Below are 57671 nucleotides of genomic sequence, written 5' to 3' on the forward strand. Positions count from 1 at the left end.
ATCGCGCATCAGCCATGGCGCGGTGAATACGTTCCCGGGCCTTGTACACACCGCCCGTCAAGCCATGGGAGTCTGGAGTACCTAAAGTCCGTAACCGCGAGGGTCGGCCTAGGGTAATACAGGTGACTGGGGCTAAGTCGTAACAAGGTAGCCGTACCGGAAGGTGCGGCTGGAACACCTCCTTTCTGGAGTTCTGAAAATGGGCTTTAGTATAGTTAGTGTAGTATGTACGTAAGAGATGAGTTAGGTGATTTTTCTGAATGTGCGTACTCGCTTCTGCTGTCATATCGATCTTCTCACCCATCGCGAGGCGGTGACTGGCTACCCAGCTGGTCACCGCCTCGCTTCGTTTTAGGGTAGCTCGTCAAGGCTTTCATTGGGAGCTATAAAGGGGGCTGCTTAGTGGCTGGGGGAGTCTCTACAGTGATATATAGCTTTCACAGTGCGGGAGGTTTGGCGCGTAGTTAATTTTTATTACCTTTGGTCCAAAGAAACTCAAGAAGAGAAGTATTAGATGAAGCGTACAGCGTACATGATGTCCATGATGATGATGATGCAGATGATGTCTGCGTCGGGCTCGTCACATCTGTACTTCGCATAGTCGAATCTCCAAGATATTACGTAAGCCCGTTGCAGTCCATGATTGCAGCGGGCTGTGCTTTTATAGCACCTCCCTATTTACTCCCCATTACTATTCACCCCACAAACAACGACGAAGACAATGAGCAAGAACGTATCTACCCTGGCCCTCCACCACGCTTTCGATCCCACTGCAAACTGTGGCTCCACTGCAGTGCCCCTTTATCAGGCGAATGCCTTCGCTTTTGATAGTACTGACCACGCTGCTGGGGTCTTTGACCTGCAGATCCCTGCCTACCTCTATACCCGCCTCAATAACCCCACGACCGACGTCCTCGAGCAGCGCCTGGCAGCCCTCGAAGGTGGTGTCGGTGCCATCGCTACGGCAAGCGGTATGAGTGCTATCGCTACGACGATCTTCACCCTGCTGCGTGCTGGTGACCATATCGTAGCCTCCTCCAGCGTCTACGGCGGTACGTACAATCTCTTGAGCGTCACGCTGCCCCGCCTCGGTATCACGACGACCTTCGTCGATGCCCAAGATCCTAAGAACTTTGAGGCAGCTATCCAGCCCAATACCAAGCTCGTCTATACTGAGACGCTGGGCAACCCCAAGCTCGACTTTGTCGATATCGCCGCTGTAGCTGATATTTCCCATGCTCACGGACTCCCCCTCGTCGTGGACAATACGCTGACGCCCGTACTCTGCCGACCCATAGATCATGGTGCTGACATCGTGATCTACTCGCTGACGAAGTACTTCTGCGGTAATGGTACGGCGATGGGTGGTGCAGTGATCGACTCGGGTAAGTTCGACTGGACGAACGGTAACTTCCCTGACTTCACCGAGCCCAGCCCAGGCTATCACGGTCTGCGCTACAGCGAGACGTTTGGCCCTGCTGCCTTCATCGTCCGTGCTCGTGTCGAAGGGCTGCGCGACCTCGGTAGCTGCCTGAGTCCCACGAATAGCTTCATCTTCATTCAGGGTCTTGAGACGCTCTCGCTCCGCATCCAGCACGCTTCGCAGTCGGCACTTGAGATCGCTCGTTGGCTCCAGAGCCAGCCCGAGGTCGCTTGGGTGAACTACCCTGGTCTGGAGTCAGATCAGCATCATGAGATCTGCGACCGCTACCTCAAGGGAGGCTTCGGCTGTATCATCACCTTCGGTCTGAAGGACGGCTACGAGGCTGCTAAGAACTTCGTCGATAATACGGAGATCTTCCGTATCGTGGCCAACCTCGGCGACACGAAGTCCCTCATCATCCATCCCAGCAGCACGACGCACCGTCAGCTCTCCGAGGAGCAGCAGCGCTCGGCAGGTGTTACCCCCGATCTGGTGCGCCTCTCCATCGGCCTCGAAGGTATCGAAGACCTCAAGGCAGACCTGGCTCAAGCTCTGAAGAAGGCGACGAAGTAAGATGCTGCACGAAGTCTCTATCCCCGACTTTCGCTCCGAGCGAGGTGAGTCTTATCCCGAGGTCGTACTGAGCTATGAGGTGGCTGGTCCACCTCTTGGCTCGGCGCCTCTGGTCCTCGTATGCCACGCCTTGACGGGCAACTCTACCGTCACAGGCGACGAGGGCTGGTGGAATAAGCTCATCAGCGAGGAGGGGGCTATCTCACCGACGCACTACACGATCCTCTCCTTCAATATCCCGGGCAACGCCTATGATGGGCGCGAAGCGGACGACCCCGAGGCCTTCGAGCTACGTGATGTCGCTCGTCTCTTCCTCCTCGCTCTGGAGGCACTGGGTGTGAAGGAGCTCTATGCCGTCATCGGGGCTTCGATGGGTGGAGCGCTGACGTGGCAGATAGCTTATCTCGCCCCAACGCTGGCGAAGCATATCTTCCCCATCGCTTGTGACTATCGTGCTTCGGACTGGCTACTTACGCAGACGCTTATCCAGAAGCAGATCCTCGCGCACTCTTCGCACCCGCTGGAGGATGCACGCATCCATGCGATGTCGTGCTACCGCACGCCCCAGTCGCTCAATGTGCGCTTCGCTGGTCAGCGTGATAGTCGGGGTACAGGCTCAGGACAGTACGACGTCGAGAGCTGGCTTCTCTACCATGGCGATGCCTTGGCACGCCGCTTCAAGCTCTCGGCCTACCATGTGATGACGCACCTGACCTCGACCATCGGGGTCTGCGAGGAGGTAGAGGCTCTTGCACGTATCCGCTCGGCCATCCATCTGGTCTCCATCGATAGCGACCTCCTCTTCACCCATGACCGTGCCGAAGCGACCTATGAGGCGCTGCGTGCGCTGGGTGCGGACGTGAGTCTCGCTGTCATCCACTCTATCCATGGGCATGATGCCTTCCTCATGGAGTACGAGCAGCTCAATCATATCATCCGACCTTACTTTCCTACTCACGTATGAAGATCTTGAAGTTCGGGGGGAAGTCCCTGGATAATGGTAGCGGCATCTTGACGGTGCTGGATATCATCATCGATAACTATCGCGCTGGCGAAGCTCCCGTCGTCGTGGTCTCGGCACGCGGTAAGAGCACTGATGCACTGCTCGCTCTTGCAGAGCAGGCTTGCGCTGGTGAGCCCTACGAAGCAGCCCTCCAAGCCTTCTGGGAACATCAGTGTCAGGATACTACGCTTCGCTTCGAGGCGGAGCGTGTGCAGCTGGAGCGCCTCCTCTCGGGGATCTCGCTCTTGGGTGAATGCTCTCCTCGTACTGTAGATGAACTCGTGAGCTATGGCGAAGTCCTCTCGTCGCAGTATGTCGCACAGGCGCTCAAGGATCGTGGCTACGAAGCCGTGGCGATTGACTCGGGTGACTTCCTCGTGACGGATGCCCACTACGGTTTGGCTTTGGTCTTTACCGAGGCTTCACGGGAGCGCTGTCGTGCGCTCTTTGCTGGGCTTCCTGCAGGAGTGATACCTATCGTCACGGGCTTCATCGCTCGTGATGAGGCTGGGCGTCGCACGACGCTTGGGCGCAATGGGAGCAACTACAGCGCAGCGCTCTTGGCAAATTTCCTTGAGGCTTCGCTGATGGAGAACTACACGCATGTCGATGGCATCTATACGGCCAATCCCAGTGTCGTAGCCGAAGCACGCAAGATCGACGAACTCTCTTATGCCGACGCGGCGGAGTTATCGCAGTTCGGCGCAGAGATCCTCCATATCAAGACGATTGAGCCGCTGCAGGAGCGGGGTATCCCACTGCGCGTGCTCAATACCTTCAGCTATGGCGAGGAGTCAAATGGGACGCTCGTCACGGCCCATCCACGTGATAAGGTCGTGCGTGCGCTGGCTTCGCTCTCGGGTAAGGCGCTCATCCACTTCGAGGGACGCAACATGCTTGGGCGCTCGGGGATCGATGCGCGTATCTTCCGCTCGTTCGAGGCGGCAGAGGTGAGTGTCAGCCTCATCGCTCAGGGCTCTACGGAGCGTGGTACGGCGATTGTCGTCGATGAGGAGGAGGCAGACCGCGCAGTGGAAGCCCTCGTGCAGGAGTTCCACCACGACCTCGAGACAGGTCATGTGACTAAGATCTATGCGGAGAAGGGGCTGGCAGTGGTCGCTATCATCGGGCTGAACTTATTGGAGTTCGACCGCCCCTATCGTGCTCTTGTCCGCAACCGCATCCTGCCTATCCTCCTCAGCAACTCGGTGCCGGAGAATACCCTCTGCCTCCTGGTGCGTGATGATGAAGAGCGTGAGAAGGCGCTGAAGGTCATCCACGGCGAGCTCTTTGAGCGTCCCAAGCGCATCCATCTGGCGGTCATCGGTCACGGTACGGTCGGCGGTGCTTTCATCGGGCAGATCATCCAGCAGCGTGAGCTCCTTATCGCGCAGAAGAACATTGACCTACGCATCTTCGCTATCGCAGACTCACGCCATCTTCTGCTTAGTCCTTCGGGTGCGGAGGCAGATTGGGCGACCGAGCTGGAGCGTGCTCCCTTCTCGGGTGACCTTGCCGAAGCAATCATCAGCTACGGACAGCGTCAGGCACTGGAGAATGTGATCCTCGTGGACAATACCTCGTCCCCTGTCATCGCCTCGCACTACGCATGCTATGCGGCTGAGGGCTTCGATATCGTCTCCTCGAATAAGAAGGCGAACATCGCACCCTATGCCGACTACAGCTACCTGCGGGATACACTCCAGCGTCATCGCCGAAGCTACCGCTATGAGACGAATGTCGGTGCGGGCCTCCCGCTGATCGACAACCTCAAGCTCCTGCACCTCTCGGGCGAACGGATTACACGCATTCACGGGCTCTTCTCGGGAAGCCTCAGCTATATCTTCAACCGCCTCACCGAGGAACCCGAGCGTTCGCTCCGCTCCATCGTCGAGGAGTCGGCACGCCTTGGTCTCACTGAGCCTGACCCACGTGAGGACCTCAGCGGAGAGGACGTAGCGCGCAAGGTGCTCATCCTCGTGCGTGAGCTGGATGTACCCGCCGAACTCTCGGATGTCCGCTGGGAGAATCCCGTGCCCGAGGCCTTGCGCTCGCTGAGTCTGGAGGACTTCTGGGCGCGCTTTGGTGAGCTGGAGGCTTCCATCGAAGCGCTACGTGCTACGGCTAAGCCCGATGAAGTGCTCCGCTATGTCGGGGATATTGTCTGGGATGATGTGCGTCAGGAGGCGACGCTCTCGGCGGGGCTCCGTCTCGTCTCCCGCACATCGCCACTGGGGCGCGTGAGTGGTGCGGATAGCTGCTTCGAGATCTACACGGAGAGCTATGGTAGCCAGCCCATCGTCATCCAAGGGGCGGGTGCCGGTGCTGCCGTCACGGCACGTGGTGTCTTCGGCGATGTCTTGCGCTTGGCAGAGGGCTACGAGAGCTAAGAGCTCCACATTCGCCCGCTCTTGATAGAGGGCGGTGCAGTACCTTACTATTTCTTGAGGGTGCGAACCTATATTGGTTCGCACCCTCTTCCTATATGAGTACGTGGGTAGAGCTATAGAGGATGGCGAAGAAAGCTATATAGCTTTGTGAAGTGGCCTCTATTAGGTTGTTGCTCTGCGTAGGGATAAAAGTTGTGGACGAGTGGCAGATAAGTTTGGGCTACGTACGTGGTCCTAATATCTACGTACGTGGATATTTGGATTTGCGTGCCTGGTCTTTAAGACTACGTACATAGATATGAGAAAACCACTACGGGAAGGCGCTTTTCCCTTCAAGAGAATGGCACTTTTTCTCTGCTGGAGCGAATGCCGTATCTTTGTGAACCCTAATTCATTATTTAGCAGAAGACGATGAGCGAACAGGAAGCTTACCTCGAGCGATATACAAGTGAACTTCAGCCCCTCTTACTTCAGCTTGCACAGCAGGAGGGGTTTCTTCGTGGTCCCCTCTTAGAGACGGTAGACCTCGACGAGCTGTGGCCCGCGCTGGCACAGCCCTATATGGCCAGTGCCGTGCCCGACTTCGAGCAGTACCCGCTGGTGTCGCTTGGCTGGATGACCTTCGTCGGTATGGCGATGGCTGTGCTGTGGGATGAAGACTGGCAGCGCTATCAGCCACTGGGTAGTGCGCTCTATATGCAGCTTCGTGATGCACGCGGCTGGGATGAGCTGGACGAATATGTGCTCGAAGATGTCCTCGGGATGCTCCGTGGCTCAGAGGAAGCTAAGCGCTATACCGACTTGGTGCGTCGCCTCGCAGAGCTGGCGCTTACGCAGCTCCGTCATGAGAATGCCGAGCCATCGAGCCCCATGGCATTCCAGCTCTATGCACGTACGCTCTTCGGTCTCTATCGCATCGGAGTAGCGCTGGGCTTGGCACGCTTGGGCTACAAGCTGACTCAGGCTAACTAAACTGGATGGGGGAGTGTGCTCCCCGAAAGTCAAAGTCACGATATAAATACAGAGCATATGAATACATTCGATCGAATAAGAGTTTATTTCAATCTACGCCCTGACCTCGAAGAGGAGCAGGCGATCATCGAGGAGGTAACCCGTGGGGTGTCCTTCCGTGGAGCTAATCTCTGGATTCTTATCGCAGCGATCTTCATCGCTTCGCTCGGGCTCAATGTCAATTCGACTGCCGTCATCATCGGTGCGATGCTCATCTCCCCGCTCATGGGACCTATCATCGGGATGGGGCTCGCTGTGGGGACGAATGACCTTGACCTGCTGAAGCGCGCGCTGAAGAACTTCAGTATCGCTACGCTTATCAGCGTACTCACCGCTATGGTTTACTTCTTCATCAGTCCGCTGGAGGAGGCGCAGTCGGAGCTGCTGGCACGTACTACGCCGACGATCTATGACATACTCATCGCCTTCTTCGGTGGTGCCGCTGGTATCATTGCCCTCTCGACTCGTGGTCGCGGAGGGAATGTGATCCCTGGGGTCGCCATCGCTACGGCACTCATGCCTCCGCTCTGTACGGCGGGCTATGGACTGGCGACGGGGCAGCTGAACTTCTTCTTCGGGGCCTTCTACCTCTTCTTCATCAATACGGTCTTCATCAGCTTGGCGACAGCTCTCGGGGTGCGTATGATGCGCTTCCACTATCATGAGTTCCTCTCGCCTGAGCGAGCTAAGCACGCCCGAAATATCCTGATGCTTATCGTCATCGCGACGACGATCCCTGCGGTCATGATGACGATCAATATCATCCGTACGAGCATCTTCGAGAATGGACTTCGTCGCTTCATCTCCTCTGAGCTGGAACAGCCCGGGACACAGATCCTCTCCTCGGGGACAGATGAAGCGACGAAGGAGCTACGTGTCATAGCCGTAGGACGAACGATCACGGAGGAGAAGCAGAAATCAGCATCGGAGAATATGGAGCACTATGGTCTCGGTGGCTATCAGCTCGCAGTGATTCAGAGGGGAGCTTCGGATAGCTTGCTGGCGCTCAGTAGTCAGCTGGCGCAGCGCGTCTACAGTCAGGAGAGCGAGTATCAGAAGCACCTCGAGCTCTCGGCTGATAATGCAGCACTTACCCAGCAGCTCAACGCCTATACCCGATGCGAGGAGGTGGCCGAAGCCATCCGCCCCGAGCTGGCGGTACTCTTCCCTGCCGTACGTTCGCTGAGCTTGGCACGTACTGTCGAGGTGCAGCGTGACACGACGGCTACCCGTCGCTTCGTCGCGGCGGTCTTTGCTGTAGACGACTCGAAGAGCTGGACTTCGGCCGATGCCACTCGCTTCCAGGAGTGGCTCAAGACGCGCCTCTCGGGAGATAGCATTGTCCTGCTTCCTCGCACACAGGCTGCTACTACGGCAGCTCGCCGATAAGGCTATCCCTTACCCGCCTCTTTGCGTAGAAGAGGAAGACAGTCCTCCCAAGCGGTATGCGCCGCTTGGGAGGACTGCTGTATATGGGTGAGCTATCCGCTCGTTGGGCGGTCTTTTGTACCTTTGCCCTACCATCTAACATTATTCATCTAAACTACTACAGTAGCTATGAAATTAGAATCTCTACGTGCTTGGGGCCGTCGGGCGCTGGTCGCTCTTCTCTTAGGCTCCGCTACTCCTCTTGTCGCACAGCAGTATTTCCCCAACGGAGATCCCTCTACGCCCGACGAACACGGTGCGCGCTGGGTCTTCGGTGGGCTCGTCTCCTTCTGGCAAGACAATAAGGCCAAGACTACGACATTTGACTTCTCCCCTGAGGTTGGCTACCTCTTCAATGAGAATTGGGGACTTGGAGTCGTCGGGACCTACCAGTATCAGAAGGGGAATGGTGAAAGCGAGAGCCTCTGGGCACTACGCCCCTTTGCTCGCTACTACTATATGCACCGCGAGCCTTTCAACCTCTATCTTGATGGTGGCTTCGGCTTCTCTACCTCTGGCGGTGTGAAGGGCTGGGAAGTGGGTCTGCGCCCTGGTGCGTGTGTCGACCTGACCAAGGGCCTGTGCCTGTGCCTGCGTCTTGGCTTCATCGGCTATCGTGATAAGTTCGGTGCTGGCGAAGAAGCTGGCCTCTCTTCCTCGGGCTTCGGCTTGCGCTTCGCTCCCGAAGAGCTGCAGATCGGTCTCGAGCTGGAGCTGTAATTATACTCCTCCCTCATAGCGTGCAGCGCGCCCCAGTGCTGATAGGTAAGTCCTGTCACACTGGGGCGTGCTGTATCTATACACGGGGGTAGAAGGGGGCGATGAAGAGAGTATGCCAGCCTCTCAGTGGTATAAATGACACGATGTGGTTGGGTGGGTGTGACAATTTGGCGCACTCTCGTGGCGTATGCTTTTTGGCACAGCCTTTGACTTAAGTAGGGCGTGAGTGTGAGTTGTTAGACTCCTCATAGGTGTCGCCCCTTGACCAAGTGCCTCCCTCGGTGAGGCAGTCGGCAGGCGGGCACCCTACGACGGAGGACGCAGCTGAAGCTCGGAAAGTAGAACAATAACAGAAACAAGATAAAAGACAAAAGAATATTATGGGAAAGATTATTGGAATTGACCTCGGGACTACAAACTCTTGTGTCTCCGTACTCGAAGGGAACGAACCTATCGTCATCGCTAACAGCGAAGGTAAGCGCACGACTCCCTCTGTCGTCGCCTTCATCGATGGTGGCGAACGTAAGGTAGGTGACCCCGCAAAGCGTCAGGCTATCACGAACCCCACGAAGACGATCTACTCGATCAAGCGCTTCATGGGTGAGACCTTCGAACAAGTGAAGGACGAAATCGCCCGCGTACCTTATAAGGTCGTGCGTGGTGATAACGACACGCCTCGTGTCGACATCGACGGCCGTCTCTACACGCCTCAGGAAATCTCTGCTATCATCCTGCAGAAGATGAAGAAGACGGCTGAGGACTACCTCGGTGCAGAGGTCACGGATGCAGTCATCACCGTACCTGCTTACTTCAACGACGCTCAGCGTCAGGCTACGAAGGAAGCTGGTGAGATCGCTGGTCTGAACGTCCGTCGTATCGTCAACGAGCCTACGGCAGCTTCGCTCGCCTATGGTCTTGACAAGAGTGACCGCGATATGAAGATCGCTGTCTTCGACCTCGGTGGTGGTACGTTCGATATCTCGATCCTCGAGCTTGGTGATGGTGTCTTCGAAGTACGCTCGACCAATGGTGATACGCACCTCGGTGGTGATGACTTCGACCACGTGATCATCGACTGGCTCGCCGACGAGTTCAAGGCTGATGAAGGTGTAGACCTCCGTCAGGATCCTATGGCTATGCAGCGTCTGAAGGAAGCTGCTGAGAAGGCTAAGATCGAGCTCTCCAGCACGACCTCTACGGAGATCAACCTCCCCTACATCATGCCCGTGGGTGGTGTGCCCAAGCACCTGGTACGTACGCTGACTCGTGCAAAATTCGAGCAGCTGGCTGACCGCCTCATCCAGGCTTGTGTCGCTCCCTGCGAAACGGCTCTGCGTGACGCTGGCCTCTCTAAGAGCGATATCGACGAAGTTATCCTCGTAGGTGGCTCTACGCGTATCCCTGCTATCCAGGAGATCGTAGAGAAGATCTTCGGTAAGGCTCCTTCTAAGGGCGTTAACCCTGACGAAGTCGTCGCTGTCGGTGCTGCTATCCAGGGTGGTGTCCTGACGGGTGAGATCAAGGATGTCCTTCTTCTCGACGTCACGCCTCTCTCTCTCGGTATCGAGACGATGGGTGGTGTCATGACGCGCCTCATCGATGCCAATACGACGATCCCCACGAAGAAGAGCGAGATCTTCACGACGGCTGTCGACAACCAGCCCGAGGTAGAGATCCACGTCCTGCAGGGTGAGCGTTCACTGGCTAAGGACAACAAGAGCATCGGTAAGTTCAAGCTCGAGGTAGCTCCCGCTCCTCGTCAGACGCCTCAGATCGAAGTGACCTTCGATATCGACGCTAACGGTATCCTCAACGTCACGGCTCTCGATAAGGCTACGGGCAAGCAGCAGAAGATCCGTATCGAAGCTTCCAGCGGTCTCTCTGACGCTGAGATCCAGCGCATGAAGGACGAAGCTGCTGCTAACGCTGAAGCTGATAAGAAGGAAACCGAGCGTATCACGAAGCTGAACCAGGCTGATAGTCTCATCTTCCAGACGGAAAAGCAGCTGAAGGAATTCGGTGATAAGCTCTCCGCAGACAAGAAGGCTGCTGTCGAAGCTGCCCTTGCTAAGCTCAAGGAAGCTCACTCAGCTCAGAATATCGAAGGTATCGACGCTGCTTCTGCTGAGGTACAGGCTGCCTTCCAGGCTGCAAGCGAAGAGATGTACAGCCACGCTAACGCTGCTGGTGCTGCTGATCCTGCCGCTGGTGCCTCCTCTCAGCCTGCTGGTGACAACATCACCGATGCTGACTTCGAAGAAGTGAAGTAAGACTCTCTTACTCCCGTCGCTGACGGATGAAACGGATAAAGGCGAAGACGCCACTGTCCTCCCCCTTGTGGGATGGGCAGTGGCGTCTTCTGTTTTACTGCCCTCGTGGCGGTGAAAAACGAACCAGTACTGGTCGACTCAGCGACCAGTACTGGTCACATATAGTTACCAGTACTGATCCGAAGCGTGACCAGTACTACTTCCCTCGGTGACCAATACTGGTCACTTTTTCTCCCTCAGAAGCCCGTTTTATATGCGCGCTCTCTTATGATTCAAATGCGTTGGCTATTTGCTTCGGAAAAAGCTGTATCTTCGGTTTTGGTTAGTGCTTGTGCTGCGTGGAAGACGCTGGGAAATACTTAGCGTCTAGCTAATAGATTTTTTCTTAGAGGCATTACGCTATCGCCACCTCTTGAAAAGGAGGCTTCCCCCTTTTGCGATAATATGTTTGCATTTACTTATCCTGGGGCTGGAGAATCCACCGAAAGACAGAAGCCTATATATGTTTAAGATACATTCAACGTATGATTAAAATTTTAAGCGACTTAGACTTAAAAGCAGATGGTGTATCCATCTACAATCGTAAATGGCAGCATGTTCACCTGAGACAAGGGGATATGGATGGGGCCTGTACGGTATATTCTGTGATGATGAACCTCCTGATATTGAAAGTTCTTACCCGTAATCAGGTCACGGACTTGAGTACTACATTTAAGGGGACTACATCTAAGGGTCGATTATACAAAGAGTTCTTTAAGGTTGAGGGGCTATGTAGAGATGGGTTCGTCTTTGCAGATATCAACGAGAAGCTTTCTCGCTCTTTTAGGAAAGAAGTGTCATCAGTCCCCAGGAATATGCCGCTACTCAGTCTGAGCAGGCTTTGTACTTGGAGGAGCTAAGAAGTGCTATTGACAGTGAGTTGTCTTTGATGACAGCGATATCTTTCAAAGGTGGAGCACATGCAGTTCTTGCTATAGGATATGAGGAAAAGGAAGGGGGCATTACGAAGGTGTTTTGTTTAGATCCAGGCTACCCTATAAGCAAGACTGCCTTATGGAATGCTGTGATAATGATAGATGAGGGTAAGGGGAAGTATTGTCATCTATATTACACAGAATCGGATGAGTACGGTGTGTATGTTGATGAGTCATTGAAAATCACAAGGAGATAGCTCCAGGGAAAAGTACGCTCATATTGGGCGTACTTTTCTTCTTTATAGTGGTATGACTCGGTTACTATATGGTCTCACAGTTCTTCGATGATTGATGGGGCTTCCCCCGCCGACTGATATTATAGGTGCATGGGTCCTGTATCCCTTGTGGCGATGCGGGTTATTTGCTCAAAAAGTAGTATCTTAGAGCCTTGGTAGTAGGTGCCTTTTGGCCCGTTGCTATCAAGGCTAAACTTACTTTTCAAAATAAGAATGCTGGATCGAGAAGACAGAATTATAGACATCAACATCGAGGATGAGATGAAGACTGCCTACATAGACTACTCTATGTCGGTCATCGTCTCACGTGCTCTACCCGATGTGCGTGATGGCTTCAAGCCCGTCCACCGCCGCGTACTCTATGCGATGAACGAGGATGGGAATACCTATGATAAGCCCACCCGTAAGTGCGCCAGCGCTGTCGGGCAGGTCATGAAGTACTACCACCCACACGGGGACTCCTCTATCTATGGGACGCTTGTACGTCTTGCCCAGCCTTGGAACCTCCGCTATCCTCTCGTCCAGGGGCAGGGGAACTTCGGGTCGATCGACGGGGACTCTCCCGCTGCGATGCGTTACACCGAGTCGCGCCTGAACCGCCTGGCCAGCGAGATGATCCGAGATATCGACAAGGATACGGTAGACTTCCAGAATAACTTCGACGACTCTACTGTCGAGCCCACCGTCCTCCCCGCTCGCTTCCCCAACCTTCTGGTCAATGGGTCAGCTGGTATCGCTGTCGGGATGGCTACGAACATGGCACCGCACAACCTCTCCGAGTCCATCGATGCCTGCGTGGCATACATTGACCACAAGGGGGATATTGATGCCGCTGGGCTGATCAACTATATCAAGGCTCCTGACTTCCCCACGGGCGGGATCATCTACGGCTATGCCGGGGTGCGTGAAGCCTTCGAGACCGGTCGTGGCCGTGTCGTCATCCGCAGCCGCTGCGAGATCGAGGAGCACAACAACCACGAGCGTATCATCGTCACCGAGATCCCTTATCAAGTCAATAAGAGCGAGCTGGTCAAGGCGATCGCTGACCTGATCAATGACAAGAAGATCGACGGGATCTCTGGTATCGCTGACGAATCGAACCGTAAGGGTATCCGTATCGTCATCGACATCAAGCGTGATGCAAACTCAGGCGTAGTGCTGAACAAGCTCTACAAGATGAGTGCGCTGCAGAGCTCCTTCAGCATCAATAATATTGCGCTCGTGAAGGGGCGCCCTCAGCTGCTGAACCTTCGTGACCTCATCGAGCTCTTCATCGAGCACCGTCACGATGTCGTCTACCGCCGTACGCAGTTTGAGCTGCGCAAGGCCGAGGAGCGTGTCCACATCCTCGAGGGCTTGATCATCGCTGTCGACAATATCGACGAGGTCATCCGCATCATCCGTGCGGCCAGTGAGCCTCAGGAAGCTATCGAGAAGCTTATGGAGCGCTTCTCCCTCTCGCTCATCCAGGCGCGTGCCATCGTGGATATGCGTCTGCGTGCCCTCACCGGTCTGGAGCGTGAGAAGCTGAAGGAAGAGTACGCTGCCCTGATGCAGGAGATCGAGCGCTTGAAGGCCCTCCTCGCTGACAAGGAGCTGCGTGCACAGCTCATCCGTGAAGAGCTCCTTGAGATCAAGGAGAAGTATGGTGACGAGCGTCGCAGCGAGATCATCTACACGGCTGAGGAATTCAACCCCGAAGACTTCTACGCTGATGACGATATGGTCATCACGATCTCCCACCACGGGTATATCAAGCGTACTCCGCTCTCCGAATTCCGCTCACAGGCTCGTGGCGGTGTCGGTGCTAAGGGTAGTGATACGCGCGACGAAGACTTCATCGAGTACATCTACTCGGCCTCGATGCACGAGACGATGCTGCTCTTCACCCAGATGGGGCGTTGCTATTGGCTCAAGGTATATGAGATCCCCGAAGGGGCTAAGAATGCCAAGGGTCGTGCACTGCAGAACCTCCTAAATATCGAGGCAGGCGACCGCGTCAATGCCTTCATCCGCGTGAAAAACCTGACGCGTGATACTGGGTTCGTGAACTCGCATTACCTCATCTTCTGCACCAAGCGCGGTACGATCAAGAAGACCCTGCTGGAGGCTTACTCTCGCCCCCGTGCTAATGGGGTCATCGCTATCAACCTCGTCGAGGGCGACCAGCTCGTAGGTGTCGGTCTGACGGACGGTGAGAGCGAGATCCTCATCGCTAATCGCAACGGTCGTGCAGTACGCTTCCATGAGTCCGCTGTCCGTGCTATGGGCCGCAATGCTACTGGGGTGCGTGGTATGACCCTCGACGATGACGGCCGAGACGAAGTCATCGGTATGCTCACCGTAGCGCAGGACACCGAAGAGACCATCCTCGTCATCAGTGAACAGGGCTATGGTAAGCGCTCCGTGGTAGAAGACTACCGCAAGACGAACCGTGGCACGAAGGGTGTGAAAACCCTCAACATCACGGACAAGACGGGCGAACTCGTAGCTATCCGTCCCGTGACCGATGAGCACGATCTGATGATCATCAACAAGAGCGGGATCACCATCCGTGTCCATGCTCGTGATATCTCCGTCCAGGGTCGTGCTACGCAGGGCGTGCGCATCATTGATCTGAAGAAGCGTGGCGATGAGATCGCCTCCGTATGCCAGGTCCTCTCCGAGGAAGACTCCGACGAGGAGGCTTTTGATGCAGAGTCTCTCCCCAAAAACGAATCCGCAACTCCAATCAGAGAAGAAGAGGGCACCAAGAGCGAGCTCCCACAAGAGCTCATTGACAGAGCCCTCGCCGAAGACAATCAATAACAAGACACACTAACACCTAAATGAAGATGAAGAAATTAGTTTGTGCCATCGCCGTAGGTCTCCTGACCTCCGCTGGAGCTTTCGCTCAGGTTGCTAATGTCAAGTCTGCTGAGAAGATCGCTTCTTCAGACAAGCCAGACCTCGCCGAAGCTCGCCGCCTCATCACCGAAGCACTCGCTAACGATGAGACGAAGAATGACCCCTATACGTGGTATGTAGCTGGTCTGATCGAAAACAAGGCTTACACCGAAGGTTTCAAGCAGGCTGCTATCGACCAGAACGCTGACCGTACGGCTATGTACACGGCGCTCACCGCCTCTGTGCCCTCTTGGCTCAAGGTCTATGAGCTCGAAAGCCAGCCCAACGATAAGGGTAAGGTCAACCTCAAGTACACGAAGAAGCTCCAGGAAGTCCTGCACAACGACTACCTCCAGCTCTTCAACGGGGGCGCTTGGTTCCTCCAGAGCAACAAGTACGCTGAGGGCGTCGACGCGCTTGAGAAGTTCCTCGATGTGAAGAAGGCTCCTCTCTTCGCTGAAGACAAGGATGTCGCTGCTATCGACTCCAACGCGATGAACGCAGCCTACTATGCTATCGGTGCTGCCAGCTCGCTCAAGGACTATGACCGCGTCATCTCCCTCTACAACCGCTTCGGCTCCTTCGCTCTCAACCCCAAGGATATCCATCAGTGGGTCATCTCTGCTTACTTCGCTAAGCAGGACACAGCAGGTGCTATCCCTGTCCTCATCGAAGCTGTCAAGGCTTCTCCTGAAGAGCCTTACTTCCTCGTGAACCTCGTCACCGCCTACCAGAAGGCAGGTAAGGACGCTGAGGCTAACAAGGTCCTCGACGATCGTATCGCTGCTAATCCTAATGATGCTACGGCTCTCCTCGTCAAGGGTTCGCTCGCAGAAGAAAAGGATCTCAAGGAAGCTCTCCAGTGGTACTACAAGGCTGCTAAGGCTGATGCCAACAACGCTAACGCTGTCGTCTACCTCGGTGCTGGCCTCTACACGGCTGCTGCTAAGATCTACGAGAACACGAATGTCACGGCTGCTATGGCCAAGACGGCTGATGACCTCCTCCGTGCTGCAGTACCTGCACTCGAGATCGCTTACAAGACGCGCCCTGACAACATCAAGGCTATGCTCAGCAGCATCTACTACCAGCTCAAGATGACCGACAAGCACAATGCTATCGAAGCTGGCACGCTCAACGTAGATGGTGCTACGCTGCCCGATATCACGGATCTCCTTCAGGGTCTTGACCTCACCGTCAACAAGGCCACTCCCGTAGTCGAAGAGCCCGCTGCACAGCCTGCTCAGAAGACCACGACGAAGAAGGCTCCTGCTAAGCGTCGCAAGTAATCCTCCGCGGATTCCTTAGAATATAAAAGTTAGCCCCCACATCCTCCGGTAGGATGTGGGGGCTAACTTTTTGTGCTTACGGGCTCTGTGTCGTAGAGCCTCTCTCGGAGATGGCAGGATGACCCTTAGCCTTTCTGCCTTGATCGCGAGATGGCGACCAGCCACACCCCGCTGAAGATGAGTGCTACGGCAAGGGCATGCGTGAGCGTGAAGACTGCCAGACCCAGCGTGACGCTTACTACGACAGCTACCAGCGGCTGCATATAGTTGTACATGCTCACGACGGTCGGGCGGAGTGTGCGCTGCCCATTGATCATCAGTAGGTAGCTGACGAAGGTACCGAAGAAGACTACGTAGCCGACCTCCAGGAGGGTGCGCATTGAGAGGGATGCAACATCTGTCTGTAGGGCTTCGCTCGCCGTGAAGGGGAGTAGAAGGAGGGTAGCCCAGAGGAACATCCACTTATTCACCGTGAAGACGGAGTACTTCTTCGCAAGCTTCCCGAAGATCGTGAGGTAGAGCGCGTAGGACACCTGCCCAGCGACGCAGAGTAGATCACCGCGTATATCACCCAGCTGGAGCGAGGAGCCTGAGGCTTGTATGCTGGTCCAGATGAGTAGGAGCGCGCCGCAGCAGCCGAGAGCTACACCCAGTGCCTTCTTGCGGGTAATGGGCTCTTTGAGGATCAGTGCCGAGAGGATGAGGGCAAAGATCGGCATCGTCGTAGTCACGATACCAGCATTCACTGGGCTGGTGAGGCTGAGCCCGATGGTGAAGCAGCACTGATTGCACACAAGTCCGAAGACAGCTGCGCCGACGAAGAGGAGCTTATCTCGCTTCGCTACGCGCTCCCGTGGGGCAAAGAGTGAGGCGATCCAGAAGAGGATAGCTCCGCCTAATACACGGCAGGAGACGAGGGTGATGCCGCTTATACCATGTAGGAGAGCATCCTTCCCGAGTGGAGCCATGAGCCCCCAGCACACGGCAGCTCCCAGGAGGCTGAGGTGGGCTGCGAGAGTATGCTGTTTCGTCGTATTCATTAATAGATGATCGCGAGGTACTAAAGGTACCAGATGATGAGCATGATGAGGAGGAGGCGCAAGAGAAGTGATAGACCGAGGGCCAGCCACTCCGTACGCTGGGTGATCTGTACAGCACGCTGCAGATCTTCGTCGCTTAGTTCGCGCCCGACCTCACCGATATAGGGCTTGTCGACGACTTCGCCGAAGTAGTCGTGAGGCCCGCCGAAGCGACAGCCGAGGACGAGTGCCAGTGCTGCCTCGGGATAACCTGAGTTGGGGCTGAGATGGCGCTTGCCGTGCTGGAAGGTCTTGCGAAGGAGATCCAGCCGCCCTGCTGCGATGAGCATCAGTATAGCCGTTGTACGCGAGGGGATGAGGTTCACCAGATCATCGAGCTTGGCGGAGAAGAAGCCATAGGCACGATAGCGCTCATTGAGGTAGCCAACCATCGAGTCCTGCGTATTGATCATCTTATAGGTGAGTATGCCAGGTGTGCCGAAGAAGCTCCAGGATAGCATAGGGCCTACGACGCCGTCGCTGAGGTTCTCGGCGAGTGTCTCCAGAGCTGCTGTGCGGATCTCCTGGGCAGATAGCGCGCCTGTGTCTCTCCCGACGATGCGTCCGACCTGCTTACGCCCAGCCTCCAGCGAGACGGAGAGTGCGGAGAAGACTCCCTTCACCTCCGTAACCAGTGTCTTACCCGAGAGCATGTAGAAGATGCAGATCGTAGAGGGTAGTGCAATGGTTAGGAGGAGGAAGTGCCCGAAGTAGAGGTCTCCCAGATAGTAGTTGATCGCAGCACCTATCAGGAGGAAGGCAAAGGTGAGGAGCGGGAGGAAGAAGGTAAAGCAGACTAAGCTCCCGTTGTAGAGGAAGCCCTTGAGTCGGCGTGACGTCCCATGATTCAGATGCTTTTCTCCGAGGCCAATGAGGCGGCCAAAGAATACGATGGGGTGGCCAAGGTGCATCGGATCTCCCAGTGCCCGATCCATCAGGAAGCCGAGGAGAAGGGGAAGCGTGAAGATGAGGATGGGGTAGACCATAGAGATGGATTACAGATGTGATAGGAGATCCTCGAGGTAGGCACGCAAGACGAGTGGGTGGCAGTGAGCTTCGTCGTGCGCTGCATAGACGAGGGTGATGCGCTCCTCATCCTTGTGATGAGCGAGGAATTCTGCGGGCGCAGTCGAGCCCTCCAGCTCGGTACGATAGTCACGGGCGAACTCCTCCCAGCGGGCTGGATCGTGACCAAACCACTGGCGAAGCTCCGTCGAGGGAGCTAAGTCCTTAGCCCATTCGTCCAGATGCGCTCGCTCTTTACTGAGGCCACGAGGCCAGAGACGATCGACGAGTACGCGGTAGCCGTCGGTTGCTTCGGCAGGTTCATAGGCTCGTTTGAGTAGTAGTTCCATAGGATAGTCTCTCTATCTCTTATCTAAGAAGTCGTGAGGATAGGTGTAGCGGATATTGCCGTCGTCATCGATGAGAAGCAGAGAGAGCTCGCTCTTGGGGACGAGCTTCGCAGCTGCTTCGTAGCAGGCGTCGAGGACTCGGAGCATGAAGCGCTCAAGGTCGTCCGGGGTGAGTCCCGTCCACAGCTCGCGGGCCAGCGTCAGGATGTCGATGAGGGTATGAGCGGCTTCGCTACAGCCAGCATCATTAGCCATCTGGTGCATGAAGTCCTTGTTCATGACTACCTTGCGGCTATGCGTGTCGAGGTTGCCTTCGGCGAGCTTGACCGCCTTGCCGAGCATGATCCCCATGTAGATCTTGGGGATGGAGAGTAGGGCGAGCTTCTCGAGGGTCTCTCCGATGAAGTTGCCGTACTGCACGAAGGACTGGAAGGGTAGCTCGGGGAAGGCACTCTTGAGGTACTTCTCACTCTTGGCTCCCGAGTTGATGACGATGGTATCTGCTCCGAGAGCTACGGCGACATCGGCTTGGCGAACGATGGAGGCCACGAAGGCTTCTGACGAGAAGGGCTTGACGACACCCGAGGTGCCGACGACGGAGATCCCGTCCCTGATACCGAGACGGGGGTTGAAGGTCTTCGGGGCCAGCTCTCTTCCTGCGGGGATGCTGACGGTGATATCGACGCCTCCAGTAGGGTAGTGACGACGGACGATCGTCTCCATCATCGCGCGTGGTGTCTTATTGATCGCAGGGCCTCCGATCTCCAGTCCCAGCCCAGGGAGTGTGACGACACCGACACCCTCGCCCTGGAGGAAGCGGATGCCCTCATGCTCCGTGGTGAGGACGACCTCAGAGCAGATCTCGGTGAGGTGTGTGACATCGGGGTCATCGCCCGAGTACTTGCGTGCCATGGCCTTGTAGCCCAGCTCGGTCTTCTCTACACGCTCTACGGGGAGCTTCACCTCTTCACCCGAGGGAAGGAGGATAGCAGCCTCTGTCAGTACCTCCCCCTCGTGGAGGAGGGCATGCAGGGCGGCTGCTGTCGCTGCCGTCGCGGTGCTTCCTGTGGTGAAGCCCGTCTTCAGCGGGAAGAAGTCGGGGCAGAGGCGCTCGACAGCCTTACGCAGGCCTACAGGGCCGTAGACATATTCGTAGTGCTCGGGGAGTGCAGGGCGGGTGATCATGTAGACGGGCACACCAGCGGCGAGGGCTGGAGCGATCTTCTCCTCGAAGAAGCCACTCTCGCCACTCTCCTTCGTGATCACAGCGTCGGGCTGTATCTCGTCGAAGAGCGCCTGATCTTCGCCCTCATGGAAGTAACGTATATGGCTGAAGGGGAACCCCGCAGCCTTGGCCTTCTCCTTCGAGTCATCTCGATCGAGGATACGGAAGAAGCTCTCATGCTTCTCCCAGAAGGGCTTAAGTGGGGCGATGGTATTCACGCCCGTCAGAGCAAGAAGCCTGTGGCAGGGCTGTGCCTCCAGCTTCTTGATCATCTCCTCATAGCTCTCGCATTCGATGACCTTCCCCGTGCGCTCGCTGTACTTGCGTTCGTAGCGGAGGACGGGGATGCTGAGCTCAGCTGTCACCTCTCCGATGGTCTTGTGGAGGACGGCGGCGAAGGGATGGGCGGCGTCGACGACGAGGTGGATATCCTTCTCGCGGATGAAGTCACGCATGACCTCATGTGTCATGGCGCCCGAGACACGCTCGCCGTGGACGAGGTCTACCTCTTGGAAGGCACCCTTGGTGGAGTAATAGTATTCTTTGCCGGACTCGTCGAGGACGGAGCTGACGATGCGGCCCTCGGTCGTACCTCCGAAGATTAGGATCATAAGTTAGGCTTGGGGTAGTGGTTAGCTTAGGCGACTGCGAAGCTCGGTATAGAGCTCTTCGATGGAGCGGCCTAAGAGGGGATGAATAAACTCTGGAGCGATCTCACAAAGGGGCTCCAGCACGAATAGTCGCTCTGTGAGGAGCGGATGGGGGAGGGTCAAGCGCTCACTCTCAAGGATGAGATCGTCATAGAAGAGTAGATCGATATCTATGGGGCGATCGTGGTAGTGCCCTGCCACGCTCTTGCGCTGACGACCGAGCTGCCGCTCGATCTCTTGGGTGCGGTCGAGTACCTCCAGTGGGGAGAGTGATGTGGTGAGTACGAGCGCGGTATTGAGGAAGGGGTGGGGGCTCTCGAAGCCCCATGGCTCCGTCTCGATGAATGTAGCGATGCCACCGACCGGCCCGATGAGGTGGTCGATGGCATCTATGGCTTGATGTAGGAGTGCTTCACGATCACCCTCGTTGCTACCGAGAGAGAGGTACAGCTGAGGCATGAGGCGCTTCCGTCTGATTAGTCGATGATGAGCATAGCGTCACCGTAAGCACCGAAGCGGTACTTCTCCTTAATAGCGATGGAGTAGGCGCGCATGGTCTCTTCGTAGCCCCCGAAGGCTGCCGTCATCATCAGCAGGATGGACTTCGACATATGGAAGTTCGTCACCAGAGCATTGGGGACGTTGAAGTCGTAGGGGGGGAAGATGAACTTGCTCGTCCAGCCGTCGAAGGCCTTGAGGTGACGCTGTGTACCTGATGCCGTCTCCATAGCGCGGAGTACGGAGGTGCCGACGGCACAGATGTTCTGCCCTGCGGCGCTGGCAGCGTTGACGATGGTGCAGGCTTCCTCTGGGATGATCATCTGCTCGCTCTCCATCTTGTACTTGGTGAGGTCCTCGACGTCGATCTCGCGGTAGTTGCCCTGCCCGTTGTGGACGGTGATGAAGGCCTTGCGGATATCTTTGATCTCCATACGCAGGAGGAGCTCACGGCTGAAGTGGAAGCTGGCAGCAGGCCCTACGACAGCGCCTTCGTTCTTCGCGAAGAGTGACTGATAGCGCTGGGCATCTTCACTGTTGGGGCTGCGGTTCATGTACTTGGGCAGAGGCGTCTCACCCATGGCGTGCAGGAGCTCACGGAACTCCTCTTGTGAGCCGTCAAAGAGGAAGCGCAGCGTACGACCACGTGAGGTGGTGTTGTCGATGACTTCGGCTACCAGCTCGTCGTTCTTCCCGAAGTAGAGCTTATTGCCGATACGGATCTTACGAGCGGGGTCGACGACGACGTCCCAGAGCTTGAAGGCGGGGTTGAGTTCGCGCAGGAGGAAGACCTCAATCTGAGCGCCAGTCTTCTCCTTGTTGCCATACATGCGGGCGGGGAAGACCTTCGTATCGTTGAAGACGAAGACGTCATCCTTGCTGAAGTAGTCCAGGATGTCCTTGAAGTGGCGATGCTCGATCTCACCCGTGGAGCGGTGCAGTACCATCAGGCGCGACTCGTCGCGGAAGGTGGCGGGCTTCTTGGCGATGAGCGTTTCGGGGATCTCGATCTCGAAGTGACTTAGCTTAGTATCCTTCATTGTCTATCTCGTAGGGGCTATGGGTTGGAGGGTTCTGTTTCTTCTGTGGGGAGGGCGACGTACTCGCGGAGGAAGGCTTGGATATCCTCGACGCGGTAGCAGTCCTCGATGCGGTAATCTCCGACACGGGTGCGGCGGAGGTCGGTGAGGTGGCCACCCGAGCCGAGGGCCGTACCGATGTCGCGAGCCAGTGCGCGGATGTAGGTTCCCTTGCTGCAGACCACACGGATCTGGATCTGGGGGAGGGCGTAGTCGAGCAGCTCGATCTCATCGATGACGAGGGTCTTAGCCTTGAGCTCGAAGTCCCGTCCCTTGCGGGCTAAGTCGTAGGCACGGCGGCCGTCGACCTTGACAGCTGAGAAGGCGGGAGGCACCTGCTCGATGGTGCCGATGAAGCCCTTGAGAGCCTCTTCGACGGCCTCGCGGGTGATATGCTCTGTGGGGAAGAAGGCATCAGGCTCCGTCTCCATGTCGAAGGTCGGGGTCGTCTGCCCGAGGCGGATGTCTGCGATATACTCCTTGCGCCCAGCCTGTAGCTCGTCGATACGCTTGGTATGCTTGCCGGTGCAGAGGATCATCACGCCGGTGGCGAGTGGGTCGAGTGTACCTGCGTGTCCTACCTTGAGCTTCTTGATGCCGAGGTAGCGGCAGGCTTCGCAGCGGAACTTATTGACCAGGCTGAAGGAGCTCCATGTCAGAGGCTTGTCTAGGGCAATTGTTGCCCCCGCGATGAGGTCCAGCTTCTCCATCTACTATCCGAGGGAGATGTTGGCCCCGAGGAGCAGTGCGATAGCTATACCGACCGAGAGGATGATGCGGTAGTAACCGAAGGCGCGGAAGCCGTACTTCGTGACGAAGCTGATGAAGAACTTGATCGCCAGCAGTGCCACAAGGAAGGCTACGACATTCCCGATGAGGAGCGTCTGCCAGTTCTCTTCGAAGACACCCATGCCCAGCTCCTTGTACAGCTTGTAGCCCTTGAGTAGGGTGGCGCCGAACATCGTGGGGACTGCGAGGAAGAATGAGAACTCAGCTGCCTGACGGCGTGTCAAGCCCTGCTGCATGCCCCCGAAGATCGTAGCCATCGAGCGTGAGACGCCAGGTACCATCGCCAGGCACTGGAAGAGCCCGATGATGAAGGCATTCTGTGTCGTGACCTTGCGCTCGGTTTTGTTCGTGAAGATGCGATCGAAGTAGATCATCAAGATCCCCCCGAGGAAGAGCATCGTGAGCACGACCCAGGTATTGCCGAGGAGGTCATCGATGGTATCGTTGAAGAGGGCACCGAGGATAGCCGCTGGGATACAGCCGATGATCATCAGACCATAGAGACGCCAGCCACCGAGGCTCGTCGTGGGGTCGGGCTTCAGCCCAAAGATGGGGAAGGGAAGGAAGCGGCGGAAGTAGTAGACGACGACCGAGAGGATCGCGCCAAACTGGATCATCACCGTGAAGGCCTTGAGATAAGCCGTGCTCTCCATACCGAGGATGCCCTCGGTGAGGATCATGTGCCCTGTGGAGGAGACGGGGAGGAACTCCGTGAGTCCCTCGACGAGGGCCAGGATGATGCTTTGTAAGATGGTCATTAGGCTTTCTCCTCCTCTTTCTTCTCTATGGGGCGAGCGGCGGGCTTCACCAGGATGGCATAGACCATGAGGCAGAAGCCGATGAGGCAGACGATGGGCGCCACGACGATGCGGCGGCTACTGAAGATCTCGGGGCTGAAGGCCGTAGGGTCTTCGCTCTGCCCACCAGACATCAGGATGAAGCCTACGAGGATGAAGAGCGCCGAGAGCGCCATCAGGAGGTAATTCTTCTTGCTGTACAGCATGCTTTATACTAATCGTATCGGGATGACAGGGATCGGGGAGGCTTAGATCAAGTGGATCTTACCCTCTTCCATATGGATGTAGCGGCGGGTAGCACGCCACGAGGAGACGAAGCTGACGCATACCCCGACTAAGGGGATAGCGATGATGACCCCGAGGAGGGGTACGCTGGGGCAGAGGCTGAGGATGCGGTAGCCGAAGGCCTGCTCAGCACCATAGAGGAGTCCGCCAAGCAGGGCGAGTGCAAGCAGCGCACCGACGAAGCCCTCGAGGATAGCACGACGGATGAAGGGACGGCCGATGAAGCCCGCCGTAGCACCGATGAGCGAGAGCGTGCGGATACGCATGCGCTGCGAGTAGATGACCAGCCCCGTAGCGGTCGTGATCTGCAGGAAGCTCACCAGCAGGTTGATGCCGAGGAAGATCCAGAGGACGAAGCGGATGGTCTGGAGGTTGCTTGACGCAGAGGCCCACTGGCTCTGCTGCTCCTCAAGACCCTCAGCGTTCTGCAGCAAGGGATTAGTGGCGATGATTTTCTTGAGGCTATCGGGCTCGGTGTACTCGCTCTTGAGGTAGACCTTAGCCATGGGCTGTAGGGGGTTGTAGCCCAGGATCTTCGTGGGGTCTTCGCCGAGGACCTCCGTTAGGCTCTTGGCTGCGCTGTCGGCAGTGATGAGCTCGACGGAGCGGACGTAGGGGAGGGCACGAAGCTCACTGAGCGTCGCCTCGGTGTTAGCGCCAGGCTCACCGGATAGCTCTACGGAGAAGGATATACGTTCGCGTACCTCCTTGCTTAGGCCCTGCTCCAGGACATAGACGAGGCCGAGAGCCCCGAGCATAAAGAGGGTGAAGGTGATGCTTAGGAAGCTGAGGAGCCGTGCATAGCGCAGGGTCGAGGACTGTTTAGCTTTGGGCGCGCCCATATATATTATTAGGTATGTATTCTCTATTGATGAGCTGTCGGGCGCACCCTTTACGTATGGACACACCACGGACAATTTGCATGCAAAGATAGATATTCTCAGCATAAGGCTTTGCCTTGCGGAGGAAAAGCTGTGTCCGAGGCGAGATAAACTTGCCTTCTCCCAGAGTAAAAGCCACGGAGTCGTAGTGGAAATCCTTGATCTACGTGTATAGTCCATAGATCTACGTACGTAGTCTGTAGGATTTGCGTGCAGAGATTTAAAATCCACGTGCGTAGATGAAGGTATCACCATAGTGTTTCGCACAGAATTACTCGCACGGATGGAGGAAGTGCTGTGCGGGTTTGCTGGGTATTTCTCTACTCCTCTCAGTGCGTAGGCATTATAAGCTGTGAGCTGTGTCGCGGCGGGCGTAAACGGCGATATTCACTATCTTTGCACCTTACAGATATTATATACATAGCATAAGTATTGACAACGATGAATAAGACCTCCCTCCCTTCCCCCTGCTACATCCTCGAGGAAGACCTGCTTCGGCGGAACCTTACCCTCATTCGTGACGTAGCTCGCCGAGCCGGTGTAGAGATCATCTTGGCCTTCAAGGCGTATGCCCTCTGGCGTACCTTCCCCATCATCCGCGAGTATGTCCCCTACAGCACGGCGAGTTCCGTCTGGGAGGCTCGACTCGCCTTCGAAGAAATGGGTGCTAAGGCACACACGTTTAGTCCTGCCTATACCCGAGAGGAGTTCCCCACGATCCTGAGCTATAGCTCGCATGTGACCTTCAACTCACTGAGTCAGGTCGAGCACCTGCGTCCGCTGATGCCTCGGGATGGGAGCGTGTCCTTCGGGCTACGTATCAATCCCGAGTATTCGGCTGTAGAGACCGACCTCTATAATCCCTGCGCTCCAGGCTCTCGCTTCGGTGTGCCCGCAAGCGAACTCAAGGCGCTCCCCGAGGGGATCGAGGGCTTCCACTTCCATTCGCTCTGCGAAGGTTCGGCGGAAGACCTAGAGAAGACCCTTGAGATCATCGAGCAAAGCTTCGGCCACTTCCTCCCTCAGCTCCGCTGGCTCAACATGGGGGGCGGTCATCTGATGACCCGTCAGGGCTATGATGTCGAGCGCCTCATCCGTGTGCTCCGATCCTTCAAGGAGCGCTACCCGAACCTTGACCTCATCCTTGAGCCGGGCAGTGCCTTCGGCTGGCAGACAGGCTTCCTGACCTCTTCGGTCGTGGATATCGTCGAGCACCACGGGATACGTACGGCGATCGTCGATGTCTCCTTCACCTGCCACATGCCTGACTGCCTCGAGATGCCCTACAAGCCCGCTATCCGTGGCGCTCGTACGATGGATGAGTATCGCCCCGACCAGCACAGCTATCGTATCGGGGGAAACAGCTGCCTGAGTGGTGACTTCATCGGCTACTGGGAGTTCGATCACCCCCTAGAGCTGGGCGAGCAGATCATCTTCGAGGACATGCTCCACTATACTACGGTCAAGACCACGATGTTCAACGGGGTAGCGCACCCCAGCATCGCCCTCCTACGCTCCGATGGCTCCGTAGAGCTACTCCGTGAGTACACCTATCAGGACTATAAGGATCGTATGGACTAGCGCAAAACTATTAACCAAAAACAAGTAACGAGACAACATGATCTTCGACAAGCGTACGGAGTACAAGCCCTTTGAGTACCCCGAGGTGCAGCGGTTCATCGATAATATGAACCGCACCTTCTGGGTGCACTCCGAGGTAGACTTCAGTGACGACATCCAAGACTACAAGACGCTCCTCAGCGATAGCGAGCGGGAGGTCATCAAACGTAGCCTACTGGCTATCGCACAGGTAGAGGTGACGGTGAAGACCTTCTGGGGTAAGCTCTACGAGTTCTTGCCTAAGCCCGAGTTTAATGACCTCGGGGCGACCTTCAGCGAGTCAGAGTGTCGTCACTCCTCGGCCTACGCCCGCCTGCTGGAGGTGGTGGGGCTCGAGAGTGAGTTCAAGAACCTCTTAGAGATACCCGTCTTTCGCCGTAAGCTCGAGCTCACGGACGAACATCTAGGAGGGGCACAGGACTTCATCCACAAGCTCTTCTTCTTCACTATCGTCATAGAGAACTCCTCGCTCTTCTCTCAGTTTGCCAACATGGTGGCATTCTCCCACTTCCGTGGGATCCTCAAGAACACCGCCAACATGGTCTCCTGGAGTAGTGTGGACGAGCAGTGCCACGCTGATGCCGGGGTGTACATCATCAACCAGATCTTCCAGGAGTACCCCGAGCAGCGACTCTCTAGCCAGGAGGTAGAGCGGATGGTGCGCCACTACCTCGCCTATGAGGAGGAACTCCTGAGATGGATCTACGAGCCCGGCGAACTGGAGTTCTACACACAGGCGGATATGCTCGCCTTCATGAAGCACCGTGTGGACAATGCCCTCAGCCAGATGGGCTATCCTAAGGTATACAACATCTCGACGGAGGAGTATCTGCCCATGCAGTGGTTCGACGAATATGTCTATGCCAACGACCTAGACGACTTCTTCGCCAAGCGTCCGACCGCCTACACCAAGCACGACAAACCCATCACAGCCAATGACCTATTCTAGACAAGAGCCCTGGTGGTACAACGAGGAGTCTAAGGCCGTCCTCGACCGTGGCTATCTACTCAATGGAGAGACCATCCATGACGCTATCGAGCGGATCACGGCCTCCGTATGCCACTACCTAGGAGAGACGGTAGGGACGGCAGAGCTGAAGGAAGCCTTCAAGGACGCTATCTACAAGGGGTGGCTCTCCCTCTCCTCCCCCATCTGGACCAATGCAGGTACCTCACGTGGTCTACCCATCTCTTGCCAAGGCTGCTATATCGGTGATAGTATCTCTGACATCACGACCAAGCTCGGGGAGGTGATGATGCACACCAAGCTCGGGGCAGGTACCTCTGCCTACTTCGGCAACCTCCGAGGACGAGGAGCCTCCATTACCAATAATGGGAAGTCCTCGGGCGCAGTGTCCTTCATGAAGCTCTTCGACACGGTGATGACCGTGGTGACCCAAGGGGCACGCCGAGGTTCCTTCGCCGCCTATCTGGACATCGACCACCCGGACATCGAGGAGTTCCTTCGCATCAAGGATATAGGTAGTGACCTACAGAACATCTTCTACGCCGTCTGTGTCCCCGACTACTGGATGGTAGAGATGATCGAGGGGGACGCAGAGAAGAGACGTATCTGGGCTCGTGTGCTGGAGTCTCGTGTGCAGAAGGGGCTACCCTATATCTGGTTCAGTGACACGAACAATATCCACAAGCCCGAGATCTACCAGTATCTAGGCTGTAATATTACCCACAGCAACCTCTGTAGCGAGATCGCACTCCCCGACGCAGACAAGGAGACCTTTATCTGCTGTCTCTGCTCGCTGAACCTCGCCCTATATGACGAATGGAAGGATAGCAACCTGCCCGAGCTAGCAGTGATGTTCCTCGACGGGATCCTCTCGGAGTATATCGCCAAGACTGATGGCAAGAAGTTCCTGAAGTACGCAGCAAACTTTGCCAAGCGCCACCGTGCCATCGGGATCGGTGTCCTCGGGTGGCACTCCTACCTACAGAGCAAGATGATCCCCTTCGGCTCCCTCAGAGCCAACGCACTGACCACCGAGATCTTCCGCTCGATACAGGAGAAAACCACGGAGGAGAGTCGCCGTCTAGCCGAGCTCCTTGGCCCAGCCCCCATCTTCGAGGAAGGGGGCTATCCCGGGGTGAAGTATCGCAATACGACTCGTATAGCGATCGCTCCTACCACCTCCTCGTCCTCCATCCTTGGTCAGGTCAGCCCAGGCATAGAGCCCTACTCAAGCAACTACTATAAGGTTGGTCTGGCTAAGGGCAACTTCATCCGCAAGAATATCTACCTTCGTCAGCTCCTAGAGTCGAAGGGCAAGGATACGTACGAGGTGTGGCGCGAGATCATGATGAACGCAGGCTCGGTACAGCATCTGGACTTCCTCACCCCCGAGGAGAAGGAGGTCTTCAAGACCTTCCGAGAGATCTCCCAGAAGGACATCATCGTACAGGCCTCTATCCGACAGAAGTTCATCGACCAGTCGCAGAGCCTCAATCTCAACATCCCCCCCGAGATGCCTATCAAGGAGGTGAACCGCCTCATCATCGAGGCCTGGAAGCTCGGCATCAAGGGTCTGTATTACCAGCGGAGCAATAGTGTCTCTAAGGACATGATCACCAACCTCGTCACCTGCACCAGCTGCGAGGCCTAGGAGCTCCCCCCTCACGTCTATCAAGCAAGAACAATGGGACTATTCGGACTCTTCTCTAAGAAGAAAAAAGAGACGCTTGACGAAGGGCTCTCTAAGACCAAGGAGAATGTCTTCTCCAAGCTCGCACGTGCCGTCGCTGGGCGTAGCACCGTCGATGACTCCGTGCTCGATGAGCTGGAGGACGTCCTCGTGACCAGCGACGTCGGCGTAGAGACGACCCTGAAGATCATCCGCCGTATCGAGGAGCGTGTAGCACGTGACAAGTATGTCTCCACCTCGGAACTTACGGGTATCCTGCGCAGTGAGATCGCTTCGCTCCTCACGGAGAACGGCTCTACCGACGGCGAGAGCTTCGCCCTGCCTGCAGGTAAGAAGCCCTATGTCATCATGGTCGTCGGGGTCAATGGCGTGGGGAAGACCACGACCATCGGTAAGCTCGCCTATCAGTTCAAGCAGCAGGGCTACTCGGTGATGCTCGGCGCAGGAGATACCTTCCGTGCCGCCGCTATCGAGCAGCTCGATATCTGGGCTAAGCGCGTCGATGTACCCATCATCCGTCAGCACATGTCGGCTGATCCTGCTTCGGTCGCCTTCGATACGCTGAGCGCCGCAGTGAAGGCCGGTACGGATGTCGTGATCATCGACACAGCAGGCCGTCTGCACAACAAGGTCGGGCTGATGAACGAGCTGACGAAGATCCGTCGCGTGATGCAGAAGGTCGTACCTGATGCTCCCGATGAAGTACTCCTCGTACTCGACGGCTCGACGGGGCAGAACGCCTTCGAGCAGGCCAAGCAGTTCACTGCTGCTACCGAGGTCAATGCGCTGGCGATCACCAAGCTCGATGGCACGGCCAAGGGTGGTGTGGTCATCGGTATCTCTGACCAGTTTAAGATCCCCGTGAAGTATATCGGGCTGGGGGAAGGTATAGAAGATCTCCAGCTCTTCAGAAAGAAAGAATTTGTTGACTCCCTATTCGGAGAATGAGAAAGAACCAAGTAGATGTAATTACCCTGGGGTGCTCCAAGAATCTTGTCGACTCTGAGCAGCTCATCCGCCAGTTCCTAGCAAACGGCTATGTCGTGCACCACAACTCCGGTGCCGTCAATGGCGAGATCGTCGTACTCAATACCTGTGGCTTCATCGGTGATGCGCAGGAGGAGTCTATCAATATGATCTTGAAGATGGTCGAGGCCAAGAAGACGGGCCGTATCGGTCAGGTCTATGTCATGGGCTGTCTGACGGAGCGCTTCATGGATGAGCTCAAGGCCGAGATCCCCGAGGTGGACGGCTACTATGGGAAGTTCAACTGGAAGAACCTTCTGACGGACTTAGGTAAGGCTTACCACAATGATCCGCTCGGGGGTAACTGTAGTATCACGACGCCCGCGCACTACGCTTATATGAAGATCTCCGAGGGCTGCAATCGCAGCTGCTCGTACTGCGCCATCCCTATCATCACGGGGAAGCACAAGTCCCGTCCGATGGAGGACCTCGTCACAGAGGCCCAGTCACTCGTGGCTTCGGGTGTCAAGGAGATCCAGCTCATCGCCCAGGATCTGACCTTCTACGGGCTCGATATCTATAAGAAGAATAGCCTTGCCGAGCTCCTACAGCGTCTCTCCGATGTGCAGGGGCTGGAGTGGCTTCGTCTGCACTACGCTTATCCCGCGGACTTCCCCCGTGAGATCCTCTCTGTGATGCGTGAGCGCGAGAATATCTGCAACTACCTCGATATCGCCCTCCAGCATATCAGCGACCCGATGCTCCGTGCTATGCGTCGCCGTGTGACGAAGGCCGAGACCTATGACCTCCTGCGCTATATGCGTGAGGAAGTGCCAGGGATCCACCTGCGTACGACCCTTATGACGGGTCACCCTGGGGAGACAGAGCAGGACTTCGAGGAGCTCCTGCAGTTCGTCCGTGATATCCGCTTCGATCGTATGGGTGCATTCGTCTACTCGCATGAGATGGGGACCTATGCCCACGAGACCTACGCTGATGATATCCCCCTTGAGGTGAAGCAGGAGCGTATGGATCGCCTGATGTCGACTCAGGAAGAGATTGCAGCAGAGCTGAATGTGGCGAAGATCGGCCGCACCTTCAAGACGCTTATCGACCGCAATGAAGAGGAGTACTTCGTCGGTCGTACCGAATATGATTCACCCGAGGTAGACCAAGAGGTCTTGATCTCGAAGCAGGATGCTCCCAACCTTCAGGTGGGGAACTTCTACCCTGTGGAGATCACCTCGGCAGATACCTTTGACCTATACGGCCAGCTGGCCCAGTAAGAGATGCTACAGGAGGAACTTTGGTACGTACGCCTCGCTGAGCTCGCCGCTGTGCAGCTGGAGACTTCGCAGCAGCTCTGGCGCGCCCTCTGCCAGCAGGTAGAGCAGCGCCTCTTGTCGGGGCTGTCGCTGACCTTCCCCGAGATCGGGGAGTGGAAGCTCGAGGAGCATAGAGAGTATGTCGCTCGTACAGCTGACGGTAAGCAGTGGCTCATCCCGCCTCGCTTGACGCTTGGGCTACGTCCCTTAGAAGATCGTGGCGTGACCAGCCTCTCCATCGACCTCCTACGTGATGCACTCTCAGAGGCTACCCACGTCTCGGCTGAGCAGGTCGCTACATGGCTCCGTGCTATCCCCACGCTCTGGCGAGCGCTCTATGATGAGGGCATTCAGATTGTCTGGGCGGGCCTCGGGAGCTTTACGCCGATCACGGCGGAATCGGGCGAGCGGAGTGGCTATCGCTTCCTCCCATCCGAGGCGCTCTGTGCGGCGCTGAATAAGCCCTTCAGTATGTTTGCGCCCGTAGAGGTCGCCCCGTCTTCTTCGAGCCCAGATCTGGAGCTTCGTGAGATCGACCAGCTGGATCAGCTGACGAAGGTCGAGCCTATTGAGGTGCTCTTTGCCCCTCGTGAGTCCATTCAGGAGGAGGCAGTTACACCTCCCGTAGTCGAGGAGGTGGTAGAGCCTGTGGTGACAGAAGAGCCGCAGCAGCCCGAGTCACCAGCAGTTGTCGTCGAGGAAGAAATCCTCCCAGCTCCCGTAGACGAAGCTCCTATCGAAGCTCCTCAGCCCGCCCCCTCTGTCGCAGTGACGGCGCCCGTAGAGGAAGATCCCTTCATAGACCAAGAGACTCATCCCCGCATGCTGGTATGGGTATTCGTAGCGCTGGGTATAGCGATGGCTTTCTGTCTCTTCATCTATCTCCTCTCTATACAGCCCGAGCTGGAGATGAAGGACAAGGCTTCAGCTGCGGTGGAGGCTGTCCAGCCCAGTCCAGCTCCAGCCGTGCCAGCTGTACCCGCACAGACCATAGACGAGACTGACACCCTACAGACGACTTCTATCGCGACTCAAGAGGAGGCTACCTCATCTGTAGCACCTTCTGAAGCTGTTGTTTCTACTGCCTCTTCGGCAGCTGAGACCATCGAGCGTGTGCGCCTCCGTCCAGGGGATCGCCTCTCGCGCTTGGCACTGAAAAAGTATGGGAATAAGGCCTTCTGGGTCTACATCTATGAGGAGAATAGAGCCCAGCTCAAGGACCCCGATAATATCCCTGTAGGGGCGGTCATAACGCTACCCGCAGCCTCTAAGTATCAGATAAATGCAGGAGATACGAATTCAATCAACCGGGCGTTGGTACTACAGCGTTCTTTACATCGGTAGATGAGGCGTATCGCATAGCATATTTTAGATAGACAGATAAACGTAATAGAACCATATGGAATCCGTAGACATCCGCGCACTCACCGCCGAGATTGAGCGCCGTAGCCACCTTATTGAATCCCTGCGTACAGGTATGCATCAGGCGATTGTGGGGCAGAGCCACCTGATCGACTCGCTACTCATCGGCCTCCTCTCTGGAGGGCATATCCTCCTCGAAGGGCTCCCTGGGCTGGCCAAGACCTTGGCGATCAAGACGCTCTCACAGCTCATCAGCGCTGACTACAAGCGTATCCAGTTCACTCCAGACCTCCTGCCTGCTGACGTCGTGGGTACCCTGATGTACAGCCAGAAGCAAGAGGACTTCTCCGTGAAGAAGGGACCTATCTTCTCTAACTTCATCCTCGCGGACGAAATCAACCGTGCCCCAGCTAAGGTGCAGAGCGCCCTGCTTGAGGCCATGCAGGAGCATCAGGTGACCATCGGTGATGAGACCTTCAAGCTCCCCAACCCCTTCCTCGTCATGGCGACGCAGAACCCCATCGAGCAGGAAGGTACGTACCCCCTCCCTGAAGCTCAGGTAGACCGCTTCATGCTCAAGGTCCTGATCTCTTACCCCAAGAAGGAGGAAGAGGCTCAGATCATTCGCCAGCAGATTCGCCCCGAGAGCCAGCAGATCCGCCCCGTCGTCAGCATCGCCGACATCCTGGAGCTGCGTCGTCTGGCTGCTGAGGTCTATATCGACGAGAAGATCGAGCGCTACATCGTGGATATCGTCTTCGCTACCCGTCAGCCCGCTGACTATGGGCTGGAGAACTTCAAGTCATTCATCTCCTTCGGTGCTTCACCCCGTGCTTCGATCAATCTAGCACTGGCTGCCCGCTCCTATGCCCTCATGAAGGGCCGTGGCTATGTCATCCCCGAGGATGTACGTGCGGTATGCTATGATGTGCTGCGTCACCGTATCGGCCTCTCCTATGAGGCCGAAGCTCAGGATCTCACCTCTGATGAGCTCATCAAGGAGATCCTGAATCGTGTCGAGGTACCTTAGTCGGCAGTGAGCGGGGCTTCCCCTCTTTGATGAAGCTCCGTAGCCGATGTGCCCCTATACCTATATATAGGTGGTATAGGGGAGTGACGAACTTAGCACGATAAGTAGCATGATGAAATCCAAACTTCAGCCCTCCGACCTCCTACGCAAGGTGCGCCGCATCGAGATCAAGGCCCGTGGCCTCTCGGAGCAGGTCTTTGCGGGGCAGTACCAGTCCGCCTTCCGTGGACGAGGTATGGCCTTTAGCGAGGTACGTGGTTATCAGATAGGCGATGACGTGCGTGACCTGGACTGGAATGTCACGGCACGCTATGCCCACCCCTTCGTCAAGGTCTTTGAGGAGGAGCGTGAGCTGACCGTGATGCTCCTGGTCGATATGACGGGGAGTACGGACTTTGGTACCCGCGTCGAGACCAAGCGCGAGCTCAATGCCGAGATCGCAGCGACCCTGGCCTTCTCCGCGATACAGAATAATGACAAGGTCGGTGCGATCTTCTTCACCGACCAAGTCGAACTCTTCATCCCTGCGAGAAGTGGGCGCAAGCACATCCTCTATCTGATACGTGAGCTCTTGAGCTTCGAGCCGCAGCGCCGTGCTACGGACCTCAATGTGCCTCTGAAGTATCTCAATCAGCTCATCAAGCGCCGCTGTACGGCCTTCCTCATCTCCGACTTCTACCACTGGGGCGAGGATTACCGTCAGACGCTCTCTCTCACGGCTCGCCGTCACGACCTCGTGGCTATCCGTACCTACGACGAAGGGGCTCTGGAGCTCCCACGTATGGGGCTCCTTCGCCTCTACGATGCGGAGACGGGGCAGGAGCGCTGGGTCGATACCTCTTCGCGTCGAGTGGCTCGTATCTATGCCGAGCGTGTGCGAGAGCAGGAAGAGACTTTCCGCAGCCATTGCCTTCGATCGGGAGTCGACCACATCGAGGTCGCTACTGACGGGGACTATGTGCCTGAGCTGATCAAACTATTTGGACGTAGATCCTAATCCAACCATGCAGAGACTACGGTATCTATATATCCTTGTACTGGCTCTCCTCGGGCTCGGTGGTCAGGCAGCGGCACAGCGTGTGTCGATCCAGACCCACCTCGACCGCTCCGAGATCCGTATCGGGGAGCGTGCGGCCATCGAGATGACCATCCGCACGGATAACCTCGCTGCCACACGCTTCCACCTCGTCGAGGACTCGACGGGGACGGAGCGCTTCCGCATCCTGGAGTTCGGCGCACTCGATACGATCAATGTCGGTGGGACGATCCAGGAGATCAAGGCGCGAATGATCATCACTTCTTTTGATTCGACGCTCATCACGATCCCTCCGATCGTAGTTGAGACGCCTTCGGGGAGTGCCGTCTCCAAGCCCCTTGCCCTCAACGTCATCTCACCCGAGGTTGACCTCGAGCATCCCGATCGCTTCAAGCCTATCCAAGATCCGTGGGACGAGCCCTACACGCTGTGGGATATCCTCGTGATCATCTGGACGAGCTGGATCACCTACGTGGCGATCTTCATTGCCCTCGTACTCCTCTTCATCTATGAGTACAAGCGTAGAGCGGAGTATATGAAGGAGCCCGAGCCTGTCTACCAGCCTCCGACGACTGCCTTCGAGATCTTCCTGCGCCGAGTGGGTGCCCTCAAGGGTCTGCGTCTCGAGGATCAGCAAGACTTCAAGATTTACTACTCCGAGCTTACGGGGGCACTGCGCTCTTACCTCGGAGACATCCTGCACTTTGATGCGCTGGAGAAGACCTCCAGCGAGTTGCTTGACGAGCTACAGGCCTATCCCTTGAGTAGCGACTACCGTCGCACGATCGAGAGCCTCTTCAGAGAGGCAGACTTTGTGAAGTTCGCTAAGAGCCTCCCACAGCGTAGTGAGGCTGAGCAGGTGACTCGCTCCATTCAGGAGCAGACAAAGGCCTTCCACTTAGCATGGCTCGAAGAGCAAGCTAAGCAGGAAGCCGAGAGAAAGGAGGTGGCCGAATGACCTTCCTTCATCCTCAGCTGCTGTGGCTCTTGCTTCTGCTCCCAGCGCTCCTCATCATCTATATCGTATGGCGTCGGCGTCAGCAGGCCTCGCTCCGTGTACCTTCGCTTCTCTTCATCAGTGGCGTACGTGGCGGCCTTCGTGTCTACCTGCGTCACGTGCTCTTCGCCCTGCGTCTCCTCGCCTTGGGCTTGATCATCGTGGCCTTGGCTCGCCCTCAGAGCTCCTCATCATGGAGCGAGGATCGTGTCGAGGGGATCGACATCATGCTCACCATGGATATCTCGACGAGTATGCTCGCGATGGACTTCCAGCCCAACCGTGTCGAGGCTGCTAAGGAGGTCGCTATGCGCTTCATCGCCAATCGCCCGAATGACAATATCGGCCTCGTCGTCTTCGCTGGTGAGAGCTTCACGGCTTGTCCGCTGACACAAGACCATGCGACCCTCATCAACCGCCTTCGGGAGATGACGACGGGTATCATTGCTGACCAGACGGCCATTGGCTCGGGGCTTGCCACGGCTATCAGCCGCCTCAAGGACAGCAAGACCAAGAGTAAGGTCATCATCCTGCTGACGGATGGTGCTAACAATACGGGGAATATCTCCCCGAAGATGGCTGCTGATCTGGCGAAGACCTTCGGCATATCGATCTACACGATCGGTGTAGGCTCGGGGGCTGGTGAGGCACCCTATCCCATACAGACCCCGCTCGGTACGGTCGTGCGCAATATGCCTGTCGACCTCGATGAGCCCACGATGCAGCAGATAGCTGACGTCTCTGGCGGGGCTTACTTCCGTGCTACAGACAATGAGTCGCTCGCTGCGATCTACAAGAAGATCGACCAGCTGGAGAAGACCAAGCTCTCGACGCGGAACTATCATACGACCTACGAGGAGTTCTTCATCTTCGTCCTCGCTGCAGCCTTCCTCCTTCTCCTGGAGTACCTCCTGCGCTCGACGATCCTACGCACCAATCCGTAAGACGATGAATATCCATTTCCATTCACCCGAATACCTCTACCTGCTCTTTGCGCTCCTGCCGCTCTTGGCTCTCTCGCTCTTCGCCTACTGGCGACGTCGTCAGATGCTCAAGCGCTTTGCCGACAAGGAGCTGGGGCAGGCTCTTGCACCTCTGGCTTCGGGGAAGAAGTACGTATTACGTGACCTCTTGCTCCTCATCGCAGGTGCACTCATGATCGTCGTCTTGGCTCGCCCACAGCTGGCGGGTAGTAGCGACCAGGGGACAGATGACAAGGGTATCGAAGCGATGATCTGCCTCGATATCTCAAACTCTATGCTTTGTCAGGACGTCGCTCCCAGCCGACTGGACTTTGCTAAGCGCTCGATCTCCCGCCTCTTGGAGAATATGCGCTCGGACCGTGTGGGACTGATCGTCTTTGCTGGGAGTGCCTTTGTTCAGCTCCCGATCACTACGGACATCGCTACAGCTCAGGATTTCCTCTCCGATATTTCGCCCGATATGCTCTCGGACCAAGGGACGGCTATTGGTCAAGCTATCATGCTTGCTCGTCAGTCCTTCTCCGACCGCAAGGATCTGGGGAAAGCGATCATCGTCCTGACGGATGGTGAGGACTTCGAGGACAATGCCACCGAGGCTGCGAAGGATGCTGCGAAGGCTGGTATCCATATCAATGTCGTAGGTATTGGTACCGACAAGGGTGGCCCTATCCCTACATCGGAGGGTAACCTCACCGATGACTCGGGGAATATGGTCGTCACCCGCTTCAATCCCGAGATGTGTCAGCAGATCGCTGATGCTGGTGCGGGTATCTTCGTCTCCTCGACCTCACAGTCTACCGTCGTCAAGGAGGTAGAGAAGCAGCTGGAGGAGCTCCCTCGCGCTTCGATCTCCTCACGGTCGGGCAATGGTGCCGCAGAGGCCTTCGAGCCTTGGCTCTGGGCAGCGCTGGTGCTGCTCGTCATCGAGTTCTTCATTATGGGACGCAAGAATAAGTTCCTCATCCGTCATAATATCTTCGGTCATGAGAAGTAAGATTGCCATCCTCTATCTTGTTCTCCTTGTGCTGGGCGGCTCTTCGCTCTATGCTCAGGGGCTCAAGTCCTATATACGCCGCGCCAATAAGCTCTATCAAGCCAAGGACTATGCGGGAGCTACGCAGGAGTACCGTCGTGCCTTGCTCCGTGACAGCCTCTCAGGGAAGGCGAACTTCGGTATATCAGCAGCTGCCTACGGGCAGGGACGCTATGACGAAGCTAAGGACTATCTGGAGCGTGCTGCTCAAGATCCACGTCTCACGCCACGCCAGCAGGCTGGTGTCCTGCACAACCTCGGTAATGTGGCGATGCAGAAGAAGGACTATCAGAGTGCCGTCCAGTCCTATGAGGAAGCCTTGATCCGCAATCCCGAGGACGACAATACGCGCTACAACCTTGCCCTAGCGCAGAAGCTCCTGCAGCAGCAGAACAAGAATAATAAGTCACAGAGCCAGCAGGGCCAAGATCAGAATAAGGATAAGGACAAGGATAAGCAGAAGCAAGATACCAAGCAGGACCAGCAGAAAGATCAGAATAAGCCTGACCAGAAGCCCCAGCAGGGGAAGGATAAGCAGGGCCAGCCCAATGAGCAGCGCTCCGGAGAGCTCTCGAAGGAACAGGCTGAGCAGATCCTTCGCTCCTTCCGAACCGATGACGATAAGACGCGTCGTCGTGTAGAGCTGGAGCAGCGTCAGCAGCAGAATAGTAGTAATAAGAATAAGAAGAGATGGTAATCTCGATGAAGTCAGTAGCCTTCGTAGGGCGCAGCCTTGCCCTATCCCTCTGCCTCCTCCTCTTGCCACTTGGTCTTAGGGCTCAGGTGGTGCGTGTCGAGGTGCCGCAGACTGTAGTCCAGGGAGCATCGTTCCAGCTCAGCTATACTTACTCGGGTAGTGAAGACTTCGAGCGTGTCACGGAGCCTAAGGTCGCAGGCCTGCAGGTCCTCTATGGGCCCGCTCGCCAGCAGATGAGTAGCTTCCAGAGTATCAACGGACGCAATAGCTCGACCTCCTCGGTGAGCCTCACCTACACCCTCATGGCAGAGCGTACGGGGAGCATCACGATCCCAGCGGCTACGGCTACTATCGGTGGTAAGCGTGTCAATGTCCATGGTGCCACGGTGCGCGTCCTCCCTCCCGATAAGAATGCTCCAGCAGGTCGCTCTCAGTCTGGTGGGGCTACTACTACAGGTAGCTACTTCTTCCGCGCGCTTCCTGGGGCTACCGTTGTCTATGAGAAGCAGGCCTTCCCCATACGCTACAAGCTCTATGCGACGACGGAGTTTGATATCAACTCCTTCGAAGCCCCCCAATATGATGGCTTCCTCTCCGAGAAGCAGGCTGATGATGGTCGTCGTCAGCTCCAGCTCGAGACCTATCAGGGGCGCAACTACCGTACGGTAGATATCCTCAGTGAGGTACTCTTCCCCCAGCGAAGTGGTACGCTCACCATCCCTTCATCTAAGATCGGTATCCGCGTCCCCGTGCCTCAGGCCAGTGACGATCCCTTCTTTGGCTCGGCGGTACTCGCTGACCGCACGGTGGAGTCAGCTCCAGTGACCATCCAGGTGCGCCCACTCCCCACGGAGGGGCAGCCCAAGGACTTCTCTGGTGCCGTCGGCTCCTTCCGTATGCGTGCCGAGCTCCTCACGAAGACCCCTAAGACGAATGAGTCGGTGACGATTCGCCTGACTCTCGAGGGTACGGGCAACCTCAAGCAGGTCATCAGCCCCGCGATAGCCTTCCCTCAGGACTTCGAGGTCTATGATCCGAAGGAGACGTATGAGGAGAAGGTCTCCGCTACCGAGGTCTATGGTAAGAAGATCATCGAGTACTTCGCCATCCCTCGTCGTACGGGCTCGGTGACGATCCCTGCACTGACCTTCTCATACTTCGACCCCAAGCTGGGGCGCTATGAGACACTCCGCTCACAGACCTTCTCGCTGAATGTGGCTCAGGGCCCTGAGACTGCGTCGGATGATCGCGGTAGCCTCCGCCAGCAGGAGCAGCTCCTGCGTCAGCTCCATGACACCGAAGGGGTCTCCGCTCCTAAGGGTCTTCGCTGGGCGACGAGCTGGAGCTATCTTCTGCTCTTCCCCCTTATCGCACTTCTCGGCCTCATCGCCTATCTCGTCATCGCTCGCCAGCGTGGTCTGCGTGCTGACAGCTTGGGGTACAAGGCCTCGCGTGCCAGCTCGGTGGCTACTAAGCGCCTGCGCACGGCTCATAAGCTCCTCAAGGCGGGTAAGCGTGATGCCTTCTACGAGGAGGCGCTACGTGCACTCTGGGGCTATCTCGGAGATAAGCTCCGTCTGCCTATCTCTGAGCTGAGTCGTAGCTCGGTCTCTGAGATCCTGCGCACTCGTGGGCTGGATGAGGAGACGATCACGCGCCTCACACAGGTCATCGATGAAGTTGAGTTCGCCCGCTATGCTCCCGCTAAGGAGGGGGATATGCAGGCGCTGTATGATACAGCTGCTGAGGTCATCGGCGCTATCGATAGTCACAAGCTTTAGCCCCTTTACTATGCGTACGATATTTCTTTCCCTACTTTGCTTGATCTCGACGCTCCACCTCGGGGCTACCGAGAAGGCGGAGATCTCTGTCGATAGTCTCTTCGCTGCGGGGCGCTACCGTGAGGCTGCTGCCGCTCTTGAGGAGGAGATCAAGACCTCAGGCGAGAGCTCCACGCGCTATGCCAACCTCGGTAACTGCTACTATCTGCTGGGTGACCTCGGGCATGCGGTGCTGAGCTATGAGCGTGCTACGCTCTTGGATCCCCGTGATAAGGCGATTGCCGAGGCGCGTGCTGTCCTCATCAAGAAGACCATAGATAAGCTCCCCGATGCGGAGAGCTGGTTCACACTTACGGGGGCTAAGGTCGCCTATTCCCTGCCACTCACCGTACTCCTCCCGCTTGCTCTTGTGCTCTTTGCTCTGGCTATCGGCTCTTGCGTAGCCTTTGCTCTGGGGCGCACACGCCGTGGTAAGCGTATCGCCTTCTATACGGCGCTGGGGAGCTTCGTCCTGACAGCCTTTGTCGGGGCGCTGATCCTGCACTGGGTGTATGCCGAGCGCTCGGCTCGAGAGAAGGCTGTCATTACGCAGCCCGAGGTGAATGTTTATTCCTCTCCCAGCGGGAAGGGGACGGTCAAGACTCAGCTGCATGAGGGTACGCGCCTTCGCCTTGTAGGCAAGTCCGTAGGCGAATACCAGCAGTTCTCACTGGGCGATGGTACAGAGGGCTGGATCGCCTCGAGTGCTATTGAGCCCATTGTAGCTCCCAAGTAAATACTCCTATGACGCCTCCCTTCCTGCCGGGCGAGGTCGCCCTACTGCGCGCTATCAATGGAGCGCATTCGCCCTTTTGGGATGCAGCGATGTTCCTCATCTCCAACGTCGGGGCGTGGACCTTCCCTGCGATAGCTCTCCTGATCTTCCTCTTCTATCGCCGTCCGAAGAGTGAGGCTGTCCTCCTCCTGCTGATGGTGGGGCTGTGTGTGGCGGTAGGAGATGTCCTAAGCTCGACGCTGGCGAAGCCCTTCTTTGAGCGTCTACGTCCCACGCATACGCCTTGGCTGCAGGAGAGCCTGCACTATGTCTATGGCTACCATGGGAAGCTCTATGGCTTCTTCTCTGGGCACTCTGCGAACTACACTGCGGTGGCGACCTTCCTCTGCTTGACCTTCAGAGACCGACGCTTCACAGCGGTACTCTCGCTCATAGTTGCCTGGGTCATCTACAGCCGTATGTATATCGGAGCGCACTTCTTCTCTGACTGCCTTGTGGGTATCCTTGTAGGTCTTGCCGTGGGCTATGGTGTCTACCGTCTGTACCTCTACATCCGAGGACGAGTCCTCGCTACGGGCTACCGTGCCCCGCAGGAGATCTATCACGAGGGGATGCTTGCGCTGGTCTGTGCGCTCTGGGTCTCTATCCCCGTCACGCTGATGATGGCGGTACAGGTCACGCGTATCCTACGTATGGTCGGAGCGTTGTAGCTCACGCCTTCCTATACCTCATACACAGCAGCGCCCCATGATGCAGATGGCATCATGGGGCGCTGCTGTATATGCTTGGGGGGGGAGCTTATAGCTTACGGATGAGGCTCAGCCCATCACGTAGGGGGAGGATGAGGTTCTCGACACGGGGATCACGCTGTACGTGATCATTGAAGGCGAGGATCGTCTGCGTCTGCTGGTCGGTGGGAGTCGGCTCCTCGATGACCTTACCGTCCCAGAGGGTATTATCCGCTAAGATGAGGGCGCCCGAGGGGAGGTGGGGGAGGATGAGCTCATAGTAATTGATGTACTCACGCTTATTGGCGTCGATATACACGAGGTCGAAGCTGTGCTTCTCTAAGAGCTCGGGGAGAATCGTGAGCGCATCTCCGAGGTAGAGGTGGACGCGGTGGGCGTAGGGCGTGCCGTCGAGGAACTCGTGGATGAAGTCCTCCATCTCATCATCTGACTCGATGGTATGGACCTCACCCCCTTCGCCGAGGGCTTCGGCCAAGCAGTGCGCAGCATAGCCTGTGAAGGTGCCAAGCTCAAGGACCTTTTGGGCTCCCGAGATACGGCAGAGCATCTGAAGGAGATTGCCCTGCAGGTGTCCAGAGAGCATACGAGCACGCAGGAGGCGCACATGAGCCTCTCTCCAGAGTCGCTGGCGGTAGGGACTCTCAGGGGTCGTGTGACTTAGGATGTACTCCTCGAGTCGCTCGCTGTCGATGCTCATTCGCTGATGGCTGTTTCTGGCTCAGGCATCCCGAGGATCTCGCGGATACGGCTGGCTACCTGCTCCATCTGCCACATAGGCGTGGAGGTCGCCCCACAGATACCGATGCTCTGTGGTAGGGGCTGGAGCATCTCGGGCTGGATCTCATCGGGAGAGGAGACGAAGATACTTCGCTCGTTGCCCTTCTGGCAGTAGCTGAAGAGCACCTTGCCGTTGGAGCTCTTGCCCCCTGCGACGAAGAACGTCAGCTCATGCTGGGAGGAGAACTCCTGGATGTGGGGCATGCGGTTGGATACCTGGCGGCAGATCGAGTCCTGGAAGTCAAAGCGAGCATCGCCTATCATACGGCTACGGAGCGTGTCGATGAGCTCGTGGAAGCCCGTCAGTGACTGGGTCGTCTGTGAGAAGAGTGCGATGGGGCGGGTGAAGTCAATCTGCTCGATATCCTCGGGGCTCTGCACGATGATGGCCTTCCCATCGGTCTGGCCGACGAGACCATTGACTTCGGCATGGCCCTTCTTCCCATAGATCACGATCTGACCACCGATGGGATCCAGCTCGGCGAACTTGCGACGAACCTTTTTCTGCAGGGCGAGCACGACGGGGCAAGTAGCATCGACGAGCTCGATGTTACGCTCACGAGCGAGCTGATAGATGGCTGGTGCTTCCCCGTGGGCACGGAAGAGCACGCGCTTCCCCTCGAGCTTCTTGAAGGCCTCATAGTCGATCGTCTGCATGCCCTTGGCCTGCAGGCGGTCTACCTCCTGGTTGTTGTGTACGATGTCGCCGAGGCAGTAGAGCTCTTTGTCATCCTTCTTCAGCTCTTCTTCGGCGTGCTTGACTGCATTGATGACGCCGAAGCAGAAGCCTGACTGTTGGTCTATTTCGATCTTGGGATACATGCGTGGGGATAAGGAGTGGGGGAGAGGAAGGCTGGACTACGCCTTGGCGAGAGCCTCCTCGAAGTAGGAGCGCAGGAGAGCATCCTGCTCGTCGTGGGTCAGGTGGGAGTTGTCGAGGACGCGGGCATCCTCAGCTTGGCGCAGGGGAGCTACCTCACGGTGCGTGTCGATGTAGTCACGCTGACGGAGGTTCTCCAGCACCTCCTCAAGGGTAATCTTGCTGTCGCCCTTGCCACGAAGCTCGGCAAGGCGGCGCTCTGCACGGATGACGGGGTCAGCCGTGACGAAGACCTTGAGCTCTGCCTGGGGGAAGACAGCGGTGCCGATGTCTCGGCCGTCCATGACGATACCACCTTCAGCACCGAAGGCCTGCTGCTGGGCGGTGAGGAACTCACGTACGAAGCCCAGTGCAGCGATGGGGCTGACGAAGGAGGCGACCTCCATCGTGCGGATTTCCTTCTCGACGTTCTCGCCGTTGAGGTAGAGCTCGGGTGTGGCACCTTCGTGGCTCTGACGGAAGCTCAGGGATACCTCGTTCAGGGCTTCGCGAAGCTCTGCCTCCTGGATCACTCCCTCGCGGATGAAGCCGCGTCTGAGGGCGAAGAGGGTGACGCCTCGGTACATCGCGCCTGTGTCGACGTAGATATAGTCGATTGCACGCGCGAGCGTACGTGCCATAGAGCTCTTGCCACACGAGCTGTAGCCGTCGATGGCCACGATGATCTTCTTTGTCATGGGTGTTGTCTTACCGTTCGTTTATCGTTTGTGGGGTATACACCCCCTTATCCCAACACGGGGTAGGGGATGAAGGTTGTATCTCCTTATAAGTAGCGCTTAGCTAAGGCTCGACGCACAGGCCCGTCATAGAGTCGAAGAGCGAGGTATGCGATGAGTATAGAGCCAAAGAGTAGTCCCAGTGCTCCTGGGAGTGACTGCTGGAAGGTCAAGTGGTGATTCTTTACCCATGCGTAGTAGCAGTAGAGTAGAGGGTAGTGCACCATATAGAGTGGATAGGAGAGGTCTCCCAGCGTGGTGCAGAGCTGGCGCATGCGAGGGCTGATCCCCTCTGATCGTACGTTGATGACAAGTAGGAGGGGGAAGAGGATGAGGACACACAGGCTGTCATAGAGCCCGTTGAGCCAAAAGGCTTCTTCTCCCCCAAGACGTGGGAGGACAGCCAGTAGCACGAAGAGACCAGCTCCAAGAGCAAAGGAGCCTCGCACAGTGCGGGTATGCAGGGTGCGGGAGAGGAGCAGCCCCATCGTCATGCTGAAGAGCAGACGGAGTGATCCACCCAAGGCATTCTCCGGCGTGAAGGCCCAGCCCAGGCAGAGGTCCCCTTGAGTCCCGTAGACAGCGACACCGATAAGCCCCAGTCCACTGATGAGGACGATGAGGCGCAGCCCCCACAGTGGGAGGCGTCGGAGGATGATCGCATAGAGGAGATTCCCTATGTACTCAAAGAAGAGCGACCACGTAGGGCCGTTGAGAGGGTAGATCTCCCCGAGCCCTCGTACGTCCATTCGTGTAGGAGCGGGGATCATCAGGGCATTGAGAAGGATCCCTACGAGGAGCATCCCAATGCTGATCTTACTGACATCCCATGCTTCACATCCCTGTGTATAGAAGAGTGCTCCACCGAAGATAGCTCCGAAGATCACCATAGGGTGTAGTCGTATGAGGCGACGCCGTATGAAGCTCCAGGTATTCATCTTTCCCCACCGGCCATCATAGGCATAGCCCAAGACGAAGCCTGATAGGAGGAAGAAGAAGTCTACAGCGAGATAGCCATGATTGATGCCTTGGTCAAGATGGCTGGTCGCAAAGGACTCAAAGATGTGGTACCATACAACGACGATGGCGGCGACACCACGCAGGCCGTCGAGGAGTGGATAGTGGGGCTTGCTATCTGCGAAGCTTCCCTGAGGAGAGGAGCTGGATGGATGTATTACATATAATATATGGTGTAGAATACGAGTCAAGCCTCACCATGGAGGCGGTCGCAAAGATATGGAATTGCCTGCACTTATGGAATATTCGTATGAGCTTTATCAATATATAAGTGTCTGATGCTCAATGTGTCTTTTCACTCGATTCTCCCCTTTGGAGAGCTGCTGAAAGGGTGACTGCTTCGTGATTAGGGAGTGTGAAGCTGGGGGAGGAGGCTCAGAGCAATAGTGGTTCACACTCAAACCAGTAGTGGTTCGATGTACGAACGAATAGTGGTTTGCCCCCCATACCAATAGTCATCCGCATGCAGACCAGTAGTCGTTTGCAAATTGACTTCTTCAGCTTCATCCACGAACTACTATCATCATGGAGCCGAATAACTCAAGGGCAGAGCGAGCGGTGAATACGCCTTATGATATCAGTTTTGCCGAGGGGGCAAAACGAACCAGTACTGGTCGGCGAGGTGACCAGTACTGGTCACTAATCGCTACTCGTACTGGTCACACATCGAAGCAGTACTGGTCGGAGCAGTGACCAGTACTGATCGATTTTTTGCCTTAGTAAAGCCTTGATTATGATACACTCCAGAGAGGTGCCAAGTACCCCTATCCCTCCGCGCTCCTACCCCTATTCAAAAGCCTTACTTACAAGCAAAAAGAGAGAATGCTTATACTTAGAAAATTCTATAGTAGGAATGAATAAGTATTTTTTATAAGTTTGAATCGAAATACATAGTCCGAATACCACGATGCACCTCGAGCGAGAGGTTCATCACTCGCTCCCACCATGAAGACGTTTTCGGGAGCGGACACCGTGCCACCACAGCCGAGTGGCATGTAGACATACCACTATTCAAACTCACAAATCCCAAGTGTATGAAACAAACATTCATCCTTAGGTCTCTCTGGGTCGGTTGGCTACTGATCCTGGCGATCTACCTGGCCCCACAGCTTATGGCACAGGGGCTGACCATCCGCGGCACCGTAGTGGATACCAAAGATGAGCCCATCGTTGGAGCCTCTGTTGTCGTGAAGAAAAATCCCAAGCAAGGCGCTATGACGGACGCCAAGGGCGCCTTCACCCTGTCGGGAGTACAGCGTGATGCCATCCTCCGTGTGAGCTATCTGGGCTATGAAGCTCGTGAGGTAGCCGTAGCAGCGCAGACGCAGATCAAGATCACGCTCAAGGAAGAAGCCCAGCAGCTCAGTGACGTCGTCGTCGTGGGCTATGGCACGCAGAAGAAAGTTAACCTATCTGGTTCCGTGACTGCTCTTGACCTGAAGCAGGTACAAGCTCGCCCCATTCAGAACCTCAGTAATGGTCTGCAAGGTCTCGTCCCAGGTCTGACAGTCACCGCTACCAACGGTGCTCCAGGTCTCGACGGCGGTAAGCTCCGCATCCGTGGTACGGGTACCCTGAATAACGCAAATCCCTACATCCTCATCGACGGTCTCGAGTCTGGGACGCTCAATATGCTTGACCCAAGCGATATCGAGAGCATCTCAGTCCTGAAGGACGCTGCCTCCGCAGCTATCTACGGCTCGAAGGCTGCTAACGGGGTCATCCTCATCACCACCAAGCGCGGTAAGTCGGGTAAGGCTCGCATCAGCTACTCGGGTAGCGTGGGTATGCAGAGCGCTACGCGCCTGATGGACCGTATGGGCTCCTTCGAGTACGCTACCCTCTACAACAAGGCGATGGTAGCTGCTGGTAAGGTAGCTCGCTTCTCTGACGAGGACCTCAAGAAGTTCCAGGACGGCAGTGACCCCGAGGGGCACCCCGATACCCGCTGGTATGATCTGGCCTTCCGTACGGCTCTTATGCAGCACCACAATGTGAGTGTCAATGGTGGCTCCGAGCAGGTCCGCTATATGGCTTCGCTGGGTTACCTCGGGCAGTCGGGTATCCTCCCCAACGCTAAGCGTAATCAGTTCAACGCTCGTACGAATCTTGACCTCACCCTCAGCCGCCTCATCTCGGCTCGACTCGGCCTCTCCTACATCAAGAATAAGTACGCAGATCCTAATAACTCCTACGTATCTGGTGGCTCTGACCAGATCATCCGCCAGCTGAATATCGTCGCTCCTTGGATCCTCGGCCGTAGTAAGGACGGTAAGAGCTGGGGGACGACGGGGGACGGTAACCCTCTGGCTTGGCTTGACTCAGGTCAGACCATCGACCGCGACAACCACAACATCTCCGCTACTGGGGGTATCGACTTCCATCTCTTCGATGGCTTTACCCTCACGGCTAACGTAGCTTATGTAGCCAGTCTGCAGCACTACAAGGCCTTCGTCCCCTTCATCAAGTACAACGACCACAAGGTCAGTGCGCCCAACAATCTGGACGAACGCTACTACCTCTGGACGCGTGCAAACTTCGATGCACTGGCTAACTACAGCAAGAGCTTTGGCAAGAACAACTTCAAGGCCCTCCTCGGGTGGCATGCTGAAGACTTCTTCACGCAGTACATGCAGGGCAAGCGTAAGGACTATCCCTCGAACGACCTCACCGACCTAAGTGCAGGCTCCTCCTCTACGCAGGAGAACAATGGTACGACGGCTCAGCTGCGTATGCTCTCTTGGTTCGGTCGTCTGAACTATGACTTCGACGGCAAGTACCTCCTCGAAGCGAACTTCCGTGCTGACGCCTCTTCGCGCTTCGCTCAGGGCTATCGCTGGGGTTACTTCCCCTCCTTCTCTGGTGCATGGCGCCTGTCGAAGGAAGAGTTCATGAAGCCTCTCTATCCCGTGCTGAGCGACCTGAAGGTCCGTGCTTCGTGGGGTCTCCTCGGTAACCAGGAAGCTCTCAATGACTACTATCCTGCACTCAATACCTATAATATCGGTGCTACCTATCCCTTCGGTGGTGCACTTACCTCTGGCTATGCACAGACCGACCTCAAGCTGAACAATATCAGCTGGGAGAAGAGCCGCAACGTCGGTGTAGGTCTGGACTTCGGCTTCTTCGCTGGACAGCTGACTGGGTCAGTAGACTTCTACGCTCGTAAGACGACCGATATCCTGATGAAGGTTGACGTCCCCTCTGAGTTCCCTCTCAAGCCCTACCACGCTAATGTCGGTGCGATGGAGAACAAGGGTGTCGAAATCGCACTGAACTACAAGACGCACTTCGGTGACTGGACGCTCGGCGTAGGTGGTAACTTTACCTACAACAAGAATAAGATCCTCAGCCTCGGTGCTAACGAGTACATGGACAATGGTGCTATTCGCAATGCCGTCGGTCACTCCTACGACACCTACTACATCTACAAGGCTGACGGGCTCTTCCAGTCGAAGGAAGAAGCAGATGCCTTCGTAGCTAAGTATGGTACACCCTTCGGCTCTCGCCCTCAGGCTGGTGATATCCGCTATGTGGACGTCAATGGTGACGGCAAGATCAATGGTAAGGACCGTATCTTCTCTAATCCTGTAGATCCCGCCTATACGTTCGCTATGAACTTCAACTTAGGCTGGCGTGCCTTCGACCTCTCTGCCATGTTTAGCGGTGTCGCAGCTGCCTCTCGCCTCTACAGCTCTGAGGTCTTCGGTGCCTTCGGTGGGGATACGGGTCACCCCTCTACTGAGTGGCGTCATGCCTGGAGCGCAGACAAGCCCTCGGGTAAGATGCCTCGCATCTACCTCGCTGGTCAGGCTAACCACAACGAAGCAAGCTCGACCTTCTGGCTGCAGGACACGCATTACGTGCGTCTGAAGAACCTCCAGCTGGGTTACACCCTGCCTAAGAGCCTTCTGAAGAACCTCGGTGTCTCTTCCCTGCGTGTCTACTACTCTGGCGAGAACCTCTTCACGCTGGACAACATGCGCGGTAACATCGACCCTGAGGCTACGAGCCAGCGTCTCTCCTCTTACCCCCTGCTGCGTACGCACTCTTTCGGGCTGAACGTATCCTTCTAATGTGACTACGATAATGAATAACCTATATAAGTACCTGCTGGCTGGCCTCCTGACGGCTGGTAGTGTCTCCTGCTCGGGCTTCCTCGATACAGCCCCCCGCAACCAGCTCTCTCAGAAGACTGCTTGGAAGACTCCCGAAGACGCTGAGAAGTTCCTCGTCGGCTGCTATGATGGCTGGGAGAGTGGTGGTACGATCCTCTATATGGACTGCCTCTCGGACTTTGGCTTTAGCTTCCACGCTCACGAGGGCTTCCGCTCTATCGGCAACGGGACGATGAGCCCCACCAGCCCAGGCGCCTCCTTCTATGGCTATGGTACTATCGGCCGCTGTAACCTCCTCCTCAAGCAGATCGAAGAGATCCCCAACATGCCTGAGGCGCAGAAGAAGCGCATCATCGCTGAGGCTAAGGTCATCCGTGCCTATCAGTACTTCACGATGAACTTCCTCTATGGTGGTGTGCCCATCATCGAGCTCCCTCAGAATGCTGATGAAGCTCGTCTGCCTCGTAAGACTGAGGCTGAGGTGCGTGCCTACATCGCTAAGGATCTGGATGAAGCTATCCCCGACCTCCAGGCTAATGTCACGCGTGGTCGCTTAGGCAAGGGTGCTGCTCTGGCTATCCGTATGCGCGAAGCGCTCTACTATGGTGACTGGGAAGTCGCTAAGGCGAAGGCTAAGGAGATCATCGATCTCAACGTCTATAGCCTCGAGCCCAGCTACCAGAAGCTCTTCACCATCGCTGGTCAAGGCTCTTCTGAGATCATCGCTGCTGTGCAGTACCTCGAGACGGTGAAGCCTCACTACACCTCTATCGGCTCGATGCTCAATAACTCCGTCGGGGGCTGGTCTTCGATGGTGCCAACGGCTAACCTCATCAACCTCTATGAGATGAAGACGGGGCTGACGACGGATGAGTCGGGCTCAGGCTACGATGCCACGCATCCCTTCAAGGATCGTGACCCTCGTATGGCTATGACCGTCTGCTACCCTGGTGCTAACTATATCACGCCCGAGGGCAAGACCGCGATCTACAACACCCTCGACCAGACGCTGCCTGGTGGGAAGAAGAACGAGGACTATCCCGAAAGTGCGAACAACAGCTCTAAGACGGGGCTCACTTGGAATAAGTACACCGCTCCTGCTAATCAGTATGCCGACGTGTGGTCTACGAATGCCAGCCCTATCGTCTTCCGCTATGCTGAGGTCCTACTCTCGTATGCAGAAGCTGAGAACGAGCTGAATGGTCCTTCGGCTGATGTGTACGCTAAGATCAACCTCGTGCGCCAGCGTGTAGGTATGCCTGCTGTCGACCAGACGAAGTACGGTACGAAGGATAAGCTCCGTGAGCTGATCCGTCGTGAGCGCTCCGTTGAGTTCGCTGGCGAAGGTCTCCGTCGTGCTGACATCCTTCGCTGGAAGGGTACGGACGGCAAGATGATCGCTGAGACGGTCCTCAATGGTCCGCTGCAGCGTATGGTAGGTACTGTCGATATGACGGGTACGAATCCTGAGACGCGTGCTACGATCAATCCTTCTGCTCCAGCTGAAGCTAAGCTCGTGGAGAACCGCATCTTCAAGCCTCACTTCCGCTACCTCCCCATCCCTCAGTGGGTCATTGACCGTAACCCCAACTTCGGTAAGAATAACCCCGACTACTAAGCGCACAGCTTAGCTCTATACAGGATAAGCCCCCCAGCTCTCAGTGAGCTGGGGGGCTTGTCTTTATCTGTGTGTGATGACGTCTCTGTAGGGGAGGGTGGTGCGAACCTATATTGGTCGGCGGGCTGACCTATATAGGTTCCTTTCTCGACCAATATAGGTCACGTCTGCGACCTATATAGGTCAGCCCGCCGACCAATATAGGTCTGTATCACATAGGATCCATCTGCATTCAAGCTGTGGTATAGAGCTTCGTCTGTATAGGCGTAGCCCCAGGGCTCTACCGCTATTAATCACTACATTTGTATGACACAAACCTCACTTATAGATATACAGTGCCTTATGAATGTACTTAAGACGCTTTCTCTCGTAGCGCTGGCAGGTCTCTCGGGGCTTGGCTATGCTACTGCACAAGAGCCCCAGCGAGTCATCGCCCATCCTGGGGTCAACAACGCTCGCCCTGCCGATGCGCGTAGCCTCAAGTGGAAGGTCGCCGTCGGGCGCTTCTCCAATGAGACGCAGTATGGCAAGGGTATCTTCTACGAGCGCGACAATGATCCCATGGCGAAGCAGGCCCTCGATATCCTTATGACGAAGCTCAATGCTTCGGGGAAGTTCATCCTCCTCGAGCGTAGCGACTCGGAGAAGCTGGAGGCTGAGCTCAAGGCTGGTCAGGGTCAGCGTATCGGTGCTGACTACCTTATCCTCGGTTCGATCACCGAGTTCGGCCGCAAGACGACTGGCAAGGATGGTCTCTTCACCTCGGAGAAGAGTCAGACGGTAGAGGCGGGTGTGAGCATCCGTATCGTTGATGTCGCGACGGGGCAAGTCATCTATTCGGAGGAAGGTAAGGGGCAGGCTCAGACGACGAGTAAGAGCACTCTGGGTCTTGGCGGTAAGGCTGGCTATGACGCCACCCTCAGCGATAAGGCCATCTCGGGGGCCATCGATCAGCTCGTCGAGAACATCATCAATAAGTGCACCGACAAGCCTTGGCGCACCTACCTCATCAATGCTGATGCCGATGGTATCATCATCGCAGGCGGGGCCGCTCAGGGCATTCGTCCTGGAGATATCTTCACGCTCTATAAGCGCGGCAAGCAAGTGAAGAACCCTCAGACGGGTGTCTCCTTCTATCTGGCGGGTAAGCCCGTGGCACAGCTGCGCGTAGAGTCCGTTGATGGCGATACGCCTGATACGCAGTACGCTATCGTCAGCGTCGTCTCGGGGAGCTTCGATAAGGGCGCCTTAGACAACTATTATGTACAGCAGTAAGACCGCAGCGATTATGAAGAAGCAACCATTCTACAAGCAGTGGGCCGTCGGTCTACTCTCCCTCCTTGCCCTCCTCTTCGCTGGGACAGCCTGCGGGACGACCTCGTCGATCTCGGGCGGACTCAATGATGAGTCTTATATCGTCGTAGCTTCCTCGGATGCCTACGTCGGGAAGAAGGTCTTTGTGTTAGTCGACGACGTCTCCGCTGTGGGGATCGTGGCCGTTCGCCCCGACGCTGTCACGCGACATGCGAAGCGCATCACCATCACCCCAGGGCGCCATACGGTCATCGTCCGAGATGCCGAGGGGCGCACGCTCTTCTCCAAGGAGATCTTCATCTCCAGCCGAGCCGCGAAGACCATCACCGTGCAGTAAATCGTAGATCCTCTTTTGCAACAGATGAAGTTCACTTATACCGCCGCCGCACTCCTACTTTTTGCGGGACTCCTCTCGAGCTGTGGCTCCTCACCCGCATTATATTCGTGGGGTAACTATGAGCAGACGGCCTATGCCGTCGCACAGAATCCCACCCCCGAGCGCCTTAGGGCTCTCGGCTTGGTCTACGAGAAGCTCATCACTCAGCCCGAAGGCCTACGCAAGATGCCTCCTCCAGGGCTCTGCGCTGAGTACGGCTACCTCTTAGCTAAGCAAGGCGATACCGAGCGAGGTGTGAAGCTCCTCGAGAAGGAAGCTGAGCTGTACCCCGAGAGTGCCGTCTTCGTCCGTCGTCTTATCAAGCAGCTGAAGAAATGAAGATCCGACTACACCGAGCTTTCATTGCCGTAGGGGCATTCGTCTCGCTGGTACTCCTCTCCTCCTGTGGACTTCTGGGTGAGCAGACGCAGCGCCGTGAGGATGCCTATGCTACGCTCTACAGGGAGAATCCCCGCTCCATCGTCATCATGCCCACGATCAACGAGACCAATCAGGTCGAGCTGAAGGACAACTTCTATGCCACGCTGCTCAAGCCGCTGGCTGAGCGTGGCTACTACGTCTTCTCACCCTTCCTCGCGAAGGAGCTGATGGAGCAGGAGAGTGCCGCCAATGCCGAGGACTTCATCCAGGGGAACGTCGCGCCCTTCTACCGTGTCTTCGGTGCAGACGCTGTCCTCTTCACCATCATCCATCGCTGGGAGAAGGTCGCCCTGCGCTCGAAGATCGAGATCGATGTCGAGTACCTCCTGCGCTCTACGAAGACGGGTGAGATGCTCTTCTCCCGTCGCTTCGAGGGCGCTGTGGATCTGAGTAGTGACCAAGGAGGACGGGGCATCTTGAGTACCCTCATGGATATCGTCGTGGGGGCGATCTCTACCTCGATGACGGATAAGGTCGTGGCTGCACGTCTGGCTAACCGCGATGCGCTGGAGAGCCTCCCTGCAGGTGCTTACCACCCCCGCTATCTCCAGGATAAGCGCGACCAAGTCGGCCCCACGCATGTCACGGGGCGTAACCTCAAGTAGCGTGTACCATGGGCTCCACGGTACACCTCTTAGTCATCGACAACCGCGACTCCTTCGTCTACAATGTCGTGGAGCTCCTGCGCTCACTCCCCGAGCTCACCTTCGAGGTTATCCCCGAGGGTGAGCTCGAGCTCTCTTCGCTTCCCGAGCACGATGGGCTCATTCTCTCCCCAGGGCCAGGCGTGCCGAGTGAGTTCCCCCGTATGCAGGCCCTCATCCGTGCCGAGGCGGGAGTAAAGCCGATCTTGGGTATCTGCCTCGGGCATCAGGCTCTCGCCGAGCACTACGGCGCTACGCTGGTGCAGCTCCCCGCGCCCCGGCACGGGCATGCCTCCGCACTTGAGGTCATAGATCCTACGGATAGTCTCGTCGGTGCTATCCCCACGGGAAGTCTCGTCGGGCGCTACCACAGCTGGGCGGTCGACGATGTGAGCCTTCCGAGCTGCCTTGTCCCGACGGCTTATTGCGCTGATGCGGACGAAGGCCGTGTGCTGATGGCGATGCGCCACCGTACGGAGCCCGTGTGGTCGGTGCAGTTCCACCCCGAGAGCATGATCAGCGAGCACGGACGTGCCTACCTCTCGGCCTTCGCCACTGCCGTCCGTGCTTGGCGCCGATAGCCCTTCCCATCCATCTACATCCCTTAGCCTATGTACTTCAGAGATATTGTCGGTCACGATAGCCTCAAGGCACAGCTCCTCACGACGGCTCGTCAGGGGCTCGTCCCTCACGCCCAGCTCTTCACGGGGCGCGATGGCGAGGGCGCACTGGGCTTGGCTTACGCCTATGCCCGCTACCTCAACTGCACCGACCGCGGAGAATGGGATGCCTGCGGGCATTGCCCCTCATGTCGTCGCTATGACGAAGTGGGGGATCCGGACCTCTCCTTCCTCTATCCCATCGTCAACGCTTCGGGGAAGAACCTCTGCGAAGACCATATCGAGGACTGGCGACGCTTCATACAGCAGGGCCCCTATACCTATTATGATGAATGGCTGGGACTCCTCGGTGGCGATGGGAAGAAGGCCTCGATCTTCGCTCGCGAAGGCGAGCCCCTGCAGCGTATGATGGGCTATCAGACCTCGGGGCGTGGCTACCGCATCCTCATCATCTGGCTACCTGAGCGCATGCAAGAGGCGCTGGGCAACAAGCTCCTCAAGCTCGTCGAAGAGCCACCCAAGCGCACCATCATCCTCATGGTCACGATGGACGAGCCGTCCGTCCTTCAGACGCTGCGCAGTCGCATGCAGACCCTTCGCCTTCGCCCCCTCATTGAGCCTGAGATCGAGACAGCACTACGTGCGACCCCGACGGACTATGCCGAGGCGGATGCCCTCTACGCTGCCCACCTCTCGGAGGGCAACTACCGCAAGGCACTCGATCTCTACGAAGGTCGTGCCGCTGAGCTGGGCGAGGAATATGCTCTCCTGCAGCGCATCCTCCGCGCGACGGTCAATGCCCAGCCCCGCGAGATGAAGCTCCTCGCAGAGGACCTTGCGGCACTGTCGAAGGAAGAGCAAGCGAGCCTCTTGGAGTACCTGGCGCGCATGTTCAGAGAGTTCTACCTCTACAATCTCTCCCTCCCCGATATCAATTACCTCACGAGTCGGGAGGAAGGCATCGCCCGCTACCTACGCTCCTGCATCACGGGGCGCAACGTCCGTCAGGTCGAGGCCGAGATCGACGAAGCCGCCCGCCACTTAGCGCAAAATGTGCAGGCGAAGATGGTCTTCTTCGACCTCATCCTGCGCCTCACTTCGACCCTCGCTCCGAGCTACAAGCAGGCGGGGGTAAGGTAGTTTTTGTGCCTTCTCCCTAATTGCTTATTGTGTAGGGGGATAAGCCTCCTTCCGCAGAGGGCGAAATTTCCTTGCGGAAGGAAATAAATTTTCGTGCGCACGAAAATATTTTTTTGTGCGCACAGAAATTTCCCTGCGTGCGCACGGAAATTTTTCGCCCTGCGGAAGAATGTCTTTTTTCTTCCGCAGGGCGATCTTTTTTTCTTCGGACGGAGCCATTTCATTTGCTCGCAGAAGCTGTTTGTGAAGTGCGGGCAAAAAGAGGAAGAGGTCGGGGGCAGTTCGGCTTGGAGTGTACGCGCTCTTTCCTTAGAGCGTAGTAGCTGGGATAACGCTGGAGCTCCAAAATCAGGTATATAAGGGGGCGATTGACCGAATAAAACCCCCATTTTTAGGTATTTCAAGGGGAAGGGAGATACTATATCTTTGCGGGCTAGATTGCCTAGGTTACAGGAGGAACATCCTCTGCTCCACAGATACGTATTATTATGTACAGCCTTTTATCTGAACCAGAGAAGGTTGGGGAGTGCGTGTGCCTAGAGAACACATAAGGATAACACCTATCATTAAAGATGTATTATATAGCTAGACGACTAGCCATTACACTAAGCCTTAGCTCGGTGATCCTGGGAGCGAAGGCACAGGTAGCCCCGACAGATAGCCTCAGCGAAGCGAGGAGAGACTCCGTCCGCCGACTTGACGAGGTCGTGGTCTATGCTCGGCAGATGCTGGGAAGCAAGTTCGAAGCTCGCAACCGTACGGGTTCAGCTTATTACCTTTCGCCAAAGGAACTGAAGAAGTTCGGCTACACAGACATCAGCCGTATGCTACGTGCCGTGCCAGGCGTGAATATCTACGAAGAGGACGGCTACGGCCTGCGCCCAAACATCAGCCTTCGAGGAACGAAGGCCGAGCGCAGCGAACGTATCTCGCTCATGGAAGACGGGATCCTTGCAGCCCCCGCCCCTTATGCCGCTCCCGCCGCCTACTACTTCCCCAATGTCGCCCGCATGTACGCCATCGAGGTACTCAAGGGAAGCAGCCAAGTGCAGTACGGTCCCTTCACCACGGGGGGCGCTGTGAACATGGTATCGACCCCCATCCCCAAGAGCTTCCAAGCAGGACTCCGCACTTCCTACGGGAGCTTCGGCACCTTCAATACCTACGCTCATCTGGGTAGCGACCACAAACATGTCGGTTACCTAGTCGAATACCTTCGCTACCAATCGAAGGGATTTAAGAAGGATGAGCCCAATGAACGAACGGGCTTTTACCGCAATGATGTCGTGGGGAAGCTCCGCATCCATAGCGACGAGGATGCTGAGATCCGTCAGGCACTCGAGCTGAAGCTCGGCTTCTCGAACGAACACTCCGATGAGAGCTACGTCGGGCTGAGTGAGCAGGACTTCGCCTCCCGCCCCTATTACCGCTACCGTGGTGCCCAGATGGACCAGCTGCAGACTCGCCACACGCAGACAGCCTTGACCCACCTCGTCGACTTCACGGGCGGGCTGAAGGTGACGACAAGTGCCTACTATAATTACTTCTGGCGCAACTGGTATAAGCTCAACGATGTGCGTATCGGAGATCAGAAAGGCGAAAAGCGAAGCATCGAAGAGATACTAGCCGACCCCGAGACCAATGCCCGCTACCTGGACATCCTCACCGGTGCCACCGACCGCCTCGGCGAAGCGCTTATGCTTCGAGCTAACCAGCGCTCCTACCATTCGCGTGGGATACAGACTAAGGTGGAGTATCGCCTACCTTTCCTCTCGAGCTACCTCCAGTTGGAGGCTGGTGCCCGCTATCATGCCGACCTAGAAGACCGCTTCCAGCACGATGATAGCTACTCCATCGAGGGCGGGAAGATGAGCCTCTTCCGTGCGGGCCAACCTGGCTCGCAGAGCAACCGCATCACGACAGCCCATGCCTTCGCTTCCTATCTCCTTGGGAAGTGGTCACGGGCGGGATGGACCATCACCGCTGGGCTTCGCCTCGAGGACGTAGAGCTGTATAAGCGAGACTATACGACCAAAGACCCAAGACGCACGGGGCACCTACGCATCGAGGGAAGCAACCACGCTACTGCACTCCTTCCTAGCCTTGGGATCAACTATCGCATCCTTCGTCCCCTCTCCATATTCGCTGGTATCCATCA

The 57671-nt window shown here is 56.5% G+C and carries 48 protein-coding genes (1 of these 48 only partly in view); 34 read left to right on the forward strand and 14 right to left on the reverse strand.

Features of this window, described 5'->3' with window-relative positions; all coding sequences use genetic code 11:
• Positions 1-721: 721 nt before the first annotated feature.
• The 10 genes from HMPREF1121_RS00010 to HMPREF1121_RS00055 all read left to right on the forward strand — a co-directional run bounded on the left by HMPREF1121_RS00010 (position 722) and on the right by HMPREF1121_RS00055 (position 16203).
• On the forward strand, positions 722-1996 hold the full coding sequence (locus HMPREF1121_RS00010) for an O-acetylhomoserine aminocarboxypropyltransferase/cysteine synthase family protein (RefSeq protein ID WP_044114124.1): 1275 nt from the start codon (positions 722-724) through the stop codon (positions 1994-1996).
• A 1-nt stretch (position 1997) separates the two neighbouring features.
• Positions 1998-2960, forward strand: coding sequence for an alpha/beta fold hydrolase (locus tag HMPREF1121_RS00015; RefSeq protein WP_044114125.1), 963 nt, complete (start codon positions 1998-2000; stop codon positions 2958-2960).
• A complete protein-coding gene (locus HMPREF1121_RS00020) occupies positions 2957-5389 on the forward strand; it encodes an aspartate kinase (RefSeq protein WP_044114126.1) in 2433 nt (810 codons plus the stop codon). The genes HMPREF1121_RS00015 and HMPREF1121_RS00020 overlap by 4 nt, the downstream gene beginning before the upstream one ends.
• Positions 5390-5800: 411 nt before the next feature.
• Positions 5801-6361: a hypothetical protein gene (locus HMPREF1121_RS00025; RefSeq protein WP_044114127.1), complete on the forward strand. Its 561-nt coding sequence runs from the start codon at positions 5801-5803 to the stop codon at positions 6359-6361.
• A gap of 57 nt (positions 6362-6418) precedes the next feature.
• Positions 6419-7789, forward strand: coding sequence for a DUF389 domain-containing protein (locus tag HMPREF1121_RS00030; protein WP_044114128.1), 1371 nt, complete (start codon positions 6419-6421; stop codon positions 7787-7789).
• A 168-nt stretch (positions 7790-7957) separates the two neighbouring features.
• The gene (locus HMPREF1121_RS00035) at positions 7958-8548 is read left to right on the forward strand and encodes a membrane protein (RefSeq protein WP_044114129.1); all 591 of its coding nucleotides are present in this window, start codon (positions 7958-7960) and stop codon (positions 8546-8548) included.
• Positions 8549-8928: 380 nt separating this feature from the next.
• Positions 8929-10818, forward strand: a complete 1890-nt coding sequence (gene dnaK / locus HMPREF1121_RS00040) for a molecular chaperone DnaK (protein WP_044114130.1) — start codon at positions 8929-8931, stop codon at positions 10816-10818.
• Positions 10819-11342: 524 nt separating this feature from the next.
• Positions 11343-11717 (forward strand): hypothetical protein, encoded by a 375-nt coding sequence (locus HMPREF1121_RS08850; protein WP_232223696.1) that lies wholly within the window; start codon positions 11343-11345, stop codon positions 11715-11717.
• Between the two features lie 524 nt (positions 11718-12241).
• Positions 12242-14836: a DNA gyrase subunit A gene (gene gyrA, locus HMPREF1121_RS00050; RefSeq protein WP_044114131.1), complete on the forward strand. Its 2595-nt coding sequence runs from the start codon at positions 12242-12244 to the stop codon at positions 14834-14836.
• A gap of 26 nt (positions 14837-14862) precedes the next feature.
• Entirely contained in the window at positions 14863-16203 is a 1341-nt protein-coding gene (locus tag HMPREF1121_RS00055) for a tetratricopeptide repeat protein (RefSeq protein ID WP_232223697.1), read from the forward strand.
• Positions 16204-16328: 125 nt separating this feature from the next.
• On the opposite strand, the gene HMPREF1121_RS00060 is transcribed toward HMPREF1121_RS00055, so the two are convergent.
• The 10 genes from HMPREF1121_RS00060 to HMPREF1121_RS00105 are packed head-to-tail and all read right to left on the reverse strand — an operon-like array spanning position 16329 to position 24802.
• The gene (locus tag HMPREF1121_RS00060) at positions 16329-17243 is read right to left on the reverse strand and encodes a DMT family transporter (protein ID WP_044114133.1); all 915 of its coding nucleotides are present in this window, start codon (positions 17241-17243) and stop codon (positions 16329-16331) included.
• 20 nt (positions 17244-17263) lie between these two features.
• Positions 17264-18268, reverse strand: a complete 1005-nt coding sequence (cbiB, locus tag HMPREF1121_RS00065; RefSeq protein ID WP_044114134.1) for an adenosylcobinamide-phosphate synthase CbiB — start codon at positions 18266-18268, stop codon at positions 17264-17266.
• A 9-nt stretch (positions 18269-18277) separates the two neighbouring features.
• The gene (locus tag HMPREF1121_RS08770; protein WP_044114135.1) at positions 18278-18637 is read right to left on the reverse strand and encodes a DUF488 domain-containing protein; all 360 of its coding nucleotides are present in this window, start codon (positions 18635-18637) and stop codon (positions 18278-18280) included.
• A 12-nt stretch (positions 18638-18649) separates the two neighbouring features.
• A complete protein-coding gene (gene cbiD, locus HMPREF1121_RS00075; RefSeq protein ID WP_044114136.1) occupies positions 18650-20473 on the reverse strand; it encodes a cobalt-precorrin-5B (C(1))-methyltransferase CbiD in 1824 nt (607 codons plus the stop codon).
• A 21-nt stretch (positions 20474-20494) separates the two neighbouring features.
• The gene (gene folK, locus HMPREF1121_RS00080) at positions 20495-20971 is read right to left on the reverse strand and encodes a 2-amino-4-hydroxy-6-hydroxymethyldihydropteridine diphosphokinase (RefSeq protein WP_044114137.1); all 477 of its coding nucleotides are present in this window, start codon (positions 20969-20971) and stop codon (positions 20495-20497) included.
• Positions 20972-20988: 17 nt separating this feature from the next.
• Positions 20989-22050, reverse strand: a complete 1062-nt coding sequence (queA, locus tag HMPREF1121_RS00085; protein WP_009432327.1) for a tRNA preQ1(34) S-adenosylmethionine ribosyltransferase-isomerase QueA — start codon at positions 22048-22050, stop codon at positions 20989-20991.
• A gap of 17 nt (positions 22051-22067) precedes the next feature.
• Positions 22068-22799, reverse strand: coding sequence for a tRNA pseudouridine(55) synthase TruB (truB, locus tag HMPREF1121_RS00090; RefSeq protein WP_044114138.1), 732 nt, complete (start codon positions 22797-22799; stop codon positions 22068-22070).
• 3 nt (positions 22800-22802) lie between these two features.
• The gene (uppP, locus tag HMPREF1121_RS00095; RefSeq protein WP_044114139.1) at positions 22803-23636 is read right to left on the reverse strand and encodes an undecaprenyl-diphosphatase UppP; all 834 of its coding nucleotides are present in this window, start codon (positions 23634-23636) and stop codon (positions 22803-22805) included.
• Positions 23636-23881, reverse strand: a complete 246-nt coding sequence (locus HMPREF1121_RS00100) for a DUF3098 domain-containing protein (RefSeq protein ID WP_044114140.1) — start codon at positions 23879-23881, stop codon at positions 23636-23638. The genes uppP and HMPREF1121_RS00100 overlap by 1 nt, the downstream gene beginning before the upstream one ends.
• 42 nt (positions 23882-23923) lie before the next feature.
• The gene (locus HMPREF1121_RS00105; protein ID WP_044114141.1) at positions 23924-24802 is read right to left on the reverse strand and encodes a cell division protein FtsX; all 879 of its coding nucleotides are present in this window, start codon (positions 24800-24802) and stop codon (positions 23924-23926) included.
• Positions 24803-25282: 480 nt separating this feature from the next.
• Here HMPREF1121_RS00105 and nspC point away from each other — a divergent pair, with 480 nt between their 5' ends.
• From nspC to HMPREF1121_RS00180, 15 genes are all read left to right on the forward strand, one after another.
• Positions 25283-26422, forward strand: coding sequence for a carboxynorspermidine decarboxylase (gene nspC / locus HMPREF1121_RS00110; RefSeq protein WP_044114142.1), 1140 nt, complete (start codon positions 25283-25285; stop codon positions 26420-26422).
• Between the two features lie 37 nt (positions 26423-26459).
• A complete protein-coding gene (locus HMPREF1121_RS00115; RefSeq protein WP_044114143.1) occupies positions 26460-27410 on the forward strand; it encodes a ribonucleotide-diphosphate reductase subunit beta in 951 nt (316 codons plus the stop codon).
• Entirely contained in the window at positions 27397-29079 is a 1683-nt protein-coding gene (locus tag HMPREF1121_RS00120; RefSeq protein WP_044114144.1) for a ribonucleoside-diphosphate reductase subunit alpha, read from the forward strand. Before HMPREF1121_RS00115 ends, HMPREF1121_RS00120 begins: the two co-directional genes overlap by 14 nt.
• A gap of 33 nt (positions 29080-29112) precedes the next feature.
• On the forward strand, positions 29113-30066 hold the full coding sequence (ftsY, locus tag HMPREF1121_RS00125; protein WP_009432317.1) for a signal recognition particle-docking protein FtsY: 954 nt from the start codon (positions 29113-29115) through the stop codon (positions 30064-30066).
• A complete protein-coding gene (rimO, locus tag HMPREF1121_RS00130) occupies positions 30063-31370 on the forward strand; it encodes a 30S ribosomal protein S12 methylthiotransferase RimO (RefSeq protein ID WP_044114145.1) in 1308 nt (435 codons plus the stop codon). Before ftsY ends, rimO begins: the two co-directional genes overlap by 4 nt.
• A gap of 3 nt (positions 31371-31373) precedes the next feature.
• Positions 31374-32753 carry a LysM peptidoglycan-binding domain-containing protein gene (locus tag HMPREF1121_RS00135; protein WP_044114146.1) on the forward strand — a complete coding sequence of 460 codons (1380 nt, stop codon included), beginning with the start codon at positions 31374-31376 and terminating at the stop codon, positions 32751-32753.
• 55 nt (positions 32754-32808) lie between these two features.
• Entirely contained in the window at positions 32809-33801 is a 993-nt protein-coding gene (locus HMPREF1121_RS00140; protein WP_009432350.1) for an AAA family ATPase, read from the forward strand.
• Between the two features lie 109 nt (positions 33802-33910).
• The gene (locus tag HMPREF1121_RS00145; RefSeq protein ID WP_009432332.1) at positions 33911-34798 is read left to right on the forward strand and encodes a DUF58 domain-containing protein; all 888 of its coding nucleotides are present in this window, start codon (positions 33911-33913) and stop codon (positions 34796-34798) included.
• A gap of 7 nt (positions 34799-34805) precedes the next feature.
• Positions 34806-35795 carry a hypothetical protein gene (locus HMPREF1121_RS00150; RefSeq protein ID WP_009432356.1) on the forward strand — a complete coding sequence of 330 codons (990 nt, stop codon included), beginning with the start codon at positions 34806-34808 and terminating at the stop codon, positions 35793-35795.
• Positions 35792-36778 carry a vWA domain-containing protein gene (locus HMPREF1121_RS00155; RefSeq protein WP_044114147.1) on the forward strand — a complete coding sequence of 329 codons (987 nt, stop codon included), beginning with the start codon at positions 35792-35794 and terminating at the stop codon, positions 36776-36778. Before HMPREF1121_RS00150 ends, HMPREF1121_RS00155 begins: the two co-directional genes overlap by 4 nt.
• 4 nt (positions 36779-36782) lie before the next feature.
• Positions 36783-37811, forward strand: a complete 1029-nt coding sequence (locus tag HMPREF1121_RS00160) for a VWA domain-containing protein (protein ID WP_044114148.1) — start codon at positions 36783-36785, stop codon at positions 37809-37811.
• Positions 37801-38547 (forward strand): tetratricopeptide repeat protein, encoded by a 747-nt coding sequence (locus HMPREF1121_RS00165; RefSeq protein ID WP_044114149.1) that lies wholly within the window; start codon positions 37801-37803, stop codon positions 38545-38547. The genes HMPREF1121_RS00160 and HMPREF1121_RS00165 overlap by 11 nt, the downstream gene beginning before the upstream one ends.
• Positions 38548-38552: 5 nt before the next feature.
• The gene (locus HMPREF1121_RS00170; protein ID WP_232223698.1) at positions 38553-40328 is read left to right on the forward strand and encodes a BatD family protein; all 1776 of its coding nucleotides are present in this window, start codon (positions 38553-38555) and stop codon (positions 40326-40328) included.
• 10 nt (positions 40329-40338) lie between these two features.
• On the forward strand, positions 40339-41103 hold the full coding sequence (locus HMPREF1121_RS00175; protein ID WP_044114151.1) for a tetratricopeptide repeat protein: 765 nt from the start codon (positions 40339-40341) through the stop codon (positions 41101-41103).
• Positions 41104-41111: 8 nt separating this feature from the next.
• Positions 41112-41813 carry a phosphatase PAP2 family protein gene (locus HMPREF1121_RS00180; protein WP_044114152.1) on the forward strand — a complete coding sequence of 234 codons (702 nt, stop codon included), beginning with the start codon at positions 41112-41114 and terminating at the stop codon, positions 41811-41813.
• An 88-nt stretch (positions 41814-41901) separates the two neighbouring features.
• On the opposite strand, the gene HMPREF1121_RS00185 is transcribed toward HMPREF1121_RS00180, so the two are convergent.
• The 4 genes from HMPREF1121_RS00185 to HMPREF1121_RS00200 form a co-directional block, all read right to left on the reverse strand.
• Positions 41902-42549 carry an O-methyltransferase gene (locus tag HMPREF1121_RS00185; protein ID WP_044114153.1) on the reverse strand — a complete coding sequence of 216 codons (648 nt, stop codon included), beginning with the start codon at positions 42547-42549 and terminating at the stop codon, positions 41902-41904.
• Positions 42546-43451, reverse strand: a complete 906-nt coding sequence (locus tag HMPREF1121_RS00190; RefSeq protein ID WP_044114154.1) for a 4-hydroxy-3-methylbut-2-enyl diphosphate reductase — start codon at positions 43449-43451, stop codon at positions 42546-42548. Before HMPREF1121_RS00190 ends, HMPREF1121_RS00185 begins: the two co-directional genes overlap by 4 nt.
• 36 nt (positions 43452-43487) lie before the next feature.
• A complete protein-coding gene (gene cmk / locus HMPREF1121_RS00195) occupies positions 43488-44186 on the reverse strand; it encodes a (d)CMP kinase (RefSeq protein WP_044114155.1) in 699 nt (232 codons plus the stop codon).
• Positions 44187-44272: 86 nt separating this feature from the next.
• A complete protein-coding gene (locus HMPREF1121_RS00200) occupies positions 44273-45424 on the reverse strand; it encodes an acyltransferase family protein (protein WP_232223727.1) in 1152 nt (383 codons plus the stop codon).
• Positions 45425-46276: 852 nt separating this feature from the next.
• Here HMPREF1121_RS00200 and HMPREF1121_RS00205 point away from each other — a divergent pair.
• The 9 genes from HMPREF1121_RS00205 to HMPREF1121_RS00245 all read left to right on the forward strand — a co-directional run.
• Complete coding sequence (locus HMPREF1121_RS00205) at positions 46277-49318, forward strand: SusC/RagA family TonB-linked outer membrane protein (protein ID WP_044114156.1); 3042 nt, start codon at positions 46277-46279, stop codon at positions 49316-49318.
• 13 nt (positions 49319-49331) lie between these two features.
• Positions 49332-50978: a RagB/SusD family nutrient uptake outer membrane protein gene (locus HMPREF1121_RS00210; protein ID WP_044114157.1), complete on the forward strand. Its 1647-nt coding sequence runs from the start codon at positions 49332-49334 to the stop codon at positions 50976-50978.
• A gap of 342 nt (positions 50979-51320) precedes the next feature.
• Entirely contained in the window at positions 51321-52253 is a 933-nt protein-coding gene (locus HMPREF1121_RS00215; protein WP_232223699.1) for a CsgG/HfaB family protein, read from the forward strand.
• A 13-nt stretch (positions 52254-52266) separates the two neighbouring features.
• Positions 52267-52629 carry a hypothetical protein gene (locus HMPREF1121_RS00220; RefSeq protein WP_232223700.1) on the forward strand — a complete coding sequence of 121 codons (363 nt, stop codon included), beginning with the start codon at positions 52267-52269 and terminating at the stop codon, positions 52627-52629.
• 24 nt (positions 52630-52653) lie between these two features.
• Entirely contained in the window at positions 52654-53007 is a 354-nt protein-coding gene (locus HMPREF1121_RS00225; RefSeq protein WP_044114160.1) for a DUF4810 domain-containing protein, read from the forward strand.
• Positions 53004-53714 (forward strand): GNA1162 family protein, encoded by a 711-nt coding sequence (locus HMPREF1121_RS00230; RefSeq protein ID WP_044114161.1) that lies wholly within the window; start codon positions 53004-53006, stop codon positions 53712-53714. Before HMPREF1121_RS00225 ends, HMPREF1121_RS00230 begins: the two co-directional genes overlap by 4 nt.
• 8 nt (positions 53715-53722) lie before the next feature.
• A complete protein-coding gene (locus tag HMPREF1121_RS00235) occupies positions 53723-54334 on the forward strand; it encodes an anthranilate synthase component II (protein ID WP_044114162.1) in 612 nt (203 codons plus the stop codon).
• Positions 54335-54364: 30 nt separating this feature from the next.
• Positions 54365-55513, forward strand: a complete 1149-nt coding sequence (locus HMPREF1121_RS00240; RefSeq protein ID WP_044114163.1) for a DNA polymerase III subunit — start codon at positions 54365-54367, stop codon at positions 55511-55513.
• A 572-nt stretch (positions 55514-56085) separates the two neighbouring features.
• Positions 56086-57671, forward strand: partial view of a TonB-dependent receptor family protein gene (locus tag HMPREF1121_RS00245; protein ID WP_044114164.1) — the 5' portion only. The gene runs 676 nt beyond the window's last position; 1586 of the gene's 2262 nt are visible here — the first part of the coding sequence; it begins with the start codon at positions 56086-56088; its stop codon lies off the right edge, out of view.

The organism is Porphyromonas sp. KLE 1280 (assembly GCF_000700805.1).
Taxonomy (GTDB): Bacteria; Bacteroidota; Bacteroidia; order Bacteroidales; family Porphyromonadaceae; genus Porphyromonas; species Porphyromonas pasteri.

Excerpts from the sequence above, each read along its gene's own strand:
- HMPREF1121_RS00190 (WP_044114154.1), bottom strand. The coding sequence starts at position 43,451 with ATGTATCCCAAGATCGAAATAGACCAACAGTCAGGCTTCTGCTTCGGC.
- queA (WP_009432327.1), bottom strand. The coding sequence starts at position 22,050 with ATGAAGGATACTAAGCTAAGTCACTTCGAGATCGAGATCCCCGAAACG.
- HMPREF1121_RS00055 (WP_232223697.1), top strand. The coding sequence starts at position 14,863 with ATGAAGAAATTAGTTTGTGCCATCGCCGTAGGTCTCCTGACCTCCGCT.
- HMPREF1121_RS00105 (WP_044114141.1), bottom strand. The coding sequence starts at position 24,802 with ATGGGCGCGCCCAAAGCTAAACAGTCCTCGACCCTGCGCTATGCACGG.
- HMPREF1121_RS00175 (WP_044114151.1), top strand. The coding sequence starts at position 40,339 with ATGCGTACGATATTTCTTTCCCTACTTTGCTTGATCTCGACGCTCCAC.
- HMPREF1121_RS00230 (WP_044114161.1), top strand. The coding sequence starts at position 53,004 with ATGAAGATCCGACTACACCGAGCTTTCATTGCCGTAGGGGCATTCGTC.
- HMPREF1121_RS00240 (WP_044114163.1), top strand. The coding sequence starts at position 54,365 with ATGTACTTCAGAGATATTGTCGGTCACGATAGCCTCAAGGCACAGCTC.
- HMPREF1121_RS00030 (WP_044114128.1), top strand. The coding sequence starts at position 6,419 with ATGAATACATTCGATCGAATAAGAGTTTATTTCAATCTACGCCCTGAC.
- cmk (WP_044114155.1), bottom strand. The coding sequence starts at position 44,186 with ATGACAAAGAAGATCATCGTGGCCATCGACGGCTACAGCTCGTGTGGC.
- HMPREF1121_RS00215 (WP_232223699.1), top strand. The coding sequence starts at position 51,321 with ATGAATGTACTTAAGACGCTTTCTCTCGTAGCGCTGGCAGGTCTCTCG.
- HMPREF1121_RS00060 (WP_044114133.1), bottom strand. The coding sequence starts at position 17,243 with ATGAATACGACGAAACAGCATACTCTCGCAGCCCACCTCAGCCTCCTG.
- cbiB (WP_044114134.1), bottom strand. The coding sequence starts at position 18,268 with ATGGTCTACCCCATCCTCATCTTCACGCTTCCCCTTCTCCTCGGCTTC.
- truB (WP_044114138.1), bottom strand. The coding sequence starts at position 22,799 with ATGGAGAAGCTGGACCTCATCGCGGGGGCAACAATTGCCCTAGACAAG.
- HMPREF1121_RS00170 (WP_232223698.1), top strand. The coding sequence starts at position 38,553 with ATGAAGTCAGTAGCCTTCGTAGGGCGCAGCCTTGCCCTATCCCTCTGC.
- ftsY (WP_009432317.1), top strand. The coding sequence starts at position 29,113 with ATGGGACTATTCGGACTCTTCTCTAAGAAGAAAAAAGAGACGCTTGAC.
- folK (WP_044114137.1), bottom strand. The coding sequence starts at position 20,971 with ATGCCTCAGCTGTACCTCTCTCTCGGTAGCAACGAGGGTGATCGTGAA.
- uppP (WP_044114139.1), bottom strand. The coding sequence starts at position 23,636 with ATGACCATCTTACAAAGCATCATCCTGGCCCTCGTCGAGGGACTCACG.
- HMPREF1121_RS08850 (WP_232223696.1), top strand. The coding sequence starts at position 11,343 with ATGATTAAAATTTTAAGCGACTTAGACTTAAAAGCAGATGGTGTATCC.
- cbiD (WP_044114136.1), bottom strand. The coding sequence starts at position 20,473 with ATGATCCTAATCTTCGGAGGTACGACCGAGGGCCGCATCGTCAGCTCC.
- HMPREF1121_RS00205 (WP_044114156.1), top strand. The coding sequence starts at position 46,277 with ATGAAACAAACATTCATCCTTAGGTCTCTCTGGGTCGGTTGGCTACTG.
- HMPREF1121_RS00145 (WP_009432332.1), top strand. The coding sequence starts at position 33,911 with ATGATGAAATCCAAACTTCAGCCCTCCGACCTCCTACGCAAGGTGCGC.
- HMPREF1121_RS00140 (WP_009432350.1), top strand. The coding sequence starts at position 32,809 with ATGGAATCCGTAGACATCCGCGCACTCACCGCCGAGATTGAGCGCCGT.
- HMPREF1121_RS00210 (WP_044114157.1), top strand. The coding sequence starts at position 49,332 with ATGAATAACCTATATAAGTACCTGCTGGCTGGCCTCCTGACGGCTGGT.
- HMPREF1121_RS08770 (WP_044114135.1), bottom strand. The coding sequence starts at position 18,637 with ATGGAACTACTACTCAAACGAGCCTATGAACCTGCCGAAGCAACCGAC.
- HMPREF1121_RS00020 (WP_044114126.1), top strand. The coding sequence starts at position 2,957 with ATGAAGATCTTGAAGTTCGGGGGGAAGTCCCTGGATAATGGTAGCGGC.
- HMPREF1121_RS00135 (WP_044114146.1), top strand. The coding sequence starts at position 31,374 with ATGCTACAGGAGGAACTTTGGTACGTACGCCTCGCTGAGCTCGCCGCT.
- dnaK (WP_044114130.1), top strand. The coding sequence starts at position 8,929 with ATGGGAAAGATTATTGGAATTGACCTCGGGACTACAAACTCTTGTGTC.
- HMPREF1121_RS00235 (WP_044114162.1), top strand. The coding sequence starts at position 53,723 with ATGGGCTCCACGGTACACCTCTTAGTCATCGACAACCGCGACTCCTTC.
- HMPREF1121_RS00025 (WP_044114127.1), top strand. The coding sequence starts at position 5,801 with ATGAGCGAACAGGAAGCTTACCTCGAGCGATATACAAGTGAACTTCAG.
- HMPREF1121_RS00120 (WP_044114144.1), top strand. The coding sequence starts at position 27,397 with ATGACCTATTCTAGACAAGAGCCCTGGTGGTACAACGAGGAGTCTAAG.
- HMPREF1121_RS00015 (WP_044114125.1), top strand. The coding sequence starts at position 1,998 with ATGCTGCACGAAGTCTCTATCCCCGACTTTCGCTCCGAGCGAGGTGAG.
- HMPREF1121_RS00165 (WP_044114149.1), top strand. The coding sequence starts at position 37,801 with ATGAGAAGTAAGATTGCCATCCTCTATCTTGTTCTCCTTGTGCTGGGC.
- HMPREF1121_RS00180 (WP_044114152.1), top strand. The coding sequence starts at position 41,112 with ATGACGCCTCCCTTCCTGCCGGGCGAGGTCGCCCTACTGCGCGCTATC.
- gyrA (WP_044114131.1), top strand. The coding sequence starts at position 12,242 with ATGCTGGATCGAGAAGACAGAATTATAGACATCAACATCGAGGATGAG.
- HMPREF1121_RS00035 (WP_044114129.1), top strand. The coding sequence starts at position 7,958 with ATGAAATTAGAATCTCTACGTGCTTGGGGCCGTCGGGCGCTGGTCGCT.
- HMPREF1121_RS00150 (WP_009432356.1), top strand. The coding sequence starts at position 34,806 with ATGCAGAGACTACGGTATCTATATATCCTTGTACTGGCTCTCCTCGGG.
- HMPREF1121_RS00115 (WP_044114143.1), top strand. The coding sequence starts at position 26,460 with ATGATCTTCGACAAGCGTACGGAGTACAAGCCCTTTGAGTACCCCGAG.
- HMPREF1121_RS00160 (WP_044114148.1), top strand. The coding sequence starts at position 36,783 with ATGAATATCCATTTCCATTCACCCGAATACCTCTACCTGCTCTTTGCG.
- HMPREF1121_RS00100 (WP_044114140.1), bottom strand. The coding sequence starts at position 23,881 with ATGCTGTACAGCAAGAAGAATTACCTCCTGATGGCGCTCTCGGCGCTC.
- HMPREF1121_RS00185 (WP_044114153.1), bottom strand. The coding sequence starts at position 42,549 with ATGAGCATCGACAGCGAGCGACTCGAGGAGTACATCCTAAGTCACACG.
- nspC (WP_044114142.1), top strand. The coding sequence starts at position 25,283 with ATGAATAAGACCTCCCTCCCTTCCCCCTGCTACATCCTCGAGGAAGAC.
- HMPREF1121_RS00010 (WP_044114124.1), top strand. The coding sequence starts at position 722 with ATGAGCAAGAACGTATCTACCCTGGCCCTCCACCACGCTTTCGATCCC.
- HMPREF1121_RS00155 (WP_044114147.1), top strand. The coding sequence starts at position 35,792 with ATGACCTTCCTTCATCCTCAGCTGCTGTGGCTCTTGCTTCTGCTCCCA.
- HMPREF1121_RS00220 (WP_232223700.1), top strand. The coding sequence starts at position 52,267 with ATGAAGAAGCAACCATTCTACAAGCAGTGGGCCGTCGGTCTACTCTCC.
- HMPREF1121_RS00225 (WP_044114160.1), top strand. The coding sequence starts at position 52,654 with ATGAAGTTCACTTATACCGCCGCCGCACTCCTACTTTTTGCGGGACTC.
- rimO (WP_044114145.1), top strand. The coding sequence starts at position 30,063 with ATGAGAAAGAACCAAGTAGATGTAATTACCCTGGGGTGCTCCAAGAAT.